Source organism: Mycobacterium sp. IS-1556, assembly GCF_001499985.1.
Lineage (GTDB): Bacteria > Actinomycetota > Actinomycetes > Mycobacteriales > Mycobacteriaceae > Mycobacterium.
Map to the genome: position 1 here is coordinate 1 of NZ_LQIM01000004.1, position 57671 is coordinate 57671.

The window sequence follows — 57671 nt, forward strand, 5'->3', positions numbered from 1 at the left end:
GGTCCCCCCCCCCCCCCCCCCACGCAGGCGCCGACGGCGGTCACCACGCCCCCGCCGGTCACGTCCCCACCGGCCACCACGCCACCGACGACTCCACCAACCACCGCGCCGCCCACCACGGCCCCGCCGACGACGACACCGCCTTCAACAGCTCCGCCCGAGCCGCCTCCGGCATCCGAACCCCCGCCCATCGACCCGGGTCCGGGCGACGGCGGAGCGGACGGCGGATCGACGCCCGAGAACCCCGCACCGAGCGACGAGGGAACCGGCGACGACCCCGCGCCCGTCACACCGGAACCGGGCGACGGCGCGTAGTTAGGTCAACCTTCGTAGCGGCGCATCCCCGCAAGGTGTAACTATGAGCCCCGGGCTTGAGCAGGCCCTGAGCTAAAGTTACCGACGGGTAACATGCATTAAGTTACTCTTGGGTAACTTAGAAACGGGAGGCGCGCGGTGGACACCCAGATGCTGATCAGACTCGTCGTCGGCCTCGGGCTGACGGCACTCGTACTGGTCTTCGCCGCGAAACGCGTGCTCTGGCTGACGAATCTGATCCGTTCCGGGGCGCCGACCAGCTCGGAGAACAACCGCAAAGACAACCTCGCCACGCGGATCACCACGCAGATCAAAGAGGTGTTCGGGCAAACCCGGCTCTTGAAGTGGTCGATCCCCGGCATCGCGCACTTCTTCACGATGTGGGGCTTCTTCATCCTTGCGTCGGTCTATCTCGAGGCGTACGGGCTGCTCTTCGACCACGACTTCCACATCCCGTTCATCGGCCGCTGGGACGCGCTGGGATTCCTGCAGGACTTCTTCGCCGTCGCCGTGCTGGTCGGCATCATCATCTTCGCGATCATCCGGTTGCGCACCGAGCCCAAGGAACACGGGCGCGACTCACGCTTCTACGGATCGCACACCGGCGGCGCCTGGCTGATCCTGTTCATGATCTTCAACGTCATCTGGACCTACGCCCTGGTGCGTGGCGCCGCGGTGAACACCGATGCCCTGCCGTACGGCAACGGCGCGTTCTTCTCGCAGTTCATGGGTTGGGTGCTGAACCCGCTGGGCCACACCGCCAACGAGTGGATAGAGACCATCGCGCTGCTGCTGCACATCGCGGTGATGCTGGTGTTCCTGCTGATCGTGCTGCACTCCAAGCACCTGCACATCGGCCTGGCCCCGATCAACGTCACGTTCAAGCGGCTGCCCGACGGCCTGGGTCCGCTGCTTCCGGTGGAGTACGACGGGAAGCCGATCGACTTCGAGGATCCGCCCGAGGATGCCGTGCTGGGCCGCGGCAAGATCGAGGACTTCACATGGAAGGCCTACCTCGACATGACCACGTGCACCGAGTGCGGCCGCTGCCAGTCGCAGTGCCCGGCGTGGAACACCGGCAAGCCGCTGTCGCCCAAGCTCGTGATCATGAACCTGCGCGATCACCTGTTCGCCAAGGCGCCCTATGTCCTCGGCGACAAGGAGTCGCCGCTCGAGAACACCCCCGAGGGCGGTCTCGGCGAGGAAGTTCGCGGCGAGAAGCACTCCGAGGAGCATTCGCACGACCACGTTCCCGAGTCCGGCTTCGAGCGGATCATGGGTTCGGGGCCCGAGCAGGCCACCCGCCCGCTGGTCGGCACCGAGGAACAGGGCGGCGTCATCGATCCCGACGTGCTGTGGTCCTGTACGACCTGCGGGGCGTGCGTCGAGCAGTGCCCGGTCGACATCGAGCACATCGACCACATTGTCGACATGCGGCGCTACCAGGTGATGATGGAGTCGGAGTTCCCCGGAGAGCTCGGCGTGCTGTTCAAGAACCTGGAGACCAAGGGCAACCCGTGGGGCCAGAACGCCAAGGACCGCACGAACTGGATCGACGAGGTCGATTTCGACGTGCCGGTGTACGGCAAGGACGTCGAGTCGTTCGACGGCTACGAATACCTGTTCTGGGTGGGGTGTGCCGGCGCATACGAGGACCGCGCGAAGAAGACCACCAAGGCCGTCGCCGAGCTGCTCGCCGCCGCGGGCGTGAAGTACCTGGTGCTCGGCGAGGGGGAAACCTGCAACGGCGACTCGGCCCGCCGCTCGGGCAACGAGTTCCTGTTCCAGCAGCTGGCCGCGCAGAACGTCGAGACGCTCAACGATCTCTTCGAGGGCGTCGAGCGGGTGGACCGCAAGATCGTGGTCACCTGCCCGCACTGCTTCAACACCCTGGGTCGCGAATACCCGCAGCTCGGCGGGAACTTCACGGTGCTGCACCACACGCAGCTGTTGAACCGGCTGGTCCGCGACAAGAAGCTGATTCCGGTCACCCCTGCCGACGGCGGGATGGACATCACCTATCACGACCCGTGCTACCTGGGCCGGCACAACAAGGAGTACTCGGCGCCGCGTGAGCTGATCGGCGCGTCGGGCGCGAAGCTGACCGAGATGCCCCGGCACGCCGATCGTGGCCTGTGCTGCGGTGCGGGCGGCGCGAGGATGTGGATGGAAGAGCACATCGGCAAGCGCGTCAACGTGGAACGCACCGAAGAGGCCATGGACACCGCCTCGACGATCGCGACCGGCTGCCCGTTCTGCCGCGTGATGATCACCGACGGTGTCGACGACGTCGCCGCCTCCCGCAACGTGGAGAAGGCCGAGGTGCTCGACGTCGCGCAGCTGCTGCTGGGCTCCCTCGACAAGACCGCGATCACGCTGCCCGAGAAGGGCACGGCGGCCAAGGAGGCCGAGGAACGCGCCGCCGAGCTGGCCGCGCGGGCGCCGGCGGTCGAGGAGGCGCCGGCCGAGGCGGAGGCCACGCCAGAGCCCGCCGCGCAGACCGCGACCGAATCGCCGGCTCAGCCGGCGGGGTCCAAGCCGGTCACCGGCCTCGGTATCGCGGGTGGCGCCAAGCGGCCCGGGGCGAAGAAGGCCGCCGCCGCCGCGGAAAAGCCGGCCGCTGACGACAAGCCCGCTGCCGCAGCGGCACCCGCGAAGGGGCTCGGTATCGCGGCTGGGGCCAAGCGACCCGGCGCCAAGAAGGCCGCACCGGCCGCTCAGGCCGCTCAGACACCGGCCGCTGAGGCACCCGAGGCAACGGCCAAGCCGGAGCCCGAGGTGAAGGGCCTGGGCATCGCGGCGGGCGCCAAGAGGCCGGGCGCGAAGAAGGCCGCCAAGACCCCCAACGCGGGCGAAGCGACCGTCACCCAGCCGCCGAACGTCGACCCGGACAAGGCGGTGCCGGGCGCCAAGACCGATACCGCGGATTCTGACCGAGGTTTGGATGGCAAGCCCGAGCCCGAGGTCAAGGGCCTGGGCATCGCGCCGGGTGCCCGCCGGCCGGGCGCCAAGAAGGCAGCTCCGGCAGCGCAGCCGACTGCTGCCCCGAAACCCGCTGCGGCACAAGAGGAGTCGGCGACCGATGGCGAAACCGCCGCTGCCGCTGAGCCTTCCGTCGCTGATGACAACGAAGACAAGCCGGCGCCGCCACCGGTGAAGGGTCTCGGAATCGCCAAGGGCGCACGCCCGCCGGGCAAGCGCTGACCCATTTGAGCAGCTTTTTCGTTAATCGCTGGACAGCAGTGAGACTATGGAGGGCGTGACCACGCACCAGGTGCCGATCCATGCCACGGGGCACAGCCCGCGGCATCGCACGTTCACGCAGTCTTCCAAGCTGCAGGACGTTCTCTACGAGATCCGCGGTCCGGTGCACGAGCACGCTTCGCGCCTCGAGGCCGAGGGCCACCGCATCCTCAAGCTCAACATCGGCAATCCGGCGCCATTCGGGTTCGAGGCGCCCGATGTGATCATGCGCGACATCATCCAGGCGCTGCCGTATGCGCAGGGGTACTCCGACTCCAAGGGAATCATGCCGGCCCGGCGCGCGGTGTTCACCCGCTACGAACTCGTGGAGGGGTTCCCGAAATTCGACGTCGACGACGTCTATCTCGGCAACGGCGCTTCGGAGCTGATCCAGATGACGCTGCAGGCGCTTTTGGACAACGGCGACCAGGTGTTGATCCCAGCGCCGGACTATCCGCTGTGGACCGCCTGCACCTCGTTGGCCGGTGGCACCCCGGTGCACTACCTGTGCGACGAGACGCAGGGCTGGATGCCCGACATCGCCGACCTGGAATCCAAGATCACCGACCGCACGAAGGCGATCGTCGTGATCAATCCGAACAACCCGACCGGCGCGGTATACCGCCGCGAAACCCTTGAGCAGATCGCTGAATTGGCGCGTGAGCACCAACTGCTGCTGCTCGCTGACGAGATCTACGACAAGATTCTCTACGACGACGCCGAGCACATCGCGATGGCGTCGGTGGCCCCCGATGTGCTGACGCTGACCTTCAACGGGCTGTCGAAGGCCTACCGGGTGGCCGGGTATCGGTCCGGATGGCTGGTGATCACCGGGCCGAAGGAGAACGCCGGCAGCTTCATCGAGGGCATCAGCCTGCTCGCGAACATGCGGTTGTGCCCGAATGTGCCTGCGCAGCATGCGATTCAGGTCGCCCTCGGCGGACATCAAAGCATCGAGGACCTGGTGTTGCCGGGCGGCCGGCTGCGCGAGCAGCGCGACGTGGCCTGGCAGATGCTCAACGAGATTCCCGGCGTGTCCTGCGTGAAACCCCAAGGCGCGCTTTACGCATTCCCGCGCCTGGACCCCGAGGTCTACGACATCGTCGACGACGAGCAGCTGGTTCTGGATCTGCTGCTGCAAGAGAAGATCCTCGTCACACAGGGCACCGGTTTCAACTGGCCGACACCGGATCACCTGCGCATCGTGACGCTGCCGTGGGCCCGTGATCTGGCCAACGCCATCGAGCGGCTGGGTAACTTCCTCGTCAGCTACCGGCAGTAGCGGCCTTCTCTACGCTGTAGTCCGTGACGCACTCGCACGGACACTCGCACTCCCTGCAGGGTCCAGCGCCGCTCGGGCCCATCGCAGCGAAGGTCGTCGTCGGCCTGTTGATCGCGATCGGGTTGGCCGTCTTGGTCGGCGCCACCTGGCTGTGGCCAAGCCAGCAGAAGACCGACATCCCGCTGCCGTTCCAGAACGCCGAAGGCGGAGCGGTCACCACCGAGGCCGGCCACGTGGTGTCCAGCAGCGCAGCCGTCTGCGGCGGGCCGTCCGTGGGAGCGGTGCTGACGACCGAACCGGTACCGGCGGAGGGCGGCAACGCCAATTGCGTGCACTCGCTCATCGCGATCGACTCCGGCCCGAACCGGGGTGCCCACACCCTGCTGCAGTTCAGCGGCGGGCCGGGGCAGCCCCAACTCGCGGTCGGTGACCAGATCCGGATCACCCGCCAGGTCGACCCGACCGGTACGACGACCTACTCCTTCTACGACTACGAACGGGCGTGGCCGTTGACCGGGCTGGCCGCGGCGTTCGCAGTGGTGGTTGTCGCGGTCGCCGGATGGCGCGGGTTGCGTGCGCTCGTCGGCATCCTCGTCGCATTCGCGGTGCTCGTCGTGTTCATGCTGCCGGCCCTACGGGACGGAGCCGCCGCCATTCCCGTCGCATTGGTGGCATCGGCGCTGATCCTTTACGCGGTGATCTACCTTGCACACGGCGTGAGTTTGCGCACCAGCGCGGCGCTGCTGGGCACACTGACATCCCTGCTCCTCGCAGCGGTATTATCTTGGGCCGCAATAGAATTTGCTCACCTCACCGGCCTGTCCGAGGAGGAGAACAATGCGGTCGCGACTTACCTCGGCAATGTGTCGATCACCGGGCTGCTGCTGGCCGGATTCATCATCGGGTCACTGGGCGTACTCAACGACGTCACGGTCACGCAGGCATCCACCGTGTTCGAGCTTGCCCAACTCGAGGGGGCTACGCGGCGGGCGATCTTCGTGGCTGCCATGCGGGTTGGTCGCGACCACATCGCGAGCACGGTCTACACCCTGGTGCTGGCCTATGCGGGCAGTGCGCTGCCGTTGCTGCTGCTGTTCAGCGTCGCCAACCGGGCCCTCGGCGACGTGCTCACCAGCGAGAGTGTGGCCATCGAGATCGCCCGTTCGGCGGTCGGCGGTATCGCGTTGGCATTGTCGGTTCCGCTGACGACGGGTATCGCCGCGGTGCTGGCGACGCCTACCGGCCGACGATCGGCACCTGTGTCGCCTCACAATGCGCCAGACTGAGATGATGGCGGCCACCGACAGGGCGCAGGACGCCTTTGAACACCGGGCGTGGCCCGAGGTTTACGACACCCTGATCCAGGCCAGCGCGCAGCGCGATCTCGATGCGAACGATCTCGAACGCCTCGCCATTGCCACCTACCTGCTGGGAAGGGACGAGGAAAGTACTCGAGCCTGGGAACAGGCCTACTCCGCGCACTTGGCGCGCGACGACCCCGGCCGCGCCGCAGAGTGCGGGTTCTGGCTGGCGCTCACACAGCTGCTTGCAGGCAACGGCGCACGCGGCGGCGGATGGCTCGCGCGGGTGGGCCGGCTCGTGGAGGACCGCGAGCTGGACTGCGCCGCCCGCGGTTACCTACTCGTATCCGCCGGCCTTCAGTTGTGGACGAGTGGGGACTCGGCCGAATCGTTTGCGATGTTCGCCGAGGCCGGCAGGATCGCGGCACGGTTCGCCGACCCGGACCTGGCGGCCCTCGCTCGGTTGGGGCAAGGTCAGGCGTCGGTCACCGGCGGTGAGACGGCGCGGGGTGTGGCGCTGCTCGATGAAGCGATGGTGAGCGTCACCGCGGGCGAAGTGTCGCCCATCCCGGCCGGCATCGTTTACTGCGCCGTCATCGAGACGTGTATGGGCGCGTTCGACCTGCGGCGAGCAACCGAGTGGACCGTGGCACTGAGCGAGTGGTGTGACGCCCAGCCCGGCCTCGTCCCCTACCGCGGCCAATGCCTCGTGCATCGCGCGCAGATTTTGCAGATCCACGGCGAGTGGTCCAAGGCGACGACCGCGGCCCGTCAGGCTTGCGAACACCTGTCACACCCGACGCCACACCCTACTTTCGGGCTGGCCGCCTACCAGCGAGCGGAGCTGCACCGGCTGCGCGGGGAATTCGACGACGCTGAGGCCGCATACCGGCAGGCCCACCAATCTGGACGAGAGCCGTTGCCCGGCTTGGCCTTACTCCGAATGGCCGAGGGAAAACTCGACGCAGCGACGACCGCCATCCGCCGCGCGGTGGACGAAAGCTCAGATCCCTTCGGCCGGCCGGCCGCATTGGCGGCTCACGTCGAGATCATGCTCACGAGCGGCGACGTCGCGGCAGCGCGGACGAGCGCCGACGAACTCTCCGGGCTCGCCGAAACCATCGACGCTCCGTTCCTGCGCGCGGTCGCCGCTCACGCCGACGGGTCGACGCTGCTGGCCGAGGGCGACGCCGCCGGGGCGCTTGCCGCCTTGCACCGCGCATCGGCCGGGTGGCGGGACCTGGCAATGCCTTACGAAGCCGCTCGAACTCGGGTCCAGTGCGGGCTGGCGTGCCGGGCGCTTGGCGACTTCGACTCCGCAGCAATGGAATTCGACGCGGCACGTGACGGCTTTGACCGGCTCGGCGCCAAGCCAGACATGCGACGCTTGGCCGAACTCGTCGGGAGTCCGCAGGGGCCGAAGGGCATGCTGACCGCACGCGAATGCGAGGTGTTACGGCTTGTCGCCGCCGGCAAGACCAACCGAGAGATCGGCGCGAGCCTCGTGCTCAGCGAGCACACCGTCGCGCGCCATCTGCAGAACATCTTCACGAAGCTCGGCTTGTCGTCCCGGTCGGCGGCCACCGCCTACGCCTACGAGCAACACCTCGTCTGAGGGACGAGTGGTCAGAACTGACCACGGCTATCGCAGCGAAATGGTCGATTCGGTCGACGCGACGAGAGCGTTGCCGTTTGTACCGTCTCACCATGTCTCAACAAGTTGATTATCGTGACCTCCGGCGAACCGAAGCCGAGAATTACGCGACCAATTTCGTCCCGCTCATTCCCGCGCCGTTGGCCGACGATCTCATCGAGGCGGCCGCACCCGAGTCGGGTGAATACGTCGTCGACATCGCGTGCGGAACCGGCGTCGTCACCCGTCTGGCCGCCGAGCGGGTGGGACCCACCGGGAAAGTCGTCGGAGTGGATCTCACCCCTGAAATGCTGGAGGTTGCCCGCGCAAGCGCCGCACCGTCCGGTGCCGTAATTGAGTGGCGGCAGGGAAGCGCCGAAGCTCTCCCGCTTGCCGATGAGTCCTACGACTTGGCGTCGTGTCAGCTCGGGCTGATGTTCTTTCCCGACCGAGCCGCGGCAGTGAGCGAGATGTGGCGGGTGCTGTCGCCGGGTGGCCGCGTCGCCGTCAACGTGCCGGGAGCGATGCCGCGACTGTTCGAGATCATGGCTGATGCTCTTGGCCGCCACATCAATCCTGATCTCCCCGGTTTCCTACGGGCGGTCTTCTCAGTGAGCGAAACTGAACTTCGCCGGCTGTTGGACGGCGCTCACTTCCAAGACGTGACCGTCAAGACCATGACGAAGACGTTGCGACTCCCGCCACCGGCCGAATTCCTTTGGGAATACCTCGAAGTCACACCTATAGCGGGCCTCGTCTTAGGGGCGGATGACGGCCACCGACGAAGACTCGAAGATGACGTCGTCGCGCGTTGGCAAGACTTCGTCCACGACGACGAACTGGTTCTCGAGCTGTCAGTCGCTATAGCCACGGCCCGAAAGTAGCTGGCATTCATGACATTCCTGGCAGCATTCCGCGCCGCCGCGGTACTAGCGTCCACGCTCATCTTGGGAATCACAACAAGCACACTCGAAGGCCCCGCCACTGCATGCGCCAAACGCACGGGGTTCGATTGGGACCGTTATGAAGTGTGCGTACGCACCGCTTATCTGTAACGTCTCACGTGGATTGCGTTGTTTAACCTGATCTTTGCGTCAGTGTCATGTGTAAGACGTTGCCCTAAAACGGGTCTCGTGGCCTACATTTAACCGGCGATCAGGCTTCGTGCGTGGACGGCTGCCCTGCGCCGGTTCCTGGCGGGCTTGGCCAGCCGATACTCAGCCCAGGTGCGCGGTAAGCAGGAGGGGCGGCAGAGACTTTCGACCGTTGGGTTCATCCCTGAGGTCGCGCATCGGGAACAGGTTCTCGATGCCCTCGGGAAAGACGGCGTGGATGGTTCGGTGTCGGCGCCTGCGGCGATCGGGGGGACCGTGTTATTTCAGGGTCGCTGACCGGACGCGGAGACCATGTTGCCCCCATGATCGGAAGCCACCCGATGGCCTTCGCTGCGTGAAGTCCACAGTCGGTAGATCAGGACCGGGCCGATGATCCAGTAAGCGAGTGACGTCCAGAAGCCGGGGAAGCCCAGGTCACCGGTGATAAAGCAGTACAACGTGTGGCTGATGGCGTTGCCCATGACGCCCATGACCGCGAAGAACCAGACGATCAGCATGGGCACACGGCGCGGCAGCCTCAGGTACATGGCCAAGCCGGCGAGGGCGAAAACTGCGTAGCTCGCCATGTTGCCCCAGACGAAGAACTCGGTGGACATGCTGCGGGCGCCGAAGATGTCCTCGGGCCAGCGTCGGTAGAACCCTCCCTGGAATTCGTCGGCGAAGTGCAGAAACTGCCAGGCCAGCGCGATGAGGTAGATCGGGAGTATGCGAGCGGGGTCGGCGGTGTGCCGGGCCGTGCTTGCCAGGTGGCAGCAGTAGGCGATGACCATGCACGGGATGAAGGTCCACCACATCGTCACCGGGGAGGGGTGGAGGTTGAAGCCGATGATCGCGGCGCAAGCCGCCACTGTGGCGGCGATGAATTCTTTGGAGTACGTGGAGATCATCGCGTGGTGCTCCTTTCCGTGGTGTCGGTGATCGTGCAGGCGAGGAAGTAGTCGAGGTGCTCGGCGGCCATCTGCCGCGCGCGGTCAACTTCGTCGGGACGCGAGTTGTGGCCGAGATACAGGAAGCGGATCACGTTGAGGGGGGCAATGAGCTCCCAAACAATCTGTCGCGCCGGCAAATCGGTGCGGAGTTGTCCGGCTTCCTGCCACCGGGCGAACACCGGAGTAAGGGCCTCGCGTGCCGCTTCGATCGCTCCGGCTACGTGGATGGCCGTCGACGCGCGGCTCTCTTCGCGAAGCAGAACCGCGGAGAACATCCGAATGTCGGGCTGACTCCAGTAGGCCAGCAGCCGATCGACCGCTGCAGAAATGGCCACCCGCGGCCCGGCCTCGACCGCATCGGACGCATCGAAGCCCAGCAATTCGGGCGTCGGTGGCCCCATCGATTCGATGAGCCGGTTCAAGATCGCCTGCTTGCTGGGGAAGTGCGAATACAGCGCGGCGTCGGTTACCCCTACAGCGGCGGCGATCTGGCGCACCGATGTGCCGGCGAAACCCTGCTCGGCGAACAACCGAAGCGCAGCCGCCAAGATCCGCTCGCCCGTCGGTTCCGCATCGGAAGCCGGCGGTCGTCCGATCCTGCGGCGGCTTACCTGAGCCATGTCCATAAACTAAGTTAGTGCTAGTTTAGTTGTCAAGCACACCGTTTCGCAGCGTGTGAGTGTGCGCAAAATGCGGCTGCTTACTCTCCTGACTAACGCATCTGCAGCAGCCACTGAACTAGTCGCGAATCTCGTTGTGAGTCAGGAGAAACCTGAGATGACACTTAACCAATCGGCGTTAAAGCCTTCAGTTTCAATGCGATTCTGCTTGCAACAGCCGCTAGCGCTTTAGCGTGTCAAATTGGTCATGGCCGAGAAGGTACGCCGTCAGAACGACGTCCGCTCCAGCCACCCGTCCCAGACAGCGGCATCACCCAGCACTTCGACGCCGAGGTCGCCTGCCGCGCGCCGGCGGGTGATCGCCAGCAGCAGATCGGTGGCGGGGCCACGCAGAGCGGTGTCGGCCTTGGTGTGGTTGTGCGACCACCAGACACCTTCCTCGTCGTGGACGATGGTCCACTCACCGGTCGGCCCGAGGCCGTCGTCGGTCGCGTGCATGTGAATGCTGCGGCCGCGGTCGAGCGCGGGTTGCGTCGTATTGCTCGCTATCAACTCGACCCATTCGCTGATCGCGTCGGCGGCGAGGTCGGGCGGCGGGTCGTACTCGACGCCGAGGGCCAGCGCCGCATCCGCATGGTGAACTGTGACCTCATGCAACCGTCGACGGATCCACCAGCCCGCCGGGCGGGGACCGCGAAACGTCCACACCCGAGTGGCGGGGCCGACCCGCTCGACCGCGTCGACGATCAGCCGCGCCCCCTGGTTGAGCCAGTCGGTCGCGCCGTCGGGGTCGTCGGGTGGCCTGCCGTCGCGGACATCGCGCGGATCGAGCGTAGCCATCCGGCGTTCGGCGATGATCTGTGCGGCCCAACGGTTTCCGCGGCCGACGTGGCGGAACAGTTGCTTGAGCGTCCAGCCGGGGCAGGTCGGCACGGGCGTTGACGGGTCTGCACTGCGGATCAGTTCCCCGAAGGCCCGGGTCTGGTCGAGCAGCGCGGCTCGGAAATCCACGCTCCGAACGTACTCAATACTCGATGCGGAAACCGCCGATCGCGTCAGGACGGCGCACCGATACGTGCGCGAGCTGTGCCCAGCGCGATCGGCAGCGACGCCCATCCACGCAGCACCCGGGTCTCGCGCCGGTTGCCGGCACCGGCCAACCGCGCATCGGGGAACCGCTCGAAGAATGTGCGCAGCCCCACCTCGCCCTCCGCGCGCGCCAGCGCCGCTCCCAGGCAGAAGTGCCTGCCACCGGAGAACGACAGATGCCTGCCGGCGTTCTCACGTTCGAGGTCGAAGCGATGCGGGTCGGCGAACACGTTCGGGTCGCGGTTGGCGCCCGCGATGTAGAGGATCACGCCCTTGCCGGGCCGGACCCGCGTGCCCGCGATCTCGGTGTCCTTCTTCGCCACCCGCGCGGTGAGCTGCACCGGGGGGTCGAGGCGCAAGATCTCCTCGACCGCGGTGGGCCACAATTCCGGACGCTCCGACAGCGTGTCCAGGTGCCACGGATGGTCGAGCAGCATCCGAATTCCGTTGCCCAGTAGATTGACGGTCGTTTCGAAACCGGCCGCGAGTACCAGTCCCGCGGTGGCCATCAGCTCACTTTGGTCGAGCCGCGCGCCTTCGTCGGACGCCGCGATCAGCTGGCTCATCAAGTCGTCACCCGGATGGCGGCGCAGCTCTTCGAGGTGCTCGGAGAGCCAGTCGTTGAAGCCTTCGACACCCCGGTAGACGTTGCGGTACTGCGCCCAGGTCAGGCCGATGTCGAGGCTCGGCGCACCGAGCTCGCCGAACTCCAGGATGCGGGGTCTGGCCTCGTCGGGAACACCGAGGATGTCGCCGATCACGGCGACCGGCAGCTGCGAGCAGTACCGATCGACCACATCGACGGTTCCGGCGCCGGCGAGGTCGTCGAGCAGCGAATCGGCGGTGGCCTGCACCCGGTCCTTCAGTGTGGCAACGGCTCTGGTGGTGAACACCGAGGACACCAGTTTGCGGTAGCGGGTGTGCTCGGGCGGTTCCACCGACAGCATCGACGGCGGTTCCAGCGGATACAGCAGCCCGGTCTTGGTGTGGTTCGCGACCCATTGCAAGGGTTTGGGCAGGTTCGACCCGATCGGCAGGACGTGGTAGTCGTCGGACCGCAGCAGATCGCTGGCGATCGCGTGGTCGACGGTGATGTGCATGACGCGGCCCTTGACCATCGGCCCTCGCGCGCGCAGTTCCTCGGTGAACGCCACCGGGTCGACGCGCACGGCCGGGTCCGCGATCAGCCTGCCCTGCACGTCGCCGCGAAGGGCGAGCAGTTTCGAGGCGCCACGCACGAACCCGTGTACGGCCAGCCATCGAATCCGGTGGCGGATGGGTCCGGCCCGCCGAGCGTGACGAATCGGTTCCACGTGGCCTCCCTTGACCCGATTGGCGGTTCGGTCAGGTGGCCCCAGCCTACCGAGCGGGCAAGCTCGCACCCCTGCCGAGGCAGTGCACCTGCCAGCCGGCTTGCGTCCACCGGCCGACGTCGAGGCAATTGCGGCCGTCGACAATCACTTTCGCGTGCACGACGTCGGCCAGGTCGGCGGGGTCCAGCTCGACGAACTCGCGCCATTCGGTGAGCACAAGCACGGCGTCGGCGCGTGCGCAGGCTTCGGTGACAGACGTCGCGTAGGTCAGCGTCGGAAACACCCGGCGGGAGTTCTCCATCGCCTTCGGGTCGTACACGCTGACCGTGGCGCCGTTGAGTTGCAGCATGCCCGCGACGTTGAGCGCGGGTGAGTCGCGCACGTCGTCGGACTCGGGCTTGAACGCGGCGCCGAGCACGGCGATGTTCGCGCCGAGCAGCGAACCGCCGCAGGCGGCGGTCGTCAGTTCGACCATCCGGGTGCGCCGACGCATGTTGATGCTGTCCACCTCGCGCAGGAACGTCAGTGCGTGGTTGGCGCCCAGTTCGCCGGCACGCGCCATGAACGCGCGGATGTCCTTGGGCAGGCAACCTCCGCCGAAACCCAGGCCGGCGTTCAAGAACCGGCGACCGATCCGTGAGTCGTAGCCCAGCGCGTCGGCGAGGAGCGTGACATCGGCGTCGACGGCCTCGCAGACCTCGGAGATCGCGTTGATGAACGAGATCTTGGTGGCCAGGAACGCGTTTGCGGACACCTTGGCCAACTCGGCGGTCTGCAGGTCGGTGACCAGAAGTGGCACCTGCTGCGCCAGCAGCGGCGCGTACAACTCGCGGATCGCCGGCTCGGCCGACGTCGAGTTCCGTTGCACCCCAAGGACGATGCGGTCGGGGTGCAGGGTGTCGTGTACGGCGAAGCCCTCGCGAAGGAACTCCGGGTTCCAGGCGATCTCGACGTCGACCCCGGCCGGCGCGAGTGCGCGCGCCCGGTCGCCGAGTTCGGCGGCGGTGCCCACCGGCACCGTCGACTTGCCGACGATGACGGCCGACCGTCGCAGCCGCGGCACCAGCGTGTCGATCACCGCGTGCACGTGGCGCAGGTCGGCGCCGTACTCGCCCTTCTTCTGCGGCGTGCCGACACCGAGGAAGTGCACGTCGGCGAATTCGGCCGCGGCGTCGTAGTCGGTGGTGAACGTCAGCCGACCGGCTGTGAGATTGTCCCGCAACATGTTTCGCAGGCCCGGCTCGTAGAACGGAATCTCTCCGGATGCGAGCTTGGCGACCTTGCCCGCATCGACGTCGACGCCGATCACCTCGTGGCCCAGCTCGGCCATGCCGGCCGCGTGGGTGGCTCCGAGATAACCCGTGCCGAAGACGGTGCACCGCATACGGCATTGATATGCGGCCGGTGTGAGCTAACCGCGACGCGACACTGAGCGGCAGGCCAACGTCAGGTTACGAGTGTGCCTATCCGCAGAAGATCAGGAAGCAGTTCGACCCGCCACCACCGGACGAGCCGCCCGAGCGTCGGGGCCCGTCGTCACCGGATCCGCTGCCGGGGTACCGCCCGGAGCCGCTGCCGGAGTTACCGCCGGACCCGGACCCGGGGTAGTTGCCCGAACCGGGATAGCCGCCGGACCCGTTGCCGGACCCGTTCTGCCACGGCGGCGTCTCGAGGTCGGGCCACTCCGGCTCTTCCGGTTCGTCCTGCCACGGCGGGGTCCACGGCGGCGACTTCGGCGGAGTCCACGTCGGCCGCGGCGACCACGGCGGACTCCACGGGTTCTGGGGCCGCGGGTAAAGGTAGGGCGGCGCCACCGCCGGCGGCACGTACGCCGGAACTGGTGCGGGCGCCACCGGGGCCGGGGCCGGCGGGGGTGCGGCCGGAGCGGGCGGCGGAGCCGCCGGTGCGGGAGCGGGGGCGGGCGCTTGCGGTGCCGGGGCAGGCGCCTCGACGTAGACGGTCCGCGGCGACTGCGGCGCGGGCTGCTCCTGGACCACGGGTACCGGCGCCTTGATGGTCTCAGCCGGCGGCGGTGGCGCCTGGACCGGCTGCGCCTGCTCCACCGGCGGAGGCGGCGGCGCGGGCGCGACGGAACTGGGCACGATAGCGCTCTGGCCGGGACTGGGTCGCTGGTCGGCGGTCGGGCGGATGCTGACGGCCAGCGAGATCACCAGCGCCACAACGCCGACGACGAAGATCGACGTCAAAGCGCTGCCGACGAGCAGGAACGGCTTGCGGTCGTCGTTGGAGGCGGGTGACAGGTCGGTTTGCGGCTCGTCGGTGTCGAGGTAGGCGCCGTCACCCCCGGCGGGGGCGAGCTGCGTCTGGGCGCCAGCCAGCCCGGCATACACCGAGCCCGCTGTGGTGCCGTCGGGGTCCTGCGAGTAGGCGAGTCCGACCGTCGAGGCTTCGAACGCGGGCGCGTTGGCCGCCGCCAGCGCGGCGCCGCGGGCCAACGCCATCTCGGGCTCGTCGGGGGCATGAACCGGCAGGCTCACCAGGTTCGCGAGGTGGCTCTTCACCGAGCTGACGTCGACGCCCGAACCGACGACGAACATGCCCTGCGGACGCGTGTCCTGGGCGTCGACGGCGGCGGCCATGTCGGCGAGCACGGCCATCGCGTCGTGGCTGTGCAGGGTGCGGCCCAGCACCTTGACCACCGACCCGTCGTCGGTCTGCACGACCGAGAGCGTGGCGGTGTCGCGGTCGATGAACAACAGCGCGGTGGTGTCGTAGCCGACCGCCCGGCCGACGGCCTGCGCGAGCGCGGCAGCGGCGTGGCCGTCGGAGACGAGCATGACGTCGTCGATGCCGCGGGCGGCCAGCAGGTCGCGCAGTTGCGCCGCCTCGGCGTGGTCGCTCCACGTGACGCCGATGGCCTTGAGTTCGTGGCCGCCGGCCTCGGCGCTCTCCTTGGTGCCGAGCACCGCATCCACCACCTGGGCGGCCGCGCCCGACGTTGCCGAACCCTCACTTTCGCTCACATCGAAGACGTCGTGATCGACGGTCGCCCCGTCGGCTTTCTCGCCTTCGACCAGCACGATGCGGACCGTCGCAGGTGTCATCGACACACCCAGTACGATGTCCACTGCCCCTCCATGAGTATTTGCTACGTTGCCTGGATCGTCGACCGGTGTCTCGTTCCGCACAAGCCGCCGACTAGTGCCTTATCGTCCTGAGCAGCGCGGGCGTTACACCCGAACCCGCATTTGCTAGGGACGATCAGCCACGGCCGGCGTGTGGACGGCACGGGTACGGCCGACTCCGGTATCTAGACCCTACTCGTGTCAACGACCGAAAGCGCCCGGCGGTTCAACTCTCTTCGGCGGTTTCCGCCGGCTGTGGTGTTCCGGGTGTTTCGAGGGCCCCGAGTCCACCCAACCCAGGGCGCCTCGTCGGCACATGGCCGTGCACACCCTCCGCGTAGGCGGTCTCGGCGTGCTGGGTGAAGTCGACCCCGGTGGTCTCGTCCTCGGGGCTGACCCGGAAGCCCATCCCCCGGTCGATCATCTTGGCGATCACGTAAGAGGCGGTGAACGCATAGGCGGCGACGACCACGACCGCCAGTGACTGCTTGCCGAGTTGGGTCAGTCCGCCGCCGTAGAACAGGCCCGACGGACCGGCGGTCATCACCTCGGTGGCGATCAGGCCGATCAGCAGCACACCGACGACCCCGCCGACGAAGTGCACGCCGACCACGTCGAGCGAGTCGTCATAACCCCATCGGAACTTCAGCCCCACCGCGAACGAGCAGACCACTCCGGCGGCAGCGCCGACGATGAACGCGCCGAGCGTGTTGACCGTCCCGCACGACGGTGTGATCGCTACCAGGCCGGCGACCACACCCGAGGCGGCGCCGAAGGTGGTCGGCTTGCCGTCGCGGAGCCGCTCGACGGTGATCCAGCCGAGCATGCCGAGGCAGCCGGCCACCAGCGTGTTGAGGAACACCGCGGCCGCGGTGCCGTTGGCGGCCAGCGCCGACCCGGCGTTGAACCCGAACCAGCCGAACCACAGCAACCCGGCACCGAGCAACACGAACGGCAGGTTGTGCGGGCGCATGGCGTCCTTCTTGAAGCCGATCCGCGGGCCGAGCACCAGGGCGAGCGCCAAAGCGGAAGCGCCAGAGACGATCTCGACGACCAGACCGCCGGCATAGTCGAGCACGCCGAACTCGAAGAGCCAGCCGCCAGGCCCCCACACCCAGTGCGCGACGACGGCGTACACCGCGACCGTCCACACCGGAACGAACACCATCCAGGCCGCGAACCGGGCCCGGTCGGCGATCGCACCGCTGATGAGCGCGGCGGTGACGATCGCGAAGGTGAGCTGGAAGGTCGCGAACAGCAGTTCGGGAACTTCGCCGCGCAGCGTGGTCGGATCGATGCCGAGCATCCCGAAGTGGCTCAGGTTGCCGATCAACCCGCCGCCGGCGTCGTCGGAGAACGCCACGCTGTAGCCGGCGAGCAACCACGCGACCGTGCACAACGGGATCGAGATGAAGCACATCATGATCATGTTGAGCACGCCGGTGGTGCGGACCATGCCGCCGTAGAAGATCGCCAGACCAGGCGTCATCAACAGCACCATCGCCGTCGCCGCCAGCAGCCAGGCCGTCGCGGCCGGATCGATCGCGTCCATGGGGCTCCTCCCGGTCGGGGACGAGCATTTCGGCTTCAGATTTCGGTCGCGGGGCGCGCGTGTTTCCGGATTGTTTCGTGTTTCTGTGCGGTTACCGCGTGCTCACCATGCGTCGACGTTCAGCTGGACTTGATGAAGTTCTGATACGAGCGCGACGGTGTCGGGCCCCGCTGGCCCTGGTACTTCGACCCGGCCTTGGCGCTGCCGTAGGGATGCTCGGCGGGGCTGGTCAGTCGCAGCAGGCACAGCTGGCCGATCTTCATGCCCGGCCACAACGTGATCGGGAGGTTGGCGACGTTGGACAGCTCGAGGGTGATGTGGCCGGAGAACCCCGGATCGATGAAGCCCGCGGTGGAATGCGTCAGCAGTCCTAAGCGGCCCAGCGAGGACTTTCCTTCCAGGCGGCCGGCCAAGTCGTCGGGCAGCGTGCACAGCTCCAGCGTCGAGCCCAGCACGAACTCGCCGGGATGCAGCACGAACGGCTCGCCGGGTTCGGGCTGCACCAGGCTGGTGAGCTCGTCCTGCTGCTTGGCCGGATCGATGTGGGTGTAGCGCGTGTTGTTGAAGACGCGGAACAAGCTGTCGAGGCGGACGTCGATGCTCGACGGCTGGACCAGAGTGTCGTCGAACGGGTCGAGACTCAGTCGCTCGGCGGCGATCTCGGCGCGGATGTCGCGGTCGGAGAGCAGCACCCGACGAGCGTAGCCGCTCGGATGCTAGCCTTCGTGCTCAAACCAGCCGGTGTAGTTCAATGGCAGAACATCAGCTTCCCAAGCTGAGAACGCGGGTTCGATTCCCGTCACCGGCTCCACTGCGGCGGCCGCCACAACGGCGAGCGCCCACAGCCGACGGTGACATGGCATCTTTCGTTCCGGGCCACCGTTGCCTTGCGTTCAGTCAGGGAATCGTCAGTACCTGGCCGGGATGGATCAGATCAGGATTCGAAATCCCGCTGGCGTCCGCGATCACTTGATACTTGTTGCCATCGCCGTAGAAACGCTCCGCGATGGCCCACAACGTGTCACCGGAGACCACCGTGTAGGTCCGCGGCGCTGGCGGTGGCGGTGGCGGCGGCGGTGGCGGTGGCGGGGCAGCGGGAGCGGGTGCCGCTTTGGGCTCGGCCGCCGGGGCCGGCTCCTCGACTGCCGCGGGAGCCACCTCTTCTGGTGCCGTCTCAGGCGCGGCCGGTGGCGCTTCCTTGGTGTCGGTCTTCGTCGACCAGGCCGGCCCGTCGGCGGCGTACAGCACCAGGTTGCGGTCGTCCTGCAGGACGAGCTTGACGTCCTTCTTGCCCTTGGTGTCGGTGTGCCACACCGGCTTATCTGACGTGTAGAGCACGAAGTTGCCGTCGGTCTGGACTTCAGCGCGCACCACGTTCTGGCCGTTTGTGCCTGTGGCCCACACCGCTTCTCCCCGTGCCGCCAGCACGAGGTTGCCATCGTCCTGCAACGTCAACGTGTACGCCCCGTTGTTGGAGGTGAGCGATCCCCCCCTCTCGAGTTTCTGTCCTTCAGAGAGTGTGTCTGCCATGGCCTTACCTCTTTCTCCAAGGTTGCACTGCTGACCCTAGTGACCCACGTTGGGGCTGTATGGCGTTCTGCTCGACGCAATTCAAACGTTTGGCGAACGCTGGGGTCGACGGCAAGGTCACGGAGCCGACGAACTGATGAGTCAGTTTTCTGCACAATCCACGACGCCGCCCCCGCACCGGCAATAGTCTCGACTTTGCCTCGCAGGTGAGCGCATGACCGCTGCGTGCTTTCTTGTCGAGACGCTGGAACAGGAGGTGTGAGATGTTCGATCTGCCAAGGCCTGTCCGCAGACTTGCCGGTGCAGCCGTCCTCGGTGTCGCGCTCGCTGCGGGTCCCGCCGTCGCCGCACTGACCGATACACATCCGCAGTCGGTCGCGGAACCAGCATGCACCGGAAGCGAATCCGTTGTCGACGGCAAACCGACCTGTGTGCCCGCCCCTACCGCGCCGGATGCGTCCAACCCGGTGACCGGTCCGGTGGATAGCCGGGAGCACGACGGCGGGCATCACTGAGACCCGTTCAGTCGAGTCAACGCGTCAGCGGAGGTAGACCTCGTCACCGTCGGGAAAGCCGCCGCCCGTCGTGGTGATGTGCACGTGGTCGAAGTGTCCGTAGCCACCGCTCTGGGCACCGTCGGGGGTGTAATACACGCCGCGCCAGATCGCATCCTGCAACCCGAACCGCTTCGCGTTCCGCAGTGCGTACCAGACGATTTCGTTGCCTAGTGCGATCCCTTCCGCACTAGTGGGGTTGGGGATCATCACGTCGAGCGCCAGGCCGTTGGGGTGCCATCTGAGCGAGTCCGGTCGTACTCCGCCGATGTTGCTGATCTCGGGGAACGCATCGCTGATCGCACGCGACGCCAGGATGGTCTTCACCTGGAGTCCGCGTTCGGGCGCCATTCCGACCGGTAGCGAACGGTCGACGGTGCGGTACCGGGCCGCCGCCACCATGGCGTCGGGCATCGCGCTCAAGGCGACCTGACCGACCGACGGGGCCGCAGTCCGCGTCGCCGGTGCCGCCGCCACGATTTCAACGCAACACGGCGTGGCGTCCTCGACGACGGGTTGGGCTTCGGGCGCCGGGCGGGCGGAAAGGTGGACGTCTCCTCCCACCGCGAAGAAGAGCGCTGCCGGGGCGATGGCTGCAGCCACGCCCATCGGTGGCGTGCGCCGCTTCTTGGCTACGGAGTGCCGTCCCACGGGGGGTTGTATATCAAATCGTTACCTTGACCGCAATTCTTGCGGATCCGTCGAATGAGCTGCTGCTCGATGCTCTCGTTCGGCACCGCATCGGTCGGGAGGTAACCTCAGAACCTGATTCACCGCAAGAACGGGGACACGAATATGGACCTCGTGCTCGGCCTGTCGATGACGTCCAGCACGGTTCGGTGGGTGCTCGTCGAGGGCACGACCGGCGAGGGCGGCACCGTCGACCGCGGATCGTTCGACTTCGACGCCCAGGTCGATCCCGATGATCTGCTCAACGTGGTGCTTGCCGACGTCGTCGACAGCCCCATCCATGCGATCGGGGTCACCTGGACCAACGAAGCCGAAGAGGTCGCGTCCGGTGTGCTCACGGCGCTCACCGCCCGGGGATACGACAACGCGATCGCGATCTCCGAACTCGAGGCCGGCGACGTGCTGGCGGCGGGCATCGCCGACCTCGCCGACTACGACGACGTCGCGGTGTGCATCGTGGAACCCGACGCCGCGGTGGTCGCCATGGTCACCGGCGACGGCGTGACCGTCGACCGCATCGCCCGACCGCTCGACGGCGCCGACGTCATCGAGCTGCCGAGCAGCGTGATCGCGATGCTCGAGCTCAATGAATGGCAGCCGGCGGCGATCTTCGTGGTGGGGTCGGCTCCTGATCTCGATCTGATCACCTCGACGCTCGGCGATGTCACGCAATCACCGGTGTTCTCCGCGGCCGAGGCCGACCTCGCGATGGCACGCGGCGCGGCGTTGGCGTCGGCGCGTGCGGTGAACGCTCTGGACGCGACGGGTTCCCGCCAGCCCACGACGGTGGGCGCGCTGGCGTCGGTGCTCGTCGCCGCGGTGGTGACGTTCGTGGTGTCGGTCTCGGCGGCGGTCGGCCTCAGCCTCACCGGTGACGACGATCCCGCACCCGCGGCCGCCGGCGCCGACGACGAGTCCGTTGCCGTCGCCGAAGAGGCGCCCCCGGCCGTGCAGAGGGTGACCACGCCTGCCGAGGCGATACCCGTGGTCGCGCAGACCATCGCCGTGGCCGCGCCGCCACCTCCGGCCGCACCCGCTGCCGAGCCGGTCTACGAACCACCTGCCTATGTGCCGCCCGCGCCCGAGTACACGCCGCCCGCGCCCGCCCCGGCGTACACACCGCCGGCACCCGTGTACGCACCGCCACCGCCGGCGCCCGCCTATGTGCCTCCGCCGCAGCCGCGCCTGCGCGACCGCATCATCGAGCGGATCCCGATCATCAACCGGTTCCACGAACCGGATTACTCGTACGGGCGTTAAGCCCTACGGGCAGGCGGCCGGGGCGTCGTCCCGAACCGGCCGGCCGGCAGGCAGCGTGTAGGTGACCGTCGCCTCCGCGTGCTCAAAGCCCTTGTTGGACACCACATGCGGCACGCCAGCCGGGATGAAGATGGCCTGTCCCGCAGCGAAGGCGACCGGCGCACAACCGGTCGCGGTTTGCAGCGTCACTGTGCCGGCGTTGATCACCGAGTGCTCGGGGCCGGGGTGCGTGTGCCAACCGCTGCTCGACGCCGGAGACAGCACGAGGTTCTGCACGTACAGGGTCGTCGGCTGCCCCACTGTGACGATCGCGATCGGCGTATCGGTGGTGCCCTTCGCCAGATCGGTGCGCTCGATGTCGCCCTCGGCCGGCGTGCCCGCCGCCGGCGGTGACACCGTCATCCCCGCGAACACAACCGCAACCGCCGACGCAACGGCCCTCCCCGCCCGGTTCATCACCGCATTATCCGACACCTGGACCTACGGGACCGGCTGGTACGGATTCTGCGGGACCTGGATCGGGATCGGAACGGGCACGAACGGCACCGTCAGATAGGTGGTTGTCATCGGCGTCGTCGTCGGGGTGGTGGTGGTGGTCGTCGTGGGCGGAGTGGTCGTCGTTGTTGTTGTCGTTGTCGTCGTGGTGGTTGTCGTTGTCGTTGTGGTTGTTGTCGTGGTGGTCGTCGTTGTTGTGGTGGTGGTTGGGTCCGTCGTGGTGACGACGGTGGTCACCGGTGGGGGCGGCGCCTCGCTGGTCATCGTCGGTGGCGGCGGCGCGCTGGTGACCGTGACGGACTCCACGGGTGGTGGCGGCGCTTCGCTGGTCGCGGGGGGCGGCGCGGACGGCGGCGGAGCCGGCGAGGTGCGTGGTGCCTCGGTCACACCGGTGTTGCCCGTCGCGCTCGTCAACGCGATCGCCACTCCGCCGACGGCGACCACCGCGACGGCCGCGGCCACGCCGAACACCATCCCCGGCAACCGCTGCCAGATTCGCGGTTCGTCGATCGGACCGGTCGGGGCCACGTACCGCACCGGTGGCCGCATCGACCCGGTGTCGTAGGGAGCCTCGTACGGTTCCAGCCCGGTGTACGGCACGGGTTCGCCGGCCGAGTCGTCGTCCTGCGACCACGCCAGCGCCCGGAACGTCGCCGACCCCGGCGAGTCGACGTCCGCCGGCGGCACCGGAGCCAACCCGGTCTGCGCTTCAGCGGCCGAGGTATAGGCCCCGATCAGCGCGGCGCCCACCGAGGCGGCGACCGAAGGTTGCGGTGTCGTGATCACCGGCACGCCGGAGTGCTCGGCAAGGCGTCGCCGGATCAGCGGAATGTTGGCGCCGCCGCCGACCGCGACGACAGCGGCAACATCAGAGCGGTCAATTGCGTTGCGCTGCAACGTGTTGTCCATCGCTTGCAGAGCATCGGCGAGTGGCGTGGCGATCAACGCATCCAGCTCGTCGCGGGTCAGCCGGATCGCCGCCCGGTGGCCGGGCAGCTCCGCGTCGACGTCGGTCGCCTCCTCCGCCGACAGCCGTTCCTTGGCGCGGCGGCACTCCTCTCGCAGGCGGGTCAGCGATCCCACCGCGGCGGTACTCGCGGGATCGACCCGCCCCGACGTCGCGAGCTCGTCGAGAATGTGACTCAGCAGCGCCTGGTCCACCCAGTCGCCGGAGAACTCCGCGTGCCGGACGGTTTCGGCGATCGGCTCGAGTGCCGCGCCCGCGTCCGCCAGCGTGATGCTGGTTCCGCCGCCGCCGAAGTCCAACAGGACCACCACGCCCTGCGTCGGGAGACCGGGATTGGCCTGCAGCGCCCTCAGCGACGCTGCGGCGTCGGAAACCAATCGAGCGGGCTCGCCGTCAGCGCCGAGGGCCGAGTTTGCGCGCATCGCGGTGCGCAACGTCTGCAGCGTCGCGGGTCCCCAATGCGCGGGGACCGCGACGGTGACATCGGCCGACGGCGTACCACCGATGCTGTCGACCAGCTCGGCAAGCGCCGCGACCAGCAGCCGGTCGGCCGAATGCAGCGATCCGTCCGGGGCGACCAGCGGCACCGAGTCGCCGACGCGCTCGACTAGGCCGGTCATCACGACGCCGTCCGGCAGGGTGAACACCGGGCGCCTGGTCACTGGTTGATTGGCTTGATTGTCGATACGTACCGCGACCAAGTTCGTCGTCCCGATCGACAACCCCAACGGGTCGCTCATAACGGACCACACGATAGCCGTCCGACCACGCGGAAACCGTCAGACACTCCGTGCGAACCCCGTTCGGCCGCCGTCGTTTTGGGCCGCCCCAAACGGGTATCTGCAAGGCCATGACATCTCTCTGGCTGGCAAACCGCGTCGAGCAGCCGACACCACCCGACCCGCTGGGCGAATCGGATCGTTCGGCCGACATCGTGGTCGTGGGTGCCGGGATAACGGGCCTCATCACCGCGGTGCTGTTGGCGCGGGCAGGCAAAGACGTGCTGGTGCTGGAAGCGCAACGGGTTGGCGCGGGCGCCACCGGCAACACCACCGCGAAGATCAGCCTGCTGCAGAGCACCAAGCTGTCGAAGATCGTCGACAAGCACGGTGCGAAGACGGCCGGCCAGTACGTCCAGGGCAATCGCGAGGGTCAGGAGTGGCTGATCCAGCACTGCGAGGCGCACGGGCTGGCTGTCCAGCGGGAGGACGCCTACACCTATGCGCAATCGGACAAAGGTGTCTCGTCGGTCCGCCAGGAACTGCAGGCCTGCGAGGCCGCGGGGCTCGACGCCCAGTGGGTGGATGAAGCCGACGTACCGTTCCCGTTCCATGGCGCGGTCCGGCTGGCCGACCAGGCGCAGTTCGACCCGATGCCGTTGCTGGACAGCCTGGTCGTCGAACTCGAGGAGCGCGGCGGCCGGTTGGCGCAAGGCGTTCGGGTGCAGAAGGTCTCGACCGAGGGCGACGGACTCACCTTGGCCGTCCGCACCAGCGCCGGTGACGAATTCGACGTCCGCACCAAGCAAACCGTTCTCGCGACAGGTATTCCGATCTTGGACCGCGGCGGCTTCTTCGCCCGTCTCAAGCCGCAACGCTCTTACTGCATGGGGTACAAGGTGCCGGGCAACATCACGCGCGGGATGTACATCTCCGCCGACTCCCCCACCCGGTCGATCCGATATGCGCCGACGCCCGACGGCGACTTCCTGATCGCCGGTGGCGCAGGACATCCGGTCGGTCACCAGAAGAGCCCGGCGTCCTCGGTGCAGGAACTCGACCAGTGGACGAAGTTGCACTACCCCGGCGCGATGCAGACGCATTACTGGTCCGCGCAGGACTATTCGCCGATCGACGAACTGCCCTACGTCGGCCCGATCCTGCCGGGCAACGACAAGATCTTCGTGGCAACAGGTTTCGACAAGTGGGGAATGACCAATGGAACCGCCGCGGCGCTAGCGCTGTCGAGTCGCATCCTTGGCGGGCGGATGGACTGGGCGGAGGCGTTCGCCAGTTGGAGTCCGCACGAACTGTCCGGGATCCCGAAGGCGCTGCAGACCAACGCGCAGGTCGCTCTGTATCTGGCGCGAGGGTGGATCACACCGGTCACCCGAATCGCCAACCGCACGCCCGACGAGGGTGGTGTGGTCAGCGGACCGCCGTGGGACCTCGAGGCCCGCAGCGTGGTCGACGGCCGCGAGTACCGGGTGTCGCCGGTGTGCCCGCATCTGGGCGGCATCGTCAATTGGAACGACGCCGACGAGTCATGGGAGTGCCCGCTGCACGGATCGCGCTTCGCGCCCGACGGCACGCTTCTCGAGGGCCCGGCCACCCGCAATCTGACATCCGCGCGGTAGCCCCCACCCGCGTGTGCTGCAATGTCCGCCATGGGTGACATCGACGAGATCCAACAAGTGAAGTTCCGGTACCTGCGTGCCCTCGACACCAAGCATTGGGACGAGTTCGCCGAAACCCTCACCGAGGACGTGATCGGCAAGTACGGCGAGTCGATCGGCGAGGAGCACCACTTCACCAACCGCGAGGAACTGGTGAAGTTCATGCGGGACTCGCTGGGGCCCGAGATCATCACCGAACACCGCGTCACCCATCCCGAGATCACCGTCGACGGCGACGAGGCGACGGGCACCTGGTATCTGCAGGACCGGGTGATCGCGCCCGACTTCAACTTCATGTTGATCGGCGCGGGTTTCTACCACGACCGCTACCGGCGCACCAGCGACGGGTGGCGGATCAGTGAGACGGGATACGACCGCACCTACGACGCGTCGATGTCGCTCGAGGCGCTCAATTTCAAGGTGAAACCCGGTCGGGCACTGAACATCTGACTCACTGCGCGATCGCGATCAACGCCCCTGGCCGCAGCCACCGCATGATCTCTACCAGCTTGTCGTCGGCGATCGCCACGCATCCCGCGGTCGGGCCGCCGTCGGTGGCGTGCAGGAAGAATGCGCCGCCGTTTCCGGGCACCCGGGCCTTGTTGACCCCCATCACGACCGCGTGCACGTACTGCGGGATGTCGAGATTCTCGGTCCCACTGGCCGGATCGGTGTCGAACGGGCACTGGGCCTTCTTGCAGACCTGCATGGTGTTGTAGGTGGGGCTTTTCATGTCGCCGTCCCACCAGTGGTCGGGCCCGACCTGGACATACGGCAGGCCCCCGCCGGGGTTGGGTGCGGTGCCGAACGCGAAGTCGAGGGTGAATACGCCCATGGGCGTTTTCATTTCGCCGTCATGGGTCTGCGGCGACATGCCGTTGGCCCCTATCCAGGCCGGGATGCCCGCCGCGACCGGTTGCCAACCGGCCGCAGTCCGCTGATAGACGTCCATTTTCGCCTTGGACCCGCCGGTGCCCACGACCGAAATCACCTGGGTGGCCGAACCGACCGACTGGGCGAACCACGGTACGGTCTGCGCTTGGCCGACGGGCGCTAGCGCCAGAGTCATCGCGACCGCACACAGCAGGGTCAGCAGTCGGCGCACTCGGTCATGCTATGGCCCGGCGCTGCGCGCGTCGGGTAAGCCACGCTTGGCGCTGCCAGGGTTAGTTGTTGCGGAGTGTGGATACGTTGGGGAGATGAACTTGCTGTCCCGCAGTCGCCACCGCGGTGTCCGACAGATCGGCCGGGGCCTCGGCACGCTCGACCGCGAGGTGTTCGAAGCGATCGCGGAATCGCCGAGTCCGCTGCTCGACGCGGTGATGCCCCGGCTGACCCGGGCGGCCGATCACTCGAAGCTGTGGTTCGCCCTTGCGGCGGCGTTGGCGGCGTCCGGGGGCGCGTCGGCAAAGCGCGGTGCGATCCGCGGTGTCCTCACCCTGGCGGTCACCAGCCTGATCACCAACCAGGGAGCCAAACGGGTGTGGCTGCGACAGCGGCCCAACCGCCTCCTGGTACCGCTGGCGCGCCAGGCCCGTCGGACGCCGACGTCGAACTCGCTACCGTCGGGGCACTCGGCCAGCGCGGCGGCATTCGCCGTCGGCGTCGGCCTGGAGAGCCCGCCGCTGGGCCTCGCGCTCGCGCTGTTGGCGGGGCTGGTCGGCATGTCGAGGATTGCCACCGGTGCGCACTATCCCGGTGACGTGCTCGCCGGATTCGGCATCGGCGCCGGGGTCGCGGTGCTGGGCGGACGGGTGGTGCCCGCGGTGGTCCCGCCGAGGATCCCAACCGCCGACCCGCTTCGGGTGGAGACCCCGCCGCGCCCGGACGGAGCCGGGGTGGTGCTGGTCGTCAACCCGACATCCGGCAGCGGCACAGGTGCGCGCATCGTCGAGCAGGTCCGAAACGCATTGCCCCGCACTGATATCACTGAGCTCAACGATGACGACGACATCGAAAGCGTGCTGCGTTCGGCGGCGCAGCGCGCAGAGGTACTCGCCATCGGCGGTGGGGACGGCACGGTGTCGTCCGCCGCGGCGGCCGCTCTCGAAGCGGGCATCCCGCTGGCGGTTTTCCCGGGCGGCACATTCAACCACTTCGCCAAGGACATCGGTTGCGAGACAGTGGACAAGACGATCGAGGCGATCCGGCAGGGCAGCGCCGCGTGTGTCGATCTGGTCTGCATGAACGAGAATCAGATGGTGGTCAACACCGCCAGCATCGGCGCGTACCCGGCATTTGTCCGGACCCGCGAGAAGTACGAGCACAAAGTCGGTAAGCCGCTGGCCGGCCTGTACGCGATGTTCCACACTTTGCGCCACGAGAAGCCGGTACGCATCTGTTACGACAACAAGACGTTGCAGACGTTCCTGTTCTTCCTTGGCAATTCGGCTTATCTGCCATCAGGATTCGCGCCGTCGCGGCGAACCCGTATGGACGACGGCCTGATGGACATCCGGATTCTCGAGACCGGCCGCCGGTTCAGCCGGCTGCGCATCCTCGTCGACGCCGCCCTCGGCCGGCTCGTGCGCAGCCCGTTCTATCACGAGATGCGGGTTCCGCAGTTCGAGTTCACGGCGGTGGACGGGCCCACCATGCTGGCCCTCGACGGCGAAGTCGGAACCGAATGCACCACGGCCAGTTTCAGCGTGCAGTATCGGGCGCTACCGGTGTTTCGTCCGCTTCCGTGATCGGTCGCGACGGCGGCACCGCCAGCAGGCAGAACACGAAATACGCGTAGCCCAACGCCCATCCGGCCGCCACGTCGGACGGGTGATGCACATTGAGCACCACCCGACCGAGACCGATCACGACGACGACAACCGCACCGAACGCGATCAGCCAACCTCGCGCAGGAGCCCGCACGATCGGCAGTCCCACGGTCAACAGCGCGAGTACGGCGACCAGCACGCCGAGCGCGTGGCCGGAGGGGAACGACGTGCCGAGCGCGAAGACGAACGCGGTGTCCGGACGGGGGCGATCGGCCGCCGCCTTGGCGGCCTCGGTGACGAGGCCGGAGAGCTCCACGCTGATCAGGAGGAACATCGCGATCCGGACGTTGCGCCGCGCCAGCGCCACGATGATCAGCACGACGGTGATCAACCGGAAGGCGTTAGGCCCCAGGACGGTGCACAGGACGTCCCATCCGAGCACCCAGCCCGGACGCCCTTCGCCCCGCCGATAGAACGAGTCGAGCGCGCTGGAGTCGACGGCCGTCAACCACATCCACTGCTGCGCATATCCCACCCACAGCACGGCATACACCGCGATCGCGCCAACGGCCGTTGCCGTCAGCCAGCGCTTGTGTGATGCCACCGCTTCACCTCTACCACGTGAATCACTGTGCCGTTAGGGTGACAGCCCATGGCCGTGTTCCTGCGTAAGCTGCTCCGAATCGGCGGTCTGCCCGACGACATGCGGACCGAGGTGGAGGCCGAAGGCGTTATCTTCCTCGCCGAGTACATCGCGGTGACCCGGCGGTTCAGCGGCAAAATCCCGGGCCGGCGCGCGAACGTCAACGTCACCAGCTACGTCGGCTCGCTGGCGCTGACCAACGAGCGGGTTCTCGGCACGCTGTCGACGGTTCCGAAGTTGGCGGCCCGAACCATCGACCAACGCTGGGACGCCGCGCAGTCGGGCACCGTCAGCGCCGAACTCTCGGCTACCGGCATGCTGATCGACGTCGACATCGCTGGGATCGATTCGCGCTTCAGCGGCCAACTTTCGATGCACTACAAGGTCACCATCCCCGAGGACGTGCTGATGCGCCTGCCCCGGCGACAGTTGTCGTTCGACGCACCGCCCGAGTACGTGTTCCGCGCGGTGGGCGTGCCCTATCACCCTTGACCGCCGGTTGACGCACCCATCGGGGCTTTCAGAACGGTGGTGGCTCGTTGCGAGCCAAAGGGTTGCCCGCCCGTGCCGCCTACGTTTCAGTGGGCACGACAGCGACGAGAGGACTGGCAGTGAGCGACCCGGGGCCCTACAACGTGCTGTTCGTGCACTGGCACGACCTCGGTCGCCATCTCGGCGCGTACGGCCACCAGGATGTGTCGAGTCCGCGCCTCGACGCACTCGCCGCCGAGGGGATTCTGTTCACCCGCGCGCACGCCACGGCGCCGCTCTGCTCGCCGTCGCGCGGTTCGCTGTTCACCGGCCGCTACCCGCAGAGCAACGGGCTGGTCGGGCTGGCCCACCACGGATGGGAATACCGGACGGGCGTGCGCACCCTGCCCGACTTGTTGTCCGAATCCGGCTGGCACACTGCGCTGTTCGGCATGCAGCACGAAACGTCGTATCCGGCGCGGCTCGGTTTCGACGAGTTCGACGTCTCCAACTCCTACTGCGAGTACGTCGTCGAACAGGCCACTCGTTGGCTGGCCGACCCGCCCGCGCAGCCGTTCCTGCTCACCGCGGGCTTCTTCGAGACCCACCGACCGTATCCCCGCGACAGGTACGAACCCGCCGATGCGACCGATGTCGTCGTACCCGACTATCTGCCCGACACCCCGGAAGTCCGCCAGGATCTCGCCGCGTTCTACGGATCGATATCGGTCGCCGATGCCGCGGTCGGCCAGCTGCTCGACGCGCTGTCGACGACGGGCCTCGACCGCACCACCTGGGTGGTGTTCACGACCGATCACGGCCCGGCGCTACCCCGCGCCAAATCGACCTTGTACGACGCCGGCACGGGCATCGCGATGATCCTGCGCCCACCACGCCACGCGGACATCGCGCCGAAGGTCTACGACGAGTTGTTCAGCGGCGTGGATCTGCTTCCCACGCTTCTCGAGCTTCTCGGCGTCGACATCCCCGCCGACGTCGAGGGCCTGTCGCATGCGGCCGGTCTGCTGACCGCGGCGGCGCCGCCACGCACCGAGGTCTACACCACGAAGACGTACCACGACTCCTTCGATCCGATCCGCGCGGTCCGGACGAAGGAGTACAGCTACATCGAGAACTACGCCGCGCGGCCGCTGCTCGATCTGCCCTTGGACATCGCCGACAGCGCTCCCGGCCGCACCGTGGCACCGCTGGTGCAAGCCCAACGCCCGCAACGCGAACTCTATGACCTCCGAACCGATCCCACCGAATCACGCAATCTGCTCGGGCCGGACGCGACGGGCAGCGCCGAGGCCGTCGCCGACGACATGGCACTGCTGCTCAACGACTGGCGCACCAAGACCAACGACGTGATCCCGTCGGAGTTCGCGGGCACCCGCATATCCGAGCGCTACACCCAGACTTACCTACGCCTGCACGGTCCGAGCGTCACCAGCCGGTCGGCGATCGCCTCGGACCGCGGTGTCGAAGGGCACCTCAGCAGCTGAGTTTCGCTCATCATGATCGAAAACCTCCGCCGCGCACGATCTTTGAAGTCCCGTTATGCTCTCGCGCATGTCAGCGCACGCGACGGCGTATCTCGTTCTGGCGTCCCAGCGCAGCGGTAGCACGCTGCTGGTCGAGTCTCTGCGCGCGACGGGTGTCGCCGGCGAGCCCGCAGAGTTCTTCCAGTACCTGCCGACCACCAGTCAGGCGCCCCAGCCGCGTCAGTGGTTCGCGGCGGCCACCGACGAATCGATCCTGCGCCTCCTCGATCCCCTCGACGACGGCAAGCCCGACCTGGCGCCGCCGGAGATCTGGCGCGACTACATCCGTACGGCGGGCCGCACCCCCAACGGCATCTGGGGCGGCAAGCTGATGTGGAACCAGACCCCGCTGTTGCTCGAGCGCGCCGGCGAGCTGCCGGACCGCTCGGGCACCGGCCTGCTGTCGGCCATCCGCGACGTCATCGGCAGTGACCCATTACTAGTTCACGTCCATCGTCCCGACGTTGTGTCGCAGGCTGTTTCGTTCTGGCGCGCGGTGCAGACCCGGGTCTGGCGCGGCCGCCCGGACCCGTCGCGCGATGCGCGCGCTGAATACCACGCAGGCGCGATCGCCCACGTCGTCACGATGCTGCGGGCCCAGCAGGAAGGTTGGCGGAGCTGGTTCGCCCAGGAGGGCGTGTCCCCCATCGAGGTGTCCTATCCGGTGTTGTGGCGCAACCTCACCCAGGTCGTCGGCGACATTCTGGAGGCGCTCGGGCAGGACCGCCGGCTTGCGCCGGAGCCGGTGCTGCAGCGGCAGGCCGACCAGCGCTCCGACGACTGGGTCGACAGGTACCGGGCCGACGCCGAGCGGGACGGCTTGCCCACCTGAGTCAGCCGATCTGCGCGGCCACGAAGATGCGGCGAAACGGGAAGAACGTCTTACCGTCCGCCCTCGTCGGATACGCGGCGTTTAGCAGCGGAATCAGGTCCGCCCGGAACTCGTCCCACTCGGGACCGGTGAGCCGACTCCGTACCGGCCGCAACGCGGTGCCCGTGAGCCACTGCAGCACCGGATTCTCGCCGGTCAACACGTGCACATAAGTTGTCTCCCAGGCATCGACCGTGCAACCGGCGTCGGTGAGCAGATCCGCGTAACCGGCCGCATCGGAGACTTGGCCCTCCCGGAACGGAAAGTCCCGCAAGGGTTCTGCCCAGCGATCCCGTCGCGCGAGCTGGCGCACCGCACGGTGCGACGGCGCGTCGAAGTTTCCCGGCACCTGGATCGCGAGCCAGGCCCCGGCAGGCAGTTGTCCGGCCCAGCCGACGAGCAGCTGTGAATGGCCGGGCACCCACTGCAGCGCGGCGTTGCTGATCACGACGTCGGTGTCGGCTTTCGGCACCCAGTCGCGAAGGTCGCCGACGTGCGCATCGATTCCCCGCTCCCGCGCCGCCGCGACCATCTCCGGTGAGCTGTCCAACGCGTCGATCGCCGCTCGCGGCCAGCGCTGTGCCAGGCCGACAGTGAGATTGCCCGGCCCACAGCCCAGATCCGCCACCCGCCGCGGCGCGTCGGCGCCGACCCGCGACAGCAGGTCGAAGAACGGCCGCCCGCGCTGGTCGGCGAAGGCCAGATACACCTCGGCGTTCCACACGTCGTCAGTCTGGCACCGCCGGCGCCGGTTACCATGCGGACGTGAGCCAATCGGACGCCAACCCGGTGGATCCCCCCATTCCCGTTCCCGACGTACCCGGCGCGGACGCCACTACCGGCGGACTTCCCCGCCGTGCCGATCTCACCTTGCGCCAGCGGCTCATCGTCGACACGTCGGCCGTCGCCGACATCGCGCTGCGGACCGCGATCGCCTCGCTGCTCGCGACCACCATGCTGCCGACCCTGGCGGATGGGCTGCGCCGGTCGCAGTCGCGCGCCGAGCGCGAGCAGTTGCAGTTCTACGCCGAACTGGCCGCGGCGAACGATTCCGCGCAGTCGTTCCCGGCGCCGGCATCGCGTCCCCGGGTCACCTCGCGCACCGCAAACCCGTTCGCTGAGTGGATAGCGAAGGGTCGCGTCGAGAACATCCGGTTCAACAGCAGCTTCGAGGCGATCAACCCGGCGTTGCGCACACAGTGCCGAGGATTCGAGCGCAACAACGTCGTGCACGCCCAGCACTGGCGGCACGACGACGGTCCGCACCCGACGCTGTGTCTGATCCATGGGTTCATGGGTTCGCCCTATCTGTTCAACGGGCTGTTCTTCTCCCTGCCGTGGTTCTTCCGATCCGGTTACGACGTCCTGCTCTACACCATGCCCTTTCACGGTCCCCGCGCCGAGAAGGGCTCGCCCTTCAGCGGTTACGGGTTCTTCGCCAACGGGTTCTCCGGTTTCGCCGAAGCGATGGCGCAGTCGGTGCATGACTTCCGCTCGATCATGGACTATCTCGAGTTCACCGGCGTCGATCGCATCGCCTTGACCGGGATGTCGCTCGGCGGGTATACGGCGGCGCTGATCGCGGGCATCGACGATCGCATCCAGGCCGTCATCCCCAACGTCCCGGTGGTGGCGCCCGATCAGACCGTCGACGAATGGTTCCCCGCCAACAAGGTGGTGGCGTTGCGTAACCTGCTGTCGGGCACCGATGCCGAGCTCACCAGCGCTGCGACCCGGTTCTCGTCGCCGCTGAATTACGCGCCGTTGGTGCCGAAGGACCGGAGGTTGATCATCACCGGTCTCGGTGACCGGTTGGCGCCGCCGGAGCAGGCCGAGATGCTATGGGAGCACTGGGACCGCTGCGCGTTCCACTGGTTTCCCGGCAACCACATCCTGCACGTCAGCCAGCCCGACTACCTGCGCCGGATGACGCGGTTCATGCAGGGCTTCATGTTCGACTGAACTCCGGCCGCGTTCCCGCCGGCCAGGCGATGCGCTCCAACTGCTCACGCGATACCGGCTTGCCCGAAACACCTAGATGGCCAACGGCTTTGGGGTCCAGTGCGGTCAGCAACGGCCTTTGGAGTCCGCGGTGGGCGGTCAACCCGGGCAAGGGTGCCTTGCGCACCACGTCGGGAGTGCGGAAGGCGCACGCCGCGGCGACGACCGGTTGCGCCGCGGTGCCGCTGAACTCGAGGGCGGTCCACGTCTCACCCTGCTGCGACCACACCTCGGCGAGGCGCTCAGCCAACCGCTCATCGACCGGAATCTTGTAGACAGAGATGAATCCGCGGTCATCGCATACCCCCGACCACTTCTCGCGCCGCGCTGCGCCCAACGGCGCGTCGGTGTCTTCGACGATCGCGGCGTCGAGACCCGCCTCCCGCAGATGGTCGGCGAGCCGCCGGCCGGCGATCTCAGCGGTGTCGTGTAGCGGAAGTTCCGGAGAACGTGCCTGCAGGGCAACCAGATTCGCCTTCGCGTCCAGGGTCAGGCTGATCCAGGTGGTGCGGACACCGTCCTGATCGAGGTTGGTGACCCGAACCTTCTCGCTGCGGACCCCGAACCGCTCGACGTATCCGGCCAGCAACGGCAGCGACACATCGACGCCTGCCGGGCCGTCGACACGCAGCACCACGGTTGCCTGATCCGGCCTCTGCGCCTTCGGCTTCGAGTGGTTGCGTCGCCACACCGCCACCCTGCGGCCGATCATGGTCGTCACGAACTGTCCACGCCACCAAGCGAACACCACCACGACGACGGCGGCCGCGATTCCCAGGATCCACCAGTCGGTGGTGGACTCCCACGGGTACGCCATGGCCGCCAACACCACGGCCAACGACGCCAACGCAATTCGAACGGTCACGATGCCTCCGGTTGATTGTCGAGTTTCCTTCGCCGGTGCACCGCCACCGCCGCCGTCACGGCCGCGATCAACGCCAGCGCCCCGGTACCCGCGAACGCGACGACTTTCGGGGTGGAATCGGGCGCCTGCGGCGCCGGCGGCGCGGCGACCGGCCGGGGTTCCGGGTCACCGTCGTCGTCGATGGCCGCCGTCACATCCCACGTCAGTGAGGCGACGGGGTCGACGAGCCCGAACCCGGTCAGGTTCGACGGCGCCCGGGCCGCCCCCTGGGCCCCCGCAGTCAGGCGATCCCTGACCTGTTCGGCGGTCAACTCGGGGAACCGGCTGCGCACCAACGCCGCGACACCGGACACATAGGCCGCCGCGAAACTCGAACTGTTCAGCGGGAACAGCCGGCCCTGGCTGTCGGGCAACGCGTTGGCGAGCCCCCCGCCGTCGCCGTTGCCCACCGACGCGATGTCCTGCCCCGGCGCCGCGATGTCCACCCATGGTCCGGCCATCGTGAAATCCGCCGGCCGGCCCGCAGAGGTCAGCGCCCCGACCGAGAGCACGAACGGCTGCCAGGACGACGGGATCGACACCGACGTGACGCCCGACCAGTTGCGGGGGTCCTCCGGGCGAGCGGGATCCGACAACGGGTTCGACGGGCACGCCGAACCGGGGTTGAGACCCGCTTTGTTGTTCCCGGCCGCGGCGACGATCACCGCATCCTTCTCGACGGCGGCGTACCGCAGGGCCGCGCCGAGCTGACTCTGGTCGACGGTCTCGGTGGCGGGCAGGCAGGTGACCGCGGAGATGTTGATCACGCGCGCACCCAGGTCCGCGGCGCGCACGACAGCGCGGGCCAGCGTCGCGACGTCGAGCGCGACACGCGCCACGGCCTGGTTCTCCACCGACTCGGTCGGTGAGAACCGCGCCGAGGTGGATCGGATCGACAACACCCGGGCTCCGGGCGCGACGCCGGAGAACCCGTCGGGCCCCGGCTGGCCGGCGATCAGCCCGGCCACCAGCGTTCCGTGCCCGTCGCAGTCGGTCAGCCCATCGGTGTCCGCGACGAAGTCCCCGCCTGGATCGACGTTCGGCAGCCGCGGGCCCGGCCGCACACCGGTGTCGATGACGGCCACGACCTGTCCGTCCCCGCGGCTGTACTCCCAGGCGCCCTCGAGGTTGAGCAGCTCGCGGTTCGGGCCGGGCGCACCGGGATCGGTGCCCGGCAGCACACCGGCGCTGACGCACGGGCCGCGCTGAGACATCGGTTGCACCGGGCCGGGGGCACCCGACGGCGGTGGCACCGCGGGATCCACTTGCGGCGGTGTGATCGCCTGCGCCATCGGGCAACTCATGCTCAGGACGGTCAGTGCCACCGCCGTGGCGGCGAATACGGTGCGCAGTCCGTCGCGCATCACCGATGCCTCATCGGTTCAGCACCCAGGTGAACAGTCCGACCAGGTACGCCAGCACCGGGATGAGCGACGCGTCGACGGCAGACGCCAGGAAACCGACCAGGCGGCGCATGGGCAGCGAGTAGGTGTCGGGCGACGCCACCCGCGGGAACAGTGCCGCGATCACCCACACCGCCGTCAAGCCCGCGAGCGCCGCCAGCGCCCACCACGCGGCGGTGTAGCGGTCGTCGACACTGAACACGACGAGGAACGAGATCGCCAGCAGGAACGGCAGACTCAGCAGCCACGCCTTGCACGGCGCGGAGTCCCACACCCGCGCCCGCAGCACAGAACCCAGCGCGACCGCGGCCACGACGTACCACGCCCAGCTCGAAACGCCTTGCGGGGCCGCCAATGTCAGTGCGCCCGCGGTGCTCAGCAGCACTCCTCCGGCGATGAAGCCGGTCTGGTGGGAGTCGCTGATCCTGACCCGCCGCGGCAGATCCGCGAGCACCTTGAGCGACGGCGCCGACGGCGTCGGGTCACCGGGGGCGGGAATCACCGGAACCGGCAGTCGCGACCACACCGCGGAGAGTTGGGCGGCTTGGACCGTGACCACCAGCGCCAGCACAACCAGCACGGATCCGACGACGAGGTGGTCCAGCGTCCAGATCGTGGCAGCGCCCGCGGTGATCAGGGCGCCGGCGCCGACGACCGTTGCCGCCGTGAAGATCGCGATGGCGCGCTGGGCGACGACGATGCTCATGATCGACCAGGCCGTCACGCCCGCGGCGGCCAGCAGCACGTGCGACGGCCCGAACTCGCCGGGTACCGCGAGCGCGAGGGCCACGGCGATCGGCGCCAACGCCGTCACGGCCAGCGCCGTGCCGAGCCGAGGTGACCGGCCCCAGGTGAGGAGCGCGGCCAGCACCGTGAGCACCGCGATCCCGCTGGCCGCCATGAGGCCGGCGAAACCGCCGACGACCTCACTGTGCACAGCGGCGAACGTCGTGGCAACCAGGATCAGCGCGACGACGGCCGCTGCCGCGCCGCGGGCGATGTGCGCTGCACCCCAAGGCTTTTCGCGGGCAGCCGAGAAGATGACCGCCGCATCGCCGATGTCCTCGACGATTCGCGGTGCCGCGGGCCCGGCGGGTAGCGGCTGCAGCGCAAGAAGGTCGCCGTCGACGACGCCGACGGTGTTCAGGGTCGCGTCGAGGCTGAACGGCGCGCCGCCGACCGGGGCGAGCGACAGCACGACCGGTGCGGCGTCGTCGTATTCCTCGTCGGCGGGCATCGCCATCCGGCGTACCGCGGGCAGGATCTCGCGCAGGGGAAGTTCGGTAGGCAACGCCATGTCCGTGACCCGGCCGCCGGCCTCGCCCGCGGCGAGCACGGCGACCCGAACGATCGGCATCGACGGCGCGGACGCCTCGGTCCTCTCCGACGGCCCCGACGGCCCTGGCGGCCCTGGCGGCATGGTTGCCAGGGAAGAGGTGCCGGTCATCGGATGGTCTGCCATTGCGGTTCCGTTCTTTGGTTTGAATCGAAGTCTCGGGTGAGTTGCAGGTCGGGGAACCACGCCCCGTCGGGCAGCGTTGCGGTGAGCCGCTCGACCGCGGTCGCGATCGCCAGCGGTGTGCCGGGGGCGAAGGTCGACACCCATTCGCCGTCGAACGCCTTCGACGGATGGACGAGGACCCTGCCTTCCCGGGTGTCGACGACGCTGACGCCGACGTCGGTGCTGACACGGTGACCGTCGCGGTGATCGCCCGCGACAATCTCCACATAACTGCGGTCCGGCGCGTACGCGGCTTCCACCACGGCGCGCGCGCTCGGCGGGATGCCGAGGAACTCGACGACGTCGTCCAGCGTCGCGCCGTTGCGCAGCTGCTCGTCGGCGCGCGCCCCGATCCGGGCGGGGATGGCGAACTCGTCGAAGCCGGCCGGCGGCCGGCCCGACAACCCGGCCGTCAGGATGGGCACGAGTGCCTGCGGGTGGTCCACGTCCAACGCGGTGAGCGTGACGAGGCCGCCGGCGCGCAGCGCGACGACGGTGTGCTCGCCACGGCGCGCGACGTGCCCGCGCAGCATGCTGCCGGAGCCGCGGACGAATCTGAGTTCGAGCCACCGCCGGGGCCGGCACGTCGTCGTAACCCATTGCCGGACATAGGGATCGACGGTCCGGTCGGCGGTCATCACGCCCAGCTCCACCAGTTCGGCCGACAGCCTGGACTCGACTGCCGCCCGCTCAGCGTGGTCGCTGTACGGCGGGGTGATGGCCAGCACCCAGGGATAGTTCCCTGCGCCCGACGCATCGGCGACGAACCAGGCCTGCTCCGCGGTCAGCTCGACTGCGTTAACTGCCACCGCCGATCAGCCACCCCATTTGGCGCCTTCGGCCTGGTCACGGGCGCTCATCGACATGGTGTTCTGTTCGTGCGTGGCAGCCATCGCGCGGTATGCGCGCACCAGTTCCTCGAGGCTGGCGTTCCACTGCGACTGCCACGCCTGGTACGTCATGCCGGTGTCGCCCTGCCAGGCGCCGGCCAATGCCGCCTGCTCGCTGGCGATGTCGGCGCCGACGGCGTGCAGAGCGCCCGCGTAACCGGACATCTCGCCCGCGTGGGCCAGCATCGCCGGGTAGTTGTACATGATCTGAGACATCAGGTTCTCCCTCTAGGTCAGTTCGAAGTTCAGATACCGGTGTAGGTGCTGGCCGCCGCGGCGTCCTCGGCGACATAGGTGCCCGCGGCGTCGCCGAGATTGACCTGGGCGATGTCGAGCAGCGAGTTGATCTTCGCGGAGACCTCGATGAAGCGGGCGTGGGACGCCTGGAAGGCGGCCGACGACTCGCCCATGTGGAACGCCTGCGCCGACTGGGCAGCCTGTTCGGCCTGCGCCATGGTGCTGCGCATCAGGGCGGCCTTCGCGGAGAACGCGGCCTCGGATGACACGAGTTGCGGGATGTGAGCGTCCAAGAGGCTCATGGTTTTTCCTTTCGGATCGTGGTTCGGCGGTTCGGGTTTCGCTCAGCTCTGTTCAGTCGCGCTCTCCCCCCTTGTGGTCCCAGTCGCTGGGCAGCATGGGTTCGGTGGGTCCGCCGCCGAAGGAGTCGCCGGCGAGCTCGGTCAGCCCGGCGGCCTGCTCGGTGTCGGACTTGGTCGCTGCACCGGTGAAACCCACTGCGCCTGCGCCCTTTTCCGATGCGCTCACGTGCGGACGCCGCACCGTTTCGGGCGGCGGCGTCTCGTCTTCCGGCTCGTAGTCCATGTAGGCGTCGGCGTACTGGCGTTGGTGGATCGGCTGCGGGCGCTTGCGGCGAGCCTTCCGTTTGGCCAACGACGATGCCGCGGCGGCCGCAGCCGCGGATGCCGCGATGTCGGACGCCGGCGCCTTGGCGCTGATGCCGTCCCGGAACGTCGGGGAGACACCCTCGTCCGGGTCGGGGCCGGCGATCGCGTACGGCACCGCAGTTGCCGCCGCCGGGGCGGGCGGCGCGCCCGCTGGGGCCGACCCGGCACCGACCGACGTCGTCGGAGCGGCGGTTCCAGTGGGAACGGTCGGCGCCACCGCGGTGACGGGTGGCATACTCTCGGCCCGCGTCACCGGGACCGGCTGGGCCGGGACAGGGGCGACGGCAGGCGCTGGCGCGGGTGCGGGCACAGCCATTGGCGGGGGGTTCAGCGCCTGGACGATGAGGCCGATCATTATCGGCAGCAATATCGGAGCACTGAAGATCAGCGACCACGTGGTCCATCCGAGTGGCTGGGTGATCGCCTGATAGAGGACGAATAAGAGCACCACTCCCGACCCCGGGTTGAAGAGCCACGCGAAGAAGTTGCCCATGAAGTCATTGAGAGAATCGAACAAGTCCTCGAAGAACTTCTGAAGCTCCTCCAGAAATCGCGCGATGGAGTCGGCGAGATTCCGCGCCGAACCGGAGTCGGCGGCGGTGGCCATCGCCGAGGCGTGCTGTGCGTCGGCGGCGGCCGAACCGGCCTCTCCCACACCGGGAGCCAACAGCATCGGTGCCGGTGTCGTCATGGGGGTGGCCGCCACCGCCGCTCCCGACACCGCCTGGTAGGTGCTCATCGTCGTCGCGGCCTGGATCCACATCCGCACGTAGTCGGCTTCGTTCAACGCGATCGGGATCGTGTTGATACCCAAGAAGTTCGTCGCCGTCAGCACCGCGTGCGTGGCGTGGTTGAGCGCCAACTCGGGCAGCGTCGGCATCATCGCCAACGCCGTCGTATACGCCGCCGCGGCGGCCTCGTGCTGAACCGCCGACGCCGCGCTGTTGGCGCTGGCCTGCGCCAACCACGCGAGATATGGCGCATGCGCAGCGACATACTGCTCGGCGCTCGGCCCTTCCCAGGCGCCGCCCTGCACCGCCCCCAGCACGGCGGTCAACTCCGCTGCGGCGGAGGAGTATTCGGCGGCCAGCGACTGCCACGCACCCGCGGCCGCCAACAGCGAACCCGGCCCGGGCCCGCTGCTCAGCATGGTCGAGTGCACCTCCGGAGGCAGCGCCATCCAGATCGGAGCCGTCATGATCAGCTACCGGCGACCAGGTACGTCGAAGCGGCCATGGCGTCACCGGTGGCGTAACTGGTGGCGGACTGCCCGACGCCGACGCCGGAGCGGCCCAGCTCCTCGACGCCGTGCGCGGCCACCGTGTTGTGCTGCGTGCCGTGCGCACTCAGCCCCGCGGCGGTCTGCAGCGACACCGCGTCGACGGCCGGCGGCACCACCGTGCTGACCAATGGCGCGGCGGCGGCGTGCGCGGCCGCCAATCGGGCCGTCAACGCCTCGACGGCGGAACCCGCCGCGGCCAGACCCTCGGGAACGACGCGAAGAGTCATCAGTTGAACTCCCTTCCACTAGTGCCGTTGTTGCCGGTGCTCTCTGCGACCGCGTCGGCGAACGGGTTGACGAGTTGCAGGAACGTCGGGCCATCGCCATCGTCCAGCAACATCGCGCGGCCCGCAGGCAGACGGCGGAACCGGTGGCCCCGGATCTTGCCGCTGTCCTGCGGGTTGCCCGACAGCATGAGGATGGCCGCCTGCAACTCGTTGAGCCGGCGCAGCAGCGGTGCCGTCATCAAAGCGTGCGCCGAACCGGTGGCCCGCGCGGTCACGATGACGCGCAGACCCAGTTCACTTGCCTGCGACAGCAAACCGATGATCCCGGTCCACGGCCGTTGCCCGACGAACGGACCGCTGACCGCGGGGGCGTCCGGGATCTGGTCGACGTCGTCGATGATCAGGTAGTGGGTGTGGCCGTCCTCACCGGATTGGTAGGTCCACCTGCTCAGTTCCTGCGGGGACAGCCCGGCCGGCGGGCGGCGCCTCTCCAGCAGTGCGCTGAGCCCCAGCATCGCAGGGGTGATCCGGTCGATGTTCGGCGTGTACTCGTTGTCCGGGAACAACGGTTCGTCGACCAGATGCAGGCGACGGTCGATCACCGTGAACGCGACCCGGTCCGACGTGGAGTGCTCCCGCACCGTGCGGATCACGTGACGCAGCAGCGTCGTCTTGCCCGACTTGGCATCGCCGAACACCATCAGCAGCGGGTTCTGGTCGAACGCCATCGTCACGGCCGCGAGGTCCTCCTCGCGCTGGCCGATGACGACGCGCTCCGGCGCCGGATACAACGGCGCCACCGCGGCCGGCGCCAGATCGCGCGGCAGCAGCCGCACCGGCGGCGCGGTGACACCCCGATGGCGGGCGTTGATCACCCCGATGTCGCGCAGTGACGGCTCGGCGAACAGGAAGTGCTCGGCGGCCATGGTCAAACCGCGGCCCGGCTGATCGGCCGGTACCGCTTCGGCGGGCCGGCGCAATGCACCGGTGATCCGCACGTTGCTGTCACGCGCGTCGGACAGCTTCAACTCGAGACGCAGACCGAGGCCGTCGCGCATCGCCAGCGGCACCTCGAGCCAGTTCGGCGTGGTGATCACGACGTGGATGCCGTAGGACATCCCGGTGTTCACCAACTCGGTCACTTTCGCCAACAACGGATTCCGGGTGTTGAAGGTGTCGGTGTTGTCGCGGCTGAACGCGTACAGGTTGTCGATGACCAGGAAAACTTCGCCGTAGTCGTCGCGCTGACCGTTACCCGAGTGGCCATGTGCCTGGCGGGCGCGCAGCAGCTGTTCGAGCTCGCCGAACGTGCGCCGGATGCGCTCGGGTTCCAGCGGCGAAGCGACGCTGCCGACGTGCGCCAGGTCTGCCAGCGGACGCAACTGGCCCCCGCCGTAGTCCAGGCAGTAGAACGACACGTCGCGCGGTGAGTGCAGCGCCGCGGCGGACAGGATGAACGTCTGCAGCGCCGTGGTCTTACCGGACTTCGGGCCGCCGTGAATCAACATGTTGGCCGCAGCGGACCTGGCGTTGAAGATCAGCGGATCGCGGCGCATCGCGAACGGGCGGTCGATCTCGCCGAGCGGCCAACGCCACTGGCGTTCGGCCACGTCGGCGCGCGCGAGCAACTCGTCGAGCGGAATCGGCTCGTCCAGCGGCGGCAACCACAGCTGTGGCGCCTTCGGACCGTAGTTCGCGAGCTGATCGCCGATGGTGGCGACGAGCTTGCGCGGCGGACGGTCCTCGTGCGCAGCCGGATCGGAGACGACGACGGTGTCGGCGGGCGCCTCGACGTGACCGGCAGTGAATTGTTGCGGTACCGGAACCGCCTGCACGACAACAGACTTCTCGATCCGCGGCGGGTCGTAGATGCCGTCGACGTAGGTGCTGCGGAACTTGACCGGCATCGCACCGGGCGTCGGCACCAGAAAACCCTCGCCCTTGTGCTCGGGGCCGGCCTCGATGTGGAACGCGTCTTCGACACCGATGATCTGGCGGCTGACGGCCGGACTGGCCACCTTGAGCCCGATGCGATAGGAGGTGTTCTTGTCGATGTCCTTGATCCGGCCCACGTCCAGCGTCTGCGACGCGAACAGGATGTGGATGCGGAACGAACGGCCCTTGCGCGCGACGTAGTCGAACAGCTCGGCGTATTCCGGGTGGTCGGACAGCATCAGCGAGAACTCGTCGGCGACGACGAGCAGCGTGGGCAACGGCGGCAGGTCGTGACCCGCCGCTATGGCGGCCTCGTACTCGAGCACCGAGTTGAACGCGCTGCCCTGAACCCGACGCCCGGCCTCCATCAGCAGTTGCTCCCGGCGCGCCACCTCACCGCGCAGTGTGTCGGCGAATCGGTCGGCCAGCGAACGCTTTTCGGCCATGTTCGAGATGACCGCGACCACCTGCGGGAAGTCCCGGAAGATGTCCGCCCCGGCCTCGCCCTTGAAGTCGGCGTAGATCACGATTAGCCGATCTGCGGAGTGAGTCGTCAACAGCGACAGCAGGATCGACATCAAGGTCTGCGACTTGCCCGAACCCGTCATGCCGATCATCAGGCCGTGCGGGCCCATGCCGCCCTCCGCCTCGTCCTTGAGGTCGAAGATGAGCGGCTCGCCCGTCGCGGTCACCCCGATGGGCACCCGCAGTTCGTCGGCGCGCGCCCGCGGAGCCCACAGGCTCGCCACGTCCAGCGCCGCGGCGTCGGGAATGCCGAGCAGCGTCGAGAACGTGGCGACGCCGGCGCTGGCGGTCCGCGCGTGGCTCGGGTTCGAGTCCCACCTCGACAGCCGGCGTGCGATGTGCCGCGCGGTGGCGACGTCGAGTTGGTCGGCGGCGTCGACGTATGGCTGCCACCCGCCGGTCTGCCAGCGCCGCAGCTGCCCGTCGCTCACCTGCAGGATCGGCCGCTCCGGGTCGGGGTACTGCTCGCGGTGCGGCGGTTCGGCGATCCGCTGCACCAGCGTCACACCGGCCAGTCCGCCCCGCGGGACCAACGCGCCGGGATCCACGTCGGGATCGTCGACGACGATGAGCAGGTGCTTGGCACCCGTTTCGTCGGCGTCGCCGAACGGCGGCCGGTCGTCGAGCGCAGGCGCGAGCAGCGAGCGCAGCTCAGCGACATCGGACGCCAGGTAACGCGCCGGCCCGGCGCCATCCACCGACCCGGGAATGTCGTTGTGCGGCAGCCACTTCAGCCAGGACCAGTCGTCGCTCTCGATGTCCGGCGCGAGCAGCGCGACACCCAGCACCGCCGGGTCGTGCCAGGTGACCGCCTGGGTGATCCAGCCGCGCAGTGCCCCGCGGACGTCGTCCGGCTCGCCGAGCACCGTGATGCGGGAGACCTTGCCCAGGTCGATGCCCGTCGGCACCGCGCGCACCGTGCGCTGCACGTCGAGCAGTCCCCGTAACGCGCTGTGCGACACCGGTTCCAGGTCGACCTCGTCCGCGCTGTCCTTCACCCGCAGCGTCGCGTTGAGCGGGGCATCGTGCAGTCCGGTGCGCACCACCAGGAAGTCCGGGTCGTGCGGATCGCGCTCCCACTGCCTGCGCGTACCGGGCACGTCGATGAGCAGCCCCGGATCCGGGTGCGACCACTCGAGCGCGGCGCGCTGCTCGGCGGCGTGTGCGCGCACGTTGTCGCGAACCACCGACAGGTAACGCAGATAGTCGGCGCGCTCGGCGTCGACCTCCTCGGTGCGCATCTTGTTGTCGGTGCCGCGGTAGAGCGCAGTGGCGGCCAGCAGCAGGACGAACGGAAAGAACAGCGTCGTCGGCGAGATCAGCCGCATGCCGGTGGCCACCAGCGCCACGATCATGCCGACGATCAGGATGACGATCAGGTACGGCAGCACCCGCCGCAGCAGCGACGGCGGCACGACCCGCGGCAGTTCCGGCGGCGGCTCGATGGTGATGGTGCCCTTGCGCGTCGTCGGCACCGGGATGCGGCGACGCGCCTCGAAAATGAGCCGACTCACGCGCCGGCCTCGCAGGCTCGCCCGGCGTGTTCTGTGCTGATGGTTCGCTTGCAAGCTGCGCTCACGGCTTCTCCCTCACGACGGCGGGGCGGGGGTCGGCGGCGAGCGCGTCATGGGCCAACAGCGCGTCGGCGCGCGACAACGTCGGACCTGGCGCGAACTGGCTCAGCATCGACCATGGAATCGGTACCGCGGGCGGGGTCAGCCCGAGCGCGTCGATGGCTTTCTGGTCACCGTTCTCGTCGAGGCCGTAGCGGACCCCGACGTCGCTGAGCCAGAAGGATGCGCCGCCGACGGGTGGGGTCGACGCGCCCCCGCCGTCCTGGCCGACGGTCTGGACCAGGTAGCCGCGACCAGGCGTCATCACCACGCGGTTCGCGGTGGTGCCCGAACCGGCTCCGACCAGTGGGACGGCGCGCAATTCTTCGGACACCGGCAGTGTGACCCCGGAACGGAGGTCCAGCGTCGCGCTGGTGGCGTCGGCGGGCCGCGTCCACCGGGCGCATGTCAACGGCGCGTCCGCGGCGTCGACGAGCGTGAGCGGTTCATTCGGATAGGCGTCGGTGTCGATGACATTCGCGACGGGTAGACGCGCGATGTCATCGGCGCCCAACCTCGGCGGCTGGTCGAGCCCGAACGAATTCGCGTTGCGCATGATCGACGCGATGACCGGTGAAATCGGTTGCAGCCCTTCGCTGAGCACCGCGTAATGGCGCAGCGTGTTGTCGGCGGCGAAGGCGGCCACCACCGCGCCGACCGGTGCGGGCACCGGCAGCGGATAACGCGGCGGTTCGCCTGCGCCCGGGATCGCCGGCGGGCTCAGCGCGGGTGCTTCGGGCACCGCGTTGAACAGCCCGGGCGCGATCGGTCGGGCGACGGCGGGCTCGGTGCCGAAGCCCAGCGCGCTGGTGACGGCGCGGTCGTTCATGTCGATCGGGCTGCGACGGCCGTCCCACAGCAACCAGGTGCCGGCGTTGGGGCCACTCGGATTGGACACCAGAATCGCTTGGTCGTCGGCCAACGGCGCAGCGCGCTCGCCACCGTCGGCCAACGGGCCCGCGATCATCGTGACACCGACGGCGGGTCCCGAAACCCCGTCGCACACCGTCCAGTCGGCGTCACGGGTCGTGTTCTGCACCGTGCGATCCGGCGCGCCGGGGATGCCGAGCAGATTGCCGCGGGGGAACTGATCGATCTCGCTTGTCTTGACCTGCGACGGGTTGTCCGGGCGACCCGCGATCAGGCGTGCAGACGTCAGGTTCAGCACCGGGTGCAGCTGCTCGCCGAGGCGGACGTAGAGCGCCGAGGTGGTGCGGTCGGCCAGGATCGCGTCGTTGCCCGCCACCCCGCCGGGCCGGATCCACGAGAACACGACACACCCGGCCAGCCCGGTGATCAGCACCAGCGCGCCGACGAGCACCGAGCGGGTCTGGGTGCGAAGCGGGTCGACGAGCATGCGGGTGTCGTGCAGGGCGACGCCGGATGCGATGCGCCGCATGATGAACCGCCATCCGGTGACCTGATGGCGGGTGACGAACCCGCGGCGGTACACGACCCGGTCGGGGTTCTCGTTGGCCGGTGTCCGCGAGGCGAACGCGCGACGATTCGAGTTGTCGGGAGTGCTCATTCGGGCACCGCCAGGCCGAGGCCACGCAGCAGCGGAATGGCGGATTTGGTGACGTCTTCGTCGGTGATGGTCATCAGCTCGTCATCGGTGAAGTCTTCGGAATCGGAGTGGTCGAGTCGGTATTCGCGCTCCTCCTCGGAACGCTCGACCAGGTTGCGGACGAACCGGCCGTTACCGGCGATGTCCAGGTTGCGCCGCTCGATCCCGGTGGCGTCCGGCGTGGTGGCCGCGGCCAACTGGCCGAACAACGCTTCCATGTGGGCGAGCGCGGCCGGCTCGAAGACACTGTCGCGCTTCTCGGCCATCCGCATCGCGATCTCGACCAGTTCGTGTGGTGAGTACGACGGGAATTCGATGCTGCGCGTGAAGCGGGACCGCAGACCCTCGTTGGTGTCCAGGAATGCGTCGAGGTCCTTGCGGTAACCGGCGACGATGACGACCAACCGCTCGCGATCGTTCTCCATGCGTGCCAGCAGCGTGTCGATGGCGACCAGACCGAAGTCGTTCTTGGCGCCGGTCGACACCAACGCATAGGCCTCATCGAGGAACAGCACGCCGTCGAGCGCGCTGTCGATGATCGCGTTGGTCTTGGCCTCGGTCTCGCCGATGTGCTGACCGATCAGGTCGGCGCGGTGCACCTCGCGGACCGTCTCCTTCTTGAGAATGCCCAGCCCGCAATAGATCTTGGCGACGACGCGCGCGATCGTGGTCTTACCGGTACCGGGCGGGCCCGCGAACACCAGGTGGTTGGTGCGCTGGGCCACCGTCAGCCCGCGCTCCTGGCGGCGGATCGCCATCGCGACCGAACTCTTCAGGCGCGCAACCTGATACTTGACCTCTTCCAGGCCGATGAACTCGGCGAGCTCCGCCTCGGCTTCGACCAGTAGGTGCGCCTTACGCTCCTTGGCGCCGGGGTCGACGAACTCGGCCTCGGTCGGTTCGGTGGCGGGATCCCAGGGATCGGAGCGGCCCTCGATGCGCGCAGCCGTGGTGGTCACGATGCCGTAGGAGGTGTCCGACAGGGCGAGCTCGATCTGCTCGTTCTCGGGGTTGGCGGCGTAGAGCTCGGCGAGCACGTCGGCGGCGTCGAGCTCTTCACCCTGGGCACGCAGGCACAGCGCCTTGACGAGCGTGCCGTCCGTCGTCGCGACGTCTACCGGTCCCGCCGGGTCCTCCAAATATGACAGCGCCGGGGCGAACATGCCGAGGCGGGCCAGTGAAATGCCGAGCGTCACGCGCACGGCGTGTGCCGACGTCTCGTCGAGCTTCTTGTCGTTGACGATCGGGGTGAGCAGCCGCACCACGTCGGACCAGCGCTCGGCCCGGTAGTACATCGCGACCCGCACCCACCGCGCCTCGAACCAGCCGGGGCGCCTGGTGATCAGCGGCTCCACCAGTTCGTCGGCGGCGGAATAGTCGCCGGCGTCGCACAGCGTGACGGCGTAGGCCAGCTGGAAGTCGTCGGGAGCCGACGCCGAGAACTTGAGGTAGAGCCCGGCGTCATAGGTGAACGCCAGATCGCCCTCGGTGAGTTGCACGTGGCGCTGCAGCACCCCCGCCGTGGCGACGGTGCGCCAGATGGCTTCGACGACCTTCGCGCTGGTGTCGCCCGCCGCGGCGAGCCCGGTCCAGGCATCGCACTGCTCGCGGGCGATGCGGGTGAGTTCGGCGAAACCGGCGCGGGCAGCGGCGGGATCGGGCGGACGGCGGCGGTCGTGCACGGAGAGCCCCAGGGCTCGGCAACACGTGGCGAACCGACTCACCACGTCGTGATCGACGCGCGAAGTCGCAGCAAAATCGGTTGGTAGCGGCACGCGCCGTGATCTCCCCGTAGTCATCGCAGGCTAACTTTCCGCCCGAAGTTAGCATTGACTAAGCTAACTTGTACAGACGCACCTATTTTGCTTCAGCCGGTGAGCCGTTTCCCCTCTTTGACGGCGCTGACCAGGCTGATCGTGCTGACCATCACGGCGGCCTCGGAATCGTCCGCCGGCACCGGCCGACCGTTCCCGCGCAGCCAGTCCGGCAGTGGGGTGGCTTCGGCGCGCCACCCGCGGGCGCCGAACCAGCTCGCGGCGGGCTCGTGCTGTTCGTTGTAGACCAGGTTGAAGAACGTGTCGTCCCCGCCCGTGGCCCGCTCTTCGGCCCTCTTGGCCTCGAACGCGGCGGCGTCCATCGGCGCCGCTTCCTCCACGGCGGCGTGACTACCGGGTGCGGCCAGGGCGTCGATACCGGTGAACAGCTGCCGTTGAGCGGCGGCGGGCAGATAGATCAGCAGTCCCTCGGCGATCCAGGCGGACGGCTTGGCCGCGTCGAACCCGTGGCCCCTCAGCGCTTGCGGCCAGTCGTTGCGCAGGTCGACCGCGATCTCCCGGCGTTCGGCCCGCGGGCTGTGCCCGGCGAGCGTTTGCCGCTTGAATTCGAGCACCTGCGGCTGGTCCAACTCGAAAAGCAGGGTGCCGTCGGGCCAGTCGAGTCGGTACCCGCGCGAGTCAAGCCCGGCGGCCAGAAGGACGATCTGCCGAACGCCCGCTGCGGCAGCGGCGCGGAAGTAGTCGTCGAAGTACTTGGTGCGCACCGCCTGAAAGTTGACGAAGTCCACGCCGAACTCCGTGTTGAGCGCATGCTCGGGTGCCCGGCCGTCGAGCAGGTCCGCCCACTCGCCGCCTACCGCGCGACAAAAGACCTCGGCGAACGGATCGACCGCGACGGGGTCGGGCTTCTGCGCCTCCAGCGCACGGGCGGCGGCGACGAACAACGCCGTCGAGCCGACGCTTGTGGTGATGTCCCAGGTGTCGTCATCAGTACGCATGCAGTTGTTTCTACGCCGAGATTCCGACAGTGGGCTCGCTACACCAGGGGGCGGCCGGTGCGGACGCGCCAGTCCAGATCCTTGAGCAGCACGTTGAACGGAAACTGCCGGACGAAGCGCGGCATCACATTGTTGACCCGGCCCAGCGTCCGCATCACCCGGTTGAACCGGCGCTGTTTGGCCGCATCCCACGGCAACCCCATCTCGTCGCGGAAGCGCTGGGGCAGAAAGCCGGTCGTCATGAAGAGGTTGACGGCGTCGGTCCGCCGCTGCAGCCACGCCGGCGCCTTGACGTCGCCGAGCCTGCCCGCCGCGATCGGCCACAGGTACTCGCGCACCGCGGCGTCGATGTGCACCTTGTCCAGCGACTCCTGCCAGTACTCATCGAACGCCTTGCGGTCCGCGGGCCACATCTCGGCGGGCACCTGCAGCGTCGTGCCGAGCGCGGCGGCGTCCCGGTAGTGGCGGTCCGCGGACTCATCGTCCATCTCGCCGACGAAGATCCGGAACACGTCGACGAACCCCTTGTACAGGCAGGCGGCCACCCAGAGCTGGAGGTCCTTGTTGAACGCGTTGTATTCGACCGGGCTGTCCGGCAGCGAGTACACCTCGGCGTGCGACCGGTTGACCGCGCGACGGTACACCGCCTTCTGTTCGTCACTACCCGCGAGCGCCACGGCCAGGTACGTGAACGTGGTCCGCGCCCGCTTGATCGGGTGCCTGTCCGCGCGGCCACTTTCGACACGGCTGTCCTTCACGCCGTATCCGACCCCCGGCCGCGCGAGTTCCATGATCACGTTCGCGGCCCCGGACAGCAGCCCGATGCCCAGCATCGCGTCCTCGGGCCCGACGTTGCGCCGCAACGGGCGCCCGGGCAGGGGCGCGTCGTTGACCGCACGTCCGACGTGGTCGATCGGCTCGGAAACCATCTGCACCCCTATCGCACAAAAGTGAGAACACTTGTTTCCTGATATTGCTCCTGCTCGGCCCGGGTGTCAAGATGGCGACATGGCACAGGTCCGCCCGTACCGCGGCGTCGACGCGGCCGAGCGCCTCGCCCGGCGCCGTCGCCGCCTGCTCGAAGCGGGCCTCGACCTGCTCGGAGCCGGGGGGAACGACCCCGCCGAGCTGACGGTGCGGGCGATCTGCGGCGCGGCGGGCCTCGGCGTCCGCTACTTCTACGAGAGCTTCACCGACAAGGACGACTTCGTCGCCGCGGTGTTCGACAGCGTGGTCGCCGACATCGCCGCCACCACCCAGGCCGCTGTCGCGTCGGCACCGTCGCAGGAGCAGTCGCGGGCGGGCATGGCCAATGTGGTGCGCGCGATCGCCGCCGACGCGCGCGTCGGTCGCCTGCTGTTCAGTGTCGAGTTGTCCAACACGGTGATTGTGCGTAAGCGCGCCGAGTCCACGGCCCTGTTCGCGATGCTGCTGCTGCAGCACGCCGGCACGCTCGGCGCGCAAGACAGCGAACTCACCAGAGCAACCGCGCATTTCGCGGTCGGCGGCGTAGGCCAGACCCTCAGCGCGTGGCTGGCCGGCAACCTCGAAATCGACAGTGACCAACTCGTCGACCGGCTGGCGGTGACTCTCGACGTGTTGTCGGGTCTGTCGGGTGCCGAGACCTGACCGTCAGGCGGTGACCTTCGGGCGGCGGTCGGCGGCCGTCTTGGGCGTCGCTTGTGCGTCGCTATCGGTGAATTCCTTGGTCCAGCAGGCGAATTCGAGCGTGATGCCGTCGGGATCGTGGAAGTAGAACGAACGGACGTAGACACCGGGGTGCACGGTGGGTGAGACCTGCGCCTCGCTCTCGTCGTGATTGAGCACCGGACCGACCCGCACGCCCTTGTCCTTGAGGCGCTGCCGGTACTCGTCGAACTTCTCGGCGGGCACGTGGAAAGCCAGGTGATTCATGGTGCTGACCGCGCTGACGATGTCGCCGATACCGGGGATGGCCTCGGGCGAGGAGATGCCGGGCACCCGGTCCGGCGCGTCGGCGAACCAGAAGAACGCGACGCAGTCGCCGTTGCCCGCATCGAAGAAGAAGTGCTGGCCCATGCCGCCCGGCAGGTCGAGCGACTTGATCAACGGCATGCCGAGGATGTTGCTGTAGAAGTCGACGGTCTTCGCCATGTCCGAGCACACCAGCGCCACATGGTTGATGCCGCCGAGTTCGAATTCGGAGTTCGGATTGTCGGGCCTGATCATCTGGCGCCTCCTCGGGCGAATCTCTGGCCAGAAACGCAAACTGAATTTAGCATCAGGTTCAAGCTCGATCAATGACGAACGGACCGGCACTGCCATGACGATCGCCCCGCGCGTCCCGCCGCCGTTCATGTCGGTCACGCGCACGGTCGAACACGTTCACCACCATGGCTTTTGGGTGGGCGACAGGGTGCTTTCGGCGACCGTATCCCGTCGTACGACGTACCCCTTGGGGGCCGCATGAGCAGAACCTCCTCGAGCGCCGGAACGCCGGGCGTCATGCGCGAGTTCATCGGCCTCGACTCCCCCACTGCCCGCCGCGCCGGCGCCGGCGGACACCCGTGCCAAGGTCTCTATCACCGCGGAGTGGGCCGCAAGCCGAAGGTCGCGATGATCACAACGCACTACCAGATCGACTTCTCCGAGCACTATCTCGCCGACTACATGGCCACTCGCGGCATCGGCTTCCTGGGATGGAACACGCGGTATCGCGGGTTCGAGAGCAGCTTCCTGCTCGACCACGCGCTCGTCGACATCGGCGTGGGGGTGCGCTGGCTGCGCGAGGTCCAGGGCGTGGAAACCGTTGTACTGCTTGGCAACTCCGGCGGCGGGTCGTTGATGGCGGCATACCAGGCGCAGGCCGTCGACCCGCATGTGACACCGCTCGCCGGCATGCGCCCGGCGGCCGGACTCACCGACCTGCCGCCCGCCGACGGCTACGTCTCGACCGCCGCACACCCCGGCCGTCCCGACGTGCTCACCGCATGGATGGACGGCGCCGTCATCGACGAAACCGACCCGGTGGCAAGCGATCCCGAGCTCGACCTGTTCGACGGACACAACGGCCCGCCGTACTCCGCGGATTTCGTCGAGCGGTATCGGGCCGCACAGGTCGCGCGCAACGACGCGATCACCGACTGGGCCGAGGCAGAGCTCGAGCGCGTGCAGGCTGCGGGTTTCTCCGACCGCCCGTTCACGGTGCTGCGCACGTGGGCCGACCCACGCATGGTGGATCCCACCCTGGAACCGACGAAGCGACCCCCGAACATGTGTTACGCCGGAGTGCCGGTGCAGGCCAACCGATCCGCGCGCGGCATCGCGGCGGCGTGCACGCTGCGCAACTGGATCGGCATGTGGAGCCTGAGGCATGCGCAGACGCGTGCCGAACCACACCTCAACCGGATCACCTGCCCTGCGCTGGTCATCAACGCCGATCAGGACACCGGCGTGTACCCGTCGGATGCACAGCGCATCTTCGACGCACTGGCCAGCGCCGACAAGGCGCAATGCTCGATCGACAGCGACCACTACTTCACCACTCCCGGGGCCCGCAGTGAGCAGGCCGATACCATCGCCAAGTGGATCGCCAAGCGGTGGCGCTAGCCGTCGACGACTCGCGCGAGCGCGCAACGCTGCGAGTCCTCGCCCATTTCAACCCTGGTCCGAAGGTGTTCGATTTCGTTGCTCCGGAGGCTGATTGGCTCGACATCCGCTACTGCGCAGACGATGACGACGCCACCTTCTACCGGGAGTTGCCCGAGGCCGAGGTGATCTGGCACGTCTTGCGGCCGATCTCCGGCGAGGACCTGGCCAAGGCCGGTCGCTGCCTGCTGGTGCACAAGATGGGCGCGGGGGTCAACACTGTCGACGTGGACTTCGCGGCGGGCCACGGGATCGCGGTAGCGAACATGCCCGGCGCGAACGCCCCCTCGGTCGCCGAAGGGACCGTGCTGCTGATGCTGGCCACGCTGCGCCGGTTGACCGAACTGGACGCCGCCACCCGCGCGGGCCGGGGCTGGCCGTCCGACCCGAGCCTGGGCGAAACCGTCCGTGACATCGGCGGCTGCACCGTCGGTTTGATCGGCTACGGCAACATCGCCAAGCGGGTGGAGCGAATCGTGCTGGCCATGGGCACCCCGCCCGATCGGATTCTGCACACCAGTACCCGCGAGGACGGTCATCCCGGTTGGCGTGCGCTACCCGACCTGCTGGCCGCCAGCGACATCGTCTCGCTGCATCTTCCGCTGACCGACCGCACCGCGGGCATGCTCGACCGTGCGGCGCTGTCACTGATGAAGCCCGACGCCGTGCTGGTCAACACCAGCCGCGGCGCCATCGTCGACGAGGCGGCCCTGGTCGAGGCGCTGCGTGCGGGCCACCTGGCCGGCGCGGGCCTCGACGTCTTCGCGACCGAGCCGGTCGCGGCCGACAATCCGCTGTTGAAACTCGACAATGTGGTGCTGACCCCGCACGTCAGCTGGTACACCGCCGACACGATGCGGCGGTACCTGGAATTCGCGGTGGACAACTGCCGCCGCCTGCGGGACGGCCGCGAGCTGACCAACGTCGTGAACGGTATCGTGTTTCCCAACCGACCGGTTAATAGGGAATGACCCGTCCCAGCCCAGTCACAAAGAGGTGTAGGTATGCCCATCGCCATCAACCCTGAGCACAACGACCTGGCCGATTCGGTACGGTCCTTCGTCGCCCGGGTGGCGCCGTCGGAGGTGCTGCACGAAGCGCTGGAGACGCCGATCCCGAATCCGCCGCCCTACTGGAAGGGCGCCGCCGAGCAGGGCCTGCAGGGCGTGCACCTGTCGGAAGGCGTTGGCGGACAAGGCTTCGGCATCCTCGAGTTGGCGATCGTCGTCGCGGAGTTCGGCTACGGCGCGATGCCGGGCCCGTTCGTGCCGTCGGCGATCGCCAGCGCGCTGATCGCCGCGCACGACCCCGAGGCCGCGCTCCTGAACGACCTGGCCTCCGGTGCGACGATCGCGTCCTACGCCATCGATTCCGGCCTGACCGCCACCCGCCACGGTGACGACGATGCCGCGGGTCTGGTCATCCGCGGCGAGGTGCGCGCCGTGCCCGCCGCCGAGCAGGCCTCGGTGCTGGTGCTGCCGGTCGCCGGGTTGGAAGAAGGAACCAGCGGTCACAAATGGGTGGTCCTGGAGGCCGGGGAACTGGAGATCGAACCGGTCAAGAGCCTGGACCCGCTGCGGCCGGTGGCCCACGTGCGCGTGAACGCCGTCGAGGTCGGCGACGACCGGGTGCTGAGCAACCTGAGCCGCCCGCTGGCGCGCGCACTGATCTCGACGTTGCTGTCCGCTGAATGCATCGGCGTCGCCCGGTGGGCCACCGACACCGCGGCCGAGTACGCCAAGATCCGCGAGCAGTTCGGCAGGCCCATCGGCCAGTTCCAAGCGATCAAGCACAAATGCGCTGGCATGATCGCCGACACCGAGCGGGCCACCGCCGCCGTCTGGGACGCGGCCCGGGCCATCGACGAGTTCCGCGAAACCGGTGCGGCCGAAGCGGGTTTCGAGTTCGCCGCGGCGGTCGCGGCCACTCTGGCGCCCGAGGCCGCCCAGCACTGCGCCCAGGACTGCATCCAGGTGCACGGCGGTATCGGCTTCACCTGGGAGCACGACGCCAACGTCTACTACCGCCGCGCGCTGGTGCTGGCGGCCGGTTTCGGGCGGCACGCCGACTACCCGCAGCACGTCGTCGACGTCGCGACCAGCACCGGCATGCGCAAGCTCAACATCGACCTCGATCCGGAGACAGAGAAGCTGCGCGACGAGATCCGCGCGGAAGTCGCTGCGCTGAAAGACATTCCACGCGAGGAACGCACGGTCGCGATCGCCGAGGGCGGCTGGGTGCAGCCGCATCTGCCCAAGCCATGGGGCCGGGCGGCGGGTCCCGTCGAGCAGATCATCATCGCCCAGGAGTTCGAGGCCGGCCGGGTCAAACGCCCGCAGATGGGCATCGCGGCCTGGATCATCCCCTCGATCGTCGCGTTCGGCACCGAAGAACAGCAGCAGCGCTTCCTGCCGCCGACGTTCCGCGGCGAAATGATCTGGTGCCAGCTGTTTTCCGAGCCCGGCGCGGGTTCGGACCTGGCCAGCCTGACCACCAAGGCGACCAAGGTCGACGGCGGCTGGCGAATCACCGGACAGAAGATCTGGACCACCGGCGCGCAGTACTCGCAATGGGGCGCACTGCTCGCGCGCACCGACCCGAGTGCCCCGAAACACAATGGCATCACGTACTTCCTGCTCGACATGGCCACCGACGGCATCGAGGTCAAGCCGTTGCGCGAGCTCACCGGCAACGCGATGTTCAACACGGTGTTCATCGACGACGTGTTCGTCCCCGACGAACTGGTGCTCGGCGAGGTGAACCGGGGCTGGGAAGTCAGCCGTAACACGCTCACCAACGAACGGGTGTCGATCGGCAGCAGCGAGCCGCCGTTCCTGGCCAACCTCAACGGGTTCGTCGAGTTTCTCCAAGACGGACAGTTCGACCAGATCGAGCAGAACCACGCGGGCAGGCTCATCGCCGAGGGTCATGCGGCCAAGGTGCTCAACATGCGGTCGACGCTGCTGACGCTCGCCGGCGGCGATCCGATGCCGGCCGCGGCGATCTCCAAGCTGCTGTCGATGAAGACCGGTCAGGGTTATGCGGAATTCGCGGTGTCGACATTCGGCACCGACGGCGCCGTCGCCGACCCGAAAGAGTTGCCGGGCGTGTGGTCGGAGTACCTGCTCGGCAGCCGGGCCACCACGATCTACGGCGGCACCACCGAAGTGCAGCTCAACATCATCGCCGAACGCCTGCTGGGACTGCCCCGCGACCCGTAACGGCGCTCGGCGGTTGTCGGCCCGGACTCCCACGGCGCCTGCCGCACGTTTAACAACCCGGCCGAAGGCAACCCGGCTGTCATGACCAACGACGTCGAGAAGCGCTGGGACAAGCCGGGCGCATTCCGCGCCGCCGCCACCTATGTGGCCGTGGTGGTCGCGGTGGCGGCCGTCGCGTTCGTCATCTACGCAGTCGTGTCGAAGACTTCGGTGGTCGCCGCGTCGACCGTGCCGGCGATCCTGTTGCTCGGCGGGCTGGGCGCGTTCGTCAAGACCTACCGTGAGTGGAGGGCACAGGACCAGTGGGTGCAGTGGCAGGGGGCCGGCTGGTTCCTGCTCTTGCTGATGCTGGTGTGCCTGTCGATTCCCGGCGCGGCCGCGATGGCCGACTAGGGCCGCCTACTCCTCCACTTCCATTTCCCGGAGCTCACGCTTGAGGATCTTGCCGGTCGGGTTGCGCGGCAACTCGTCGAGGAAGACCACTTCGCGCGGCACCTTGTACCGGGCCAGGTGCTCGCGGACGTAATGCTTGATGTCGTCCTCGCCGATCGAGGCGCCATCGGCCTTGACCACGAAGGCGCGCAGCCGGTGTCCCCACTCCTTGTCCTCCACGCCAAGGGCGGTGGCCTCGACGACCTCGGGGTGACCGCTGATGAGGTCCTCGACCTCGGCGGGGAACACGTTCTCACCGCCGGACACGATCATCTCGTCGTCACGGCCGCTGACGTAGAGCAGGCCGTCCTCGTCGAAATAGCCGACGTCACCGGACGACATCAGCCCGTCGATGATCTCCTTGTGCCCGCCGCCGGTGTAGCCCTCGAACGGGAAGAAGTTGCCGACGAAGATGCGCCCCACCTCGCCCTGCGGCAGTTCCTTGCCGTTGTCGTCGAGGATCTTGACCTTCACACCCTTCACGATGGGGCCGACTGTGGCCGGATTCTTCTCCAGATCCTGGGGCCGCGCGATGGTGGCGAACGCGATCTCGGTCGACCCGTACAGGTTGTAGATGACGGGACCGAGCATCTTGAGTGCGCGCTGTGCCATCTCCGCGCCCAACTGCGATCCCGACACGAACACGATTCGCAGCGACGACAGGTCCGGCTTGCGCTCCATGCCCTCGAGCGCATCGAGCATCCGCGACAGCATCACCGGCACCACCACCACGGCGGTCACCTTGTGCTTCTCGATGTCCTCGAGCACGGTCGCGGGCTTGAAACGCCTGCGCAGCACCAACGTCGTGCCCAACATCATCGCGATCGTCGCGTGCAGAAAGCCCAGCGCATGAAACATCGGAGCGGGCAGCGACGTGACCTCGCCACCCTTGAACGGCACGTGCGAGAGCACACCGCCGATCGGGGCCAGGGTCGGCGGCGTACTTCTGTTGGCGCCCTTGGGAGTTCCCGTCGTACCGCTGGTCAGGATGATCACCGACGAGTGCTTGGTCGCCTTCGGCGCGGGCTTACCCGTATGACGGGAGACGAAGTCCTCGAGGGTCTCATCGGTGCTGTCGGACGGCTCGTCCTTGTCGGGGTTCACCCCGAGCGCGCGTAGCTTGCCCAGCGGCGGATCGGCCTTGGAAACCGCCTGGCAGTACTCGTCGTCGTAGATGATCAGCTTGGCGCCCTCGCGTTCGGACACCTCCTTGACCTGCGGACCCGAGAACTCGCTGTTGAGCAGGATGATGCGCG

49 protein-coding genes, 1 tRNA gene and 1 pseudogene (1 of these 51 running past the window's edge) are annotated in these 57671 nt (G+C 68.1%); 20 read left to right on the top strand and 31 right to left on the bottom strand.

What is annotated here, in order from left to right; genetic code table 11:
* Positions 1-290, bottom strand: a pseudogene (locus AU187_RS25770) (hypothetical protein); the annotation flags it as partial.
* A 163-nt stretch (positions 291-453) separates the two neighbouring features.
* On the opposite strand from AU187_RS25770, the gene AU187_RS04930 reads away from it, so the two are divergent.
* From AU187_RS04930 to AU187_RS04950, 5 genes are all read left to right on the top strand, one after another.
* On the top strand, positions 454-3519 hold the full coding sequence (locus AU187_RS04930) for a heterodisulfide reductase-related iron-sulfur binding cluster (RefSeq protein ID WP_059166310.1): 3066 nt from the start codon (positions 454-456) through the stop codon (positions 3517-3519).
* Positions 3520-3565: 46 nt separating this feature from the next.
* The gene (locus AU187_RS04935) at positions 3566-4840 is read left to right on the top strand and encodes a pyridoxal phosphate-dependent aminotransferase (RefSeq protein WP_059100262.1); all 1275 of its coding nucleotides are present in this window, start codon (positions 3566-3568) and stop codon (positions 4838-4840) included.
* Between the two features lie 23 nt (positions 4841-4863).
* On the top strand, positions 4864-6126 hold the full coding sequence (locus AU187_RS04940) for a YibE/F family protein (protein ID WP_059166311.1): 1263 nt from the start codon (positions 4864-4866) through the stop codon (positions 6124-6126).
* Positions 6127-6130: 4 nt separating this feature from the next.
* Positions 6131-7756, top strand: a complete 1626-nt coding sequence (locus AU187_RS04945) for a LuxR family transcriptional regulator (protein ID WP_286131863.1) — start codon at positions 6131-6133, stop codon at positions 7754-7756.
* 92 nt (positions 7757-7848) lie between these two features.
* Entirely contained in the window at positions 7849-8658 is an 810-nt protein-coding gene (locus AU187_RS04950; RefSeq protein WP_059166313.1) for a class I SAM-dependent methyltransferase, read from the top strand.
* A gap of 494 nt (positions 8659-9152) precedes the next feature.
* Here the strand turns inward: AU187_RS04950 and AU187_RS04955 are convergent, their stop codons facing one another.
* The 8 genes from AU187_RS04955 to dcd all read right to left on the bottom strand — a co-directional run bounded on the left by AU187_RS04955 (position 9153) and on the right by dcd (position 18170).
* A complete protein-coding gene (locus tag AU187_RS04955) occupies positions 9153-9776 on the bottom strand; it encodes a hypothetical protein (protein ID WP_059166314.1) in 624 nt (207 codons plus the stop codon).
* Complete coding sequence (locus tag AU187_RS04960; protein ID WP_082691752.1) at positions 9773-10438, bottom strand: TetR/AcrR family transcriptional regulator; 666 nt, start codon at positions 10436-10438, stop codon at positions 9773-9775. Before AU187_RS04960 ends, AU187_RS04955 begins: the two co-directional genes overlap by 4 nt.
* Positions 10439-10705: 267 nt before the next feature.
* Positions 10706-11449: a maleylpyruvate isomerase family mycothiol-dependent enzyme gene (locus tag AU187_RS04965; RefSeq protein ID WP_059166316.1), complete on the bottom strand. Its 744-nt coding sequence runs from the start codon at positions 11447-11449 to the stop codon at positions 10706-10708.
* A 44-nt stretch (positions 11450-11493) separates the two neighbouring features.
* Positions 11494-12831 (bottom strand): cytochrome P450, encoded by a 1338-nt coding sequence (locus AU187_RS04970; protein WP_059166347.1) that lies wholly within the window; start codon positions 12829-12831, stop codon positions 11494-11496.
* A gap of 55 nt (positions 12832-12886) precedes the next feature.
* Positions 12887-14224 (bottom strand): UDP-glucose dehydrogenase family protein, encoded by a 1338-nt coding sequence (locus tag AU187_RS04975; protein WP_059166317.1) that lies wholly within the window; start codon positions 14222-14224, stop codon positions 12887-12889.
* A 79-nt stretch (positions 14225-14303) separates the two neighbouring features.
* The gene (locus tag AU187_RS04980) at positions 14304-15929 is read right to left on the bottom strand and encodes a DUF7159 family protein (protein WP_059166318.1); all 1626 of its coding nucleotides are present in this window, start codon (positions 15927-15929) and stop codon (positions 14304-14306) included.
* 223 nt (positions 15930-16152) lie between these two features.
* Positions 16153-17478, bottom strand: a complete 1326-nt coding sequence (locus tag AU187_RS04985; protein ID WP_059166319.1) for an ammonium transporter — start codon at positions 17476-17478, stop codon at positions 16153-16155.
* A 119-nt stretch (positions 17479-17597) separates the two neighbouring features.
* Complete coding sequence (gene dcd / locus AU187_RS04990) at positions 17598-18170, bottom strand: dCTP deaminase (protein WP_059098673.1); 573 nt, start codon at positions 18168-18170, stop codon at positions 17598-17600.
* Between the two features lie 45 nt (positions 18171-18215).
* Here dcd and AU187_RS04995 point away from each other — a divergent pair.
* Positions 18216-18289, top strand: a tRNA-Gly gene (locus AU187_RS04995).
* An 86-nt stretch (positions 18290-18375) separates the two neighbouring features.
* Here AU187_RS04995 and AU187_RS05000 read toward each other — a convergent pair.
* Positions 18376-19008 (bottom strand): LysM peptidoglycan-binding domain-containing protein, encoded by a 633-nt coding sequence (locus AU187_RS05000; RefSeq protein WP_059166320.1) that lies wholly within the window; start codon positions 19006-19008, stop codon positions 18376-18378.
* A 263-nt stretch (positions 19009-19271) separates the two neighbouring features.
* Between AU187_RS05000 and AU187_RS05005 the strand changes: the two genes are divergently transcribed.
* Complete coding sequence (locus tag AU187_RS05005; RefSeq protein WP_059166321.1) at positions 19272-19523, top strand: hypothetical protein; 252 nt, start codon at positions 19272-19274, stop codon at positions 19521-19523.
* 24 nt (positions 19524-19547) lie between these two features.
* Here AU187_RS05005 and AU187_RS05010 read toward each other — a convergent pair whose 3' ends face one another.
* Positions 19548-20213: a VldE C-terminal domain-containing protein gene (locus tag AU187_RS05010; protein ID WP_172800160.1), complete on the bottom strand. Its 666-nt coding sequence runs from the start codon at positions 20211-20213 to the stop codon at positions 19548-19550.
* Positions 20214-20357: 144 nt separating this feature from the next.
* Between AU187_RS05010 and AU187_RS05015 the strand changes: the two genes are divergently transcribed.
* The gene (locus AU187_RS05015) at positions 20358-21512 is read left to right on the top strand and encodes a DUF7159 family protein (RefSeq protein ID WP_059166323.1); all 1155 of its coding nucleotides are present in this window, start codon (positions 20358-20360) and stop codon (positions 21510-21512) included.
* Between the two features lie 3 nt (positions 21513-21515).
* On the opposite strand, the gene AU187_RS05020 is transcribed toward AU187_RS05015, so the two are convergent.
* Positions 21516-21968 carry a cupin domain-containing protein gene (locus AU187_RS05020; protein WP_059166324.1) on the bottom strand — a complete coding sequence of 151 codons (453 nt, stop codon included), beginning with the start codon at positions 21966-21968 and terminating at the stop codon, positions 21516-21518.
* Between the two features lie 24 nt (positions 21969-21992).
* A complete protein-coding gene (locus AU187_RS05025; protein WP_059166325.1) occupies positions 21993-23714 on the bottom strand; it encodes an Hsp70 family protein in 1722 nt (573 codons plus the stop codon).
* Positions 23715-23824: 110 nt separating this feature from the next.
* Here AU187_RS05025 and AU187_RS05030 point away from each other — a divergent pair, with 110 nt between their 5' ends.
* Entirely contained in the window at positions 23825-25330 is a 1506-nt protein-coding gene (locus AU187_RS05030; RefSeq protein ID WP_059166326.1) for an FAD-dependent oxidoreductase, read from the top strand.
* Positions 25331-25360: 30 nt separating this feature from the next.
* Positions 25361-25819, top strand: a complete 459-nt coding sequence (locus AU187_RS05035) for a nuclear transport factor 2 family protein (RefSeq protein ID WP_059166348.1) — start codon at positions 25361-25363, stop codon at positions 25817-25819.
* A 1-nt stretch (position 25820) separates the two neighbouring features.
* Here the strand turns inward: AU187_RS05035 and AU187_RS05040 are convergent, their stop codons facing one another.
* Positions 25821-26474, bottom strand: a complete 654-nt coding sequence (locus AU187_RS05040; RefSeq protein WP_059098688.1) for a L,D-transpeptidase family protein — start codon at positions 26472-26474, stop codon at positions 25821-25823.
* 94 nt (positions 26475-26568) lie between these two features.
* Between AU187_RS05040 and AU187_RS05045 the strand changes: the two genes are divergently transcribed.
* A complete protein-coding gene (locus AU187_RS05045; protein WP_059166327.1) occupies positions 26569-28059 on the top strand; it encodes a bifunctional phosphatase PAP2/diacylglycerol kinase family protein in 1491 nt (496 codons plus the stop codon).
* Here AU187_RS05045 and AU187_RS05050 read toward each other — a convergent pair.
* The gene (locus tag AU187_RS05050; protein ID WP_059166328.1) at positions 28013-28684 is read right to left on the bottom strand and encodes a phosphatase PAP2 family protein; all 672 of its coding nucleotides are present in this window, start codon (positions 28682-28684) and stop codon (positions 28013-28015) included. The two genes, AU187_RS05045 and AU187_RS05050, sit on opposite strands and share 47 nt — an antisense overlap.
* Before the next feature lie 48 nt (positions 28685-28732).
* On the opposite strand from AU187_RS05050, the gene AU187_RS05055 reads away from it, so the two are divergent.
* The 3 genes from AU187_RS05055 (at position 28733) to stf0 (ending at position 31570) form a co-directional block, all read left to right on the top strand.
* Positions 28733-29215: a hypothetical protein gene (locus AU187_RS05055; protein WP_059166329.1), complete on the top strand. Its 483-nt coding sequence runs from the start codon at positions 28733-28735 to the stop codon at positions 29213-29215.
* 119 nt (positions 29216-29334) lie between these two features.
* Positions 29335-30699: a sulfatase family protein gene (locus AU187_RS05060; RefSeq protein WP_059166330.1), complete on the top strand. Its 1365-nt coding sequence runs from the start codon at positions 29335-29337 to the stop codon at positions 30697-30699.
* Between the two features lie 67 nt (positions 30700-30766).
* Positions 30767-31570 (top strand): trehalose 2-sulfotransferase, encoded by an 804-nt coding sequence (gene stf0, locus AU187_RS05065; protein ID WP_059166349.1) that lies wholly within the window; start codon positions 30767-30769, stop codon positions 31568-31570.
* A 1-nt stretch (position 31571) separates the two neighbouring features.
* On the opposite strand, the gene AU187_RS05070 is transcribed toward stf0, so the two are convergent.
* Positions 31572-32333 (bottom strand): trans-aconitate 2-methyltransferase, encoded by a 762-nt coding sequence (locus AU187_RS05070; protein ID WP_059166331.1) that lies wholly within the window; start codon positions 32331-32333, stop codon positions 31572-31574.
* A gap of 41 nt (positions 32334-32374) precedes the next feature.
* Between AU187_RS05070 and AU187_RS25375 the strand changes: the two genes are divergently transcribed.
* Positions 32375-33571, top strand: coding sequence for an alpha/beta hydrolase family protein (locus AU187_RS25375; RefSeq protein ID WP_059166332.1), 1197 nt, complete (start codon positions 32375-32377; stop codon positions 33569-33571).
* Here AU187_RS25375 and eccE read toward each other — a convergent pair.
* The 13 genes from eccE to AU187_RS05140 all read right to left on the bottom strand — a co-directional run bounded on the left by eccE (position 33558) and on the right by AU187_RS05140 (position 50064).
* The gene (gene eccE / locus AU187_RS05080) at positions 33558-34475 is read right to left on the bottom strand and encodes a type VII secretion protein EccE (protein ID WP_059166333.1); all 918 of its coding nucleotides are present in this window, start codon (positions 34473-34475) and stop codon (positions 33558-33560) included. The genes AU187_RS25375 and eccE overlap by 14 nt on opposite strands.
* A complete protein-coding gene (gene mycP, locus AU187_RS05085; RefSeq protein WP_059166334.1) occupies positions 34472-35878 on the bottom strand; it encodes a type VII secretion-associated serine protease mycosin in 1407 nt (468 codons plus the stop codon). Before mycP ends, eccE begins: the two co-directional genes overlap by 4 nt.
* Positions 35879-35888: 10 nt before the next feature.
* Complete coding sequence (gene eccD, locus AU187_RS05090) at positions 35889-37274, bottom strand: type VII secretion integral membrane protein EccD (protein ID WP_059166335.1); 1386 nt, start codon at positions 37272-37274, stop codon at positions 35889-35891.
* Positions 37275-37360: 86 nt separating this feature from the next.
* Complete coding sequence (locus AU187_RS05095; protein ID WP_059166336.1) at positions 37361-38227, bottom strand: ESX secretion-associated protein EspG; 867 nt, start codon at positions 38225-38227, stop codon at positions 37361-37363.
* Between the two features lie 6 nt (positions 38228-38233).
* Positions 38234-38524 carry a WXG100 family type VII secretion target gene (locus tag AU187_RS05100; RefSeq protein ID WP_059166337.1) on the bottom strand — a complete coding sequence of 97 codons (291 nt, stop codon included), beginning with the start codon at positions 38522-38524 and terminating at the stop codon, positions 38234-38236.
* Positions 38525-38553: 29 nt separating this feature from the next.
* A complete protein-coding gene (locus AU187_RS05105; RefSeq protein ID WP_059098700.1) occupies positions 38554-38847 on the bottom strand; it encodes a hypothetical protein in 294 nt (97 codons plus the stop codon).
* A gap of 52 nt (positions 38848-38899) precedes the next feature.
* On the bottom strand, positions 38900-40411 hold the full coding sequence (locus AU187_RS05110; RefSeq protein WP_059166338.1) for a PPE family protein: 1512 nt from the start codon (positions 40409-40411) through the stop codon (positions 38900-38902).
* A 2-nt stretch (positions 40412-40413) separates the two neighbouring features.
* Positions 40414-40722: a PE family protein gene (locus AU187_RS05115; RefSeq protein ID WP_059098702.1), complete on the bottom strand. Its 309-nt coding sequence runs from the start codon at positions 40720-40722 to the stop codon at positions 40414-40416.
* Positions 40722-44696 (bottom strand): type VII secretion protein EccCa, encoded by a 3975-nt coding sequence (gene eccCa / locus AU187_RS05120; protein ID WP_059098703.1) that lies wholly within the window; start codon positions 44694-44696, stop codon positions 40722-40724. The genes AU187_RS05115 and eccCa overlap by 1 nt, the downstream gene beginning before the upstream one ends.
* 61 nt (positions 44697-44757) lie before the next feature.
* Entirely contained in the window at positions 44758-46323 is a 1566-nt protein-coding gene (gene eccB, locus AU187_RS05125; RefSeq protein WP_059098704.1) for a type VII secretion protein EccB, read from the bottom strand.
* On the bottom strand, positions 46320-48161 hold the full coding sequence (eccA, locus tag AU187_RS05130) for a type VII secretion AAA-ATPase EccA (protein WP_082683954.1): 1842 nt from the start codon (positions 48159-48161) through the stop codon (positions 46320-46322). Before eccA ends, eccB begins: the two co-directional genes overlap by 4 nt.
* 68 nt (positions 48162-48229) lie before the next feature.
* Entirely contained in the window at positions 48230-49135 is a 906-nt protein-coding gene (locus tag AU187_RS05135) for a class I SAM-dependent methyltransferase (RefSeq protein WP_059098706.1), read from the bottom strand.
* Between the two features lie 38 nt (positions 49136-49173).
* Complete coding sequence (locus tag AU187_RS05140; protein WP_059098801.1) at positions 49174-50064, bottom strand: oxygenase MpaB family protein; 891 nt, start codon at positions 50062-50064, stop codon at positions 49174-49176.
* A 79-nt stretch (positions 50065-50143) separates the two neighbouring features.
* On the opposite strand from AU187_RS05140, the gene AU187_RS05145 reads away from it, so the two are divergent.
* Entirely contained in the window at positions 50144-50764 is a 621-nt protein-coding gene (locus tag AU187_RS05145; protein ID WP_059098707.1) for a TetR/AcrR family transcriptional regulator, read from the top strand.
* Between the two features lie 3 nt (positions 50765-50767).
* On the opposite strand, the gene AU187_RS05150 is transcribed toward AU187_RS05145, so the two are convergent.
* A complete protein-coding gene (locus tag AU187_RS05150; protein WP_059098802.1) occupies positions 50768-51343 on the bottom strand; it encodes a VOC family protein in 576 nt (191 codons plus the stop codon).
* A gap of 237 nt (positions 51344-51580) precedes the next feature.
* Here AU187_RS05150 and AU187_RS05155 point away from each other — a divergent pair, with 237 nt between their 5' ends.
* From AU187_RS05155 to AU187_RS05170, 4 genes are all read left to right on the top strand, one after another.
* Positions 51581-52723 (top strand): alpha/beta hydrolase, encoded by a 1143-nt coding sequence (locus AU187_RS05155; protein ID WP_059098708.1) that lies wholly within the window; start codon positions 51581-51583, stop codon positions 52721-52723.
* Positions 52699-53733 carry a 2-hydroxyacid dehydrogenase gene (locus AU187_RS05160; protein ID WP_231740264.1) on the top strand — a complete coding sequence of 345 codons (1035 nt, stop codon included), beginning with the start codon at positions 52699-52701 and terminating at the stop codon, positions 53731-53733. The genes AU187_RS05155 and AU187_RS05160 overlap by 25 nt, the downstream gene beginning before the upstream one ends.
* 33 nt (positions 53734-53766) lie before the next feature.
* Positions 53767-55983: an acyl-CoA dehydrogenase family protein gene (locus tag AU187_RS05165; protein ID WP_059098709.1), complete on the top strand. Its 2217-nt coding sequence runs from the start codon at positions 53767-53769 to the stop codon at positions 55981-55983.
* An 81-nt stretch (positions 55984-56064) separates the two neighbouring features.
* Positions 56065-56376, top strand: a complete 312-nt coding sequence (locus tag AU187_RS05170; protein ID WP_059098710.1) for a hypothetical protein — start codon at positions 56065-56067, stop codon at positions 56374-56376.
* 6 nt (positions 56377-56382) lie between these two features.
* On the opposite strand, the gene fadD2 is transcribed toward AU187_RS05170, so the two are convergent.
* Positions 56383-57671, bottom strand: the 3' portion of a protein-coding gene (gene fadD2, locus AU187_RS05175) for a long-chain-fatty-acid--CoA ligase FadD2 (protein WP_059098711.1). It continues 394 nt past the right edge of the window; 1289 of the gene's 1683 nt are visible here — the last part of the coding sequence; its start codon lies off the right edge, out of view — the gene reads right to left on this strand; its stop codon occupies positions 56383-56385.

Excerpts from the sequence above, each read along its gene's own strand:
- AU187_RS05110 (WP_059166338.1), bottom strand. The coding sequence starts at position 40,411 with ATGACGGCTCCGATCTGGATGGCGCTGCCTCCGGAGGTGCACTCGACC.
- AU187_RS05150 (WP_059098802.1), bottom strand. The coding sequence starts at position 51,343 with ATGATCAGGCCCGACAATCCGAACTCCGAATTCGAACTCGGCGGCATC.
- AU187_RS04975 (WP_059166317.1), bottom strand. The coding sequence starts at position 14,224 with ATGCGGTGCACCGTCTTCGGCACGGGTTATCTCGGAGCCACCCACGCG.
- mycP (WP_059166334.1), bottom strand. The coding sequence starts at position 35,878 with ATGCGCGACGGACTGCGCACCGTATTCGCCGCCACGGCGGTGGCACTG.
- AU187_RS04935 (WP_059100262.1), top strand. The coding sequence starts at position 3,566 with ATGGAGGGCGTGACCACGCACCAGGTGCCGATCCATGCCACGGGGCAC.
- eccB (WP_059098704.1), bottom strand. The coding sequence starts at position 46,323 with ATGAGCACTCCCGACAACTCGAATCGTCGCGCGTTCGCCTCGCGGACA.
- stf0 (WP_059166349.1), top strand. The coding sequence starts at position 30,767 with ATGTCAGCGCACGCGACGGCGTATCTCGTTCTGGCGTCCCAGCGCAGC.
- AU187_RS05170 (WP_059098710.1), top strand. The coding sequence starts at position 56,065 with ATGACCAACGACGTCGAGAAGCGCTGGGACAAGCCGGGCGCATTCCGC.
- AU187_RS05005 (WP_059166321.1), top strand. The coding sequence starts at position 19,272 with ATGTTCGATCTGCCAAGGCCTGTCCGCAGACTTGCCGGTGCAGCCGTC.
- AU187_RS05025 (WP_059166325.1), bottom strand. The coding sequence starts at position 23,714 with ATGAGCGACCCGTTGGGGTTGTCGATCGGGACGACGAACTTGGTCGCG.
- AU187_RS05155 (WP_059098708.1), top strand. The coding sequence starts at position 51,581 with ATGAGCAGAACCTCCTCGAGCGCCGGAACGCCGGGCGTCATGCGCGAG.
- AU187_RS05045 (WP_059166327.1), top strand. The coding sequence starts at position 26,569 with ATGAACTTGCTGTCCCGCAGTCGCCACCGCGGTGTCCGACAGATCGGC.
- AU187_RS05030 (WP_059166326.1), top strand. The coding sequence starts at position 23,825 with ATGACATCTCTCTGGCTGGCAAACCGCGTCGAGCAGCCGACACCACCC.
- eccD (WP_059166335.1), bottom strand. The coding sequence starts at position 37,274 with ATGCCGATCGTTCGGGTCGCCGTGCTCGCCGCGGGCGAGGCCGGCGGC.
- AU187_RS05020 (WP_059166324.1), bottom strand. The coding sequence starts at position 21,968 with ATGAACCGGGCGGGGAGGGCCGTTGCGTCGGCGGTTGCGGTTGTGTTC.
- AU187_RS04985 (WP_059166319.1), bottom strand. The coding sequence starts at position 17,478 with ATGGACGCGATCGATCCGGCCGCGACGGCCTGGCTGCTGGCGGCGACG.
- AU187_RS05135 (WP_059098706.1), bottom strand. The coding sequence starts at position 49,135 with ATGCGTACTGATGACGACACCTGGGACATCACCACAAGCGTCGGCTCG.
- AU187_RS05165 (WP_059098709.1), top strand. The coding sequence starts at position 53,767 with ATGCCCATCGCCATCAACCCTGAGCACAACGACCTGGCCGATTCGGTA.
- AU187_RS05140 (WP_059098801.1), bottom strand. The coding sequence starts at position 50,064 with ATGGTTTCCGAGCCGATCGACCACGTCGGACGTGCGGTCAACGACGCG.
- eccA (WP_082683954.1), bottom strand. The coding sequence starts at position 48,161 with ATGACTACGGGGAGATCACGGCGCGTGCCGCTACCAACCGATTTTGCT.
- AU187_RS04950 (WP_059166313.1), top strand. The coding sequence starts at position 7,849 with ATGTCTCAACAAGTTGATTATCGTGACCTCCGGCGAACCGAAGCCGAG.
- AU187_RS04945 (WP_286131863.1), top strand. The coding sequence starts at position 6,131 with ATGGCGGCCACCGACAGGGCGCAGGACGCCTTTGAACACCGGGCGTGG.
- AU187_RS05100 (WP_059166337.1), bottom strand. The coding sequence starts at position 38,524 with ATGTCTCAGATCATGTACAACTACCCGGCGATGCTGGCCCACGCGGGC.
- AU187_RS05035 (WP_059166348.1), top strand. The coding sequence starts at position 25,361 with ATGGGTGACATCGACGAGATCCAACAAGTGAAGTTCCGGTACCTGCGT.
- AU187_RS05105 (WP_059098700.1), bottom strand. The coding sequence starts at position 38,847 with ATGAGCCTCTTGGACGCTCACATCCCGCAACTCGTGTCATCCGAGGCC.
- AU187_RS05000 (WP_059166320.1), bottom strand. The coding sequence starts at position 19,008 with ATGGCAGACACACTCTCTGAAGGACAGAAACTCGAGAGGGGGGGATCG.
- AU187_RS05145 (WP_059098707.1), top strand. The coding sequence starts at position 50,144 with ATGGCACAGGTCCGCCCGTACCGCGGCGTCGACGCGGCCGAGCGCCTC.
- AU187_RS05115 (WP_059098702.1), bottom strand. The coding sequence starts at position 40,722 with ATGACTCTTCGCGTCGTTCCCGAGGGTCTGGCCGCGGCGGGTTCCGCC.
- AU187_RS05055 (WP_059166329.1), top strand. The coding sequence starts at position 28,733 with ATGGCCGTGTTCCTGCGTAAGCTGCTCCGAATCGGCGGTCTGCCCGAC.
- AU187_RS04960 (WP_082691752.1), bottom strand. The coding sequence starts at position 10,438 with ATGGCTCAGGTAAGCCGCCGCAGGATCGGACGACCGCCGGCTTCCGAT.
- AU187_RS04955 (WP_059166314.1), bottom strand. The coding sequence starts at position 9,776 with ATGATCTCCACGTACTCCAAAGAATTCATCGCCGCCACAGTGGCGGCT.
- AU187_RS05015 (WP_059166323.1), top strand. The coding sequence starts at position 20,358 with ATGGACCTCGTGCTCGGCCTGTCGATGACGTCCAGCACGGTTCGGTGG.